This is a genomic window from Lysobacter sp. K5869, from assembly GCF_018847975.1.
GTDB lineage: Bacteria > Pseudomonadota > Gammaproteobacteria > Xanthomonadales > Xanthomonadaceae > Lysobacter.
The window spans coordinates 5,741,777-5,799,048 of record NZ_CP072597.1; the positions used below are offsets into that span (position 1 = coordinate 5,741,777).

At 69.7% G+C, this 57,272-nt stretch carries 49 protein-coding genes, 1 tRNA gene and 1 pseudogene (2 of these 51 running past the window's edge); 28 read left to right on the forward strand and 23 right to left on the reverse strand.

The genetic code is table 11. The features are described from left to right. On the forward strand, positions 1-509 hold the end of the coding sequence (locus J5226_RS24350) for a M12 family metallo-peptidase (protein ID WP_215837666.1). Its footprint begins 760 nt before the window's first position; the window shows 509 of its 1,269 coding nt (coding positions 761-1,269); its start codon lies beyond the left edge, outside the window; it ends in the stop codon at positions 507-509. Between the two features lie 630 nt (positions 510-1,139). Here J5226_RS24350 and J5226_RS24355 read toward each other — a convergent pair. Next, entirely contained in the window at positions 1,140-1,568 is a 429-nt protein-coding gene (locus tag J5226_RS24355) for a hypothetical protein (protein ID WP_215837667.1), read from the reverse strand. Between the two features lie 213 nt (positions 1,569-1,781). Here J5226_RS24355 and J5226_RS24360 point away from each other — a divergent pair, with 213 nt between their 5' ends. From J5226_RS24360 to J5226_RS24375, 4 genes are all read left to right on the forward strand, one after another. Then, a complete protein-coding gene (locus J5226_RS24360) occupies positions 1,782-2,513 on the forward strand; it encodes a DUF4124 domain-containing protein (RefSeq protein ID WP_215837668.1) in 732 nt (243 codons plus the stop codon). 119 nt (positions 2,514-2,632) lie between these two features. Beyond that, positions 2,633-3,547: a branched-chain amino acid transaminase gene (locus J5226_RS24365; protein WP_215837669.1), complete on the forward strand. Its 915-nt coding sequence runs from the start codon at positions 2,633-2,635 to the stop codon at positions 3,545-3,547. 313 nt (positions 3,548-3,860) lie between these two features. Beyond that, complete coding sequence (locus J5226_RS24370) at positions 3,861-4,352, forward strand: hypothetical protein (RefSeq protein WP_215837670.1); 492 nt, start codon at positions 3,861-3,863, stop codon at positions 4,350-4,352. A gap of 16 nt (positions 4,353-4,368) precedes the next feature. Continuing rightward, positions 4,369-6,159, forward strand: coding sequence for an XVIPCD domain-containing protein (locus J5226_RS24375; protein WP_215837671.1), 1,791 nt, complete (start codon positions 4,369-4,371; stop codon positions 6,157-6,159). Positions 6,160-6,356: 197 nt separating this feature from the next. On the opposite strand, the gene J5226_RS24380 is transcribed toward J5226_RS24375, so the two are convergent. From J5226_RS24380 to J5226_RS24400, 5 genes are all read right to left on the reverse strand, one after another. Continuing rightward, positions 6,357-7,694: a HAMP domain-containing sensor histidine kinase gene (locus tag J5226_RS24380; RefSeq protein WP_255322928.1), complete on the reverse strand. Its 1,338-nt coding sequence runs from the start codon at positions 7,692-7,694 to the stop codon at positions 6,357-6,359. A gap of 4 nt (positions 7,695-7,698) precedes the next feature. Then, positions 7,699-8,379, reverse strand: a complete 681-nt coding sequence (locus tag J5226_RS24385) for a response regulator transcription factor (RefSeq protein WP_215837672.1) — start codon at positions 8,377-8,379, stop codon at positions 7,699-7,701. Between the two features lie 543 nt (positions 8,380-8,922). Further along, positions 8,923-9,831, reverse strand: coding sequence for a 30S ribosomal protein S6--L-glutamate ligase (rimK, locus tag J5226_RS24390; protein ID WP_215837673.1), 909 nt, complete (start codon positions 9,829-9,831; stop codon positions 8,923-8,925). 86 nt (positions 9,832-9,917) lie between these two features. Next, positions 9,918-10,409, reverse strand: a complete 492-nt coding sequence (locus tag J5226_RS24395) for a RimK/LysX family protein (protein WP_215837674.1) — start codon at positions 10,407-10,409, stop codon at positions 9,918-9,920. 340 nt (positions 10,410-10,749) lie between these two features. Next, entirely contained in the window at positions 10,750-10,923 is a 174-nt protein-coding gene (locus tag J5226_RS24400; protein ID WP_215837675.1) for a hypothetical protein, read from the reverse strand. 55 nt (positions 10,924-10,978) lie between these two features. Here J5226_RS24400 and J5226_RS24405 point away from each other — a divergent pair, with 55 nt between their 5' ends. Beyond that, positions 10,979-11,653, forward strand: a complete 675-nt coding sequence (locus tag J5226_RS24405; protein WP_215837676.1) for a hypothetical protein — start codon at positions 10,979-10,981, stop codon at positions 11,651-11,653. A 68-nt stretch (positions 11,654-11,721) separates the two neighbouring features. After that, a complete protein-coding gene (locus J5226_RS24410) occupies positions 11,722-12,642 on the forward strand; it encodes a hypothetical protein (RefSeq protein WP_215837677.1) in 921 nt (306 codons plus the stop codon). 30 nt (positions 12,643-12,672) lie between these two features. On the opposite strand, the gene J5226_RS24415 is transcribed toward J5226_RS24410, so the two are convergent. The 3 genes from J5226_RS24415 to J5226_RS24425 form a co-directional block, all read right to left on the reverse strand. Further along, a complete protein-coding gene (locus J5226_RS24415; protein ID WP_215837678.1) occupies positions 12,673-13,578 on the reverse strand; it encodes a M15 family metallopeptidase in 906 nt (301 codons plus the stop codon). Position 13,579: 1 nt separating this feature from the next. Then, a complete protein-coding gene (locus tag J5226_RS24420) occupies positions 13,580-14,407 on the reverse strand; it encodes a hypothetical protein (RefSeq protein ID WP_215837679.1) in 828 nt (275 codons plus the stop codon). Positions 14,408-14,611: 204 nt separating this feature from the next. Further along, the gene (locus J5226_RS24425) at positions 14,612-14,971 is read right to left on the reverse strand and encodes a VOC family protein (RefSeq protein ID WP_215837680.1); all 360 of its coding nucleotides are present in this window, start codon (positions 14,969-14,971) and stop codon (positions 14,612-14,614) included. A 512-nt stretch (positions 14,972-15,483) separates the two neighbouring features. Here J5226_RS24425 and J5226_RS24430 point away from each other — a divergent pair. The 10 genes from J5226_RS24430 to J5226_RS24475 all read left to right on the forward strand — a co-directional run bounded on the left by J5226_RS24430 (position 15,484) and on the right by J5226_RS24475 (position 26,097). Further along, positions 15,484-17,103 (forward strand): methyl-accepting chemotaxis protein, encoded by a 1,620-nt coding sequence (locus J5226_RS24430; protein WP_215837681.1) that lies wholly within the window; start codon positions 15,484-15,486, stop codon positions 17,101-17,103. A gap of 26 nt (positions 17,104-17,129) precedes the next feature. Then, on the forward strand, positions 17,130-17,591 hold the full coding sequence (locus J5226_RS24435) for a chemotaxis protein CheW (RefSeq protein WP_215837682.1): 462 nt from the start codon (positions 17,130-17,132) through the stop codon (positions 17,589-17,591). Then, complete coding sequence (locus tag J5226_RS24440; protein ID WP_215837683.1) at positions 17,591-18,835, forward strand: protein-glutamate O-methyltransferase CheR; 1,245 nt, start codon at positions 17,591-17,593, stop codon at positions 18,833-18,835. Before J5226_RS24435 ends, J5226_RS24440 begins: the two co-directional genes overlap by 1 nt. A 1-nt stretch (position 18,836) precedes the next feature. Then, positions 18,837-19,409: a chemotaxis protein CheW gene (locus J5226_RS24445; protein WP_215837684.1), complete on the forward strand. Its 573-nt coding sequence runs from the start codon at positions 18,837-18,839 to the stop codon at positions 19,407-19,409. Beyond that, positions 19,406-21,652, forward strand: coding sequence for a hybrid sensor histidine kinase/response regulator (locus J5226_RS24450; RefSeq protein ID WP_215837685.1), 2,247 nt, complete (start codon positions 19,406-19,408; stop codon positions 21,650-21,652). Before J5226_RS24445 ends, J5226_RS24450 begins: the two co-directional genes overlap by 4 nt. A gap of 43 nt (positions 21,653-21,695) precedes the next feature. Next, positions 21,696-22,712, forward strand: coding sequence for a chemotaxis response regulator protein-glutamate methylesterase (locus J5226_RS24455; protein ID WP_215837686.1), 1,017 nt, complete (start codon positions 21,696-21,698; stop codon positions 22,710-22,712). Beyond that, on the forward strand, positions 22,709-23,734 hold the full coding sequence (locus J5226_RS24460; RefSeq protein WP_215837687.1) for a diguanylate cyclase: 1,026 nt from the start codon (positions 22,709-22,711) through the stop codon (positions 23,732-23,734). Before J5226_RS24455 ends, J5226_RS24460 begins: the two co-directional genes overlap by 4 nt. A 426-nt stretch (positions 23,735-24,160) precedes the next feature. After that, the gene (locus J5226_RS24465) at positions 24,161-25,066 is read left to right on the forward strand and encodes a hypothetical protein (RefSeq protein WP_215837688.1); all 906 of its coding nucleotides are present in this window, start codon (positions 24,161-24,163) and stop codon (positions 25,064-25,066) included. Continuing rightward, a complete protein-coding gene (locus J5226_RS24470) occupies positions 25,032-25,430 on the forward strand; it encodes a hypothetical protein (RefSeq protein WP_215837689.1) in 399 nt (132 codons plus the stop codon). The genes J5226_RS24465 and J5226_RS24470 overlap by 35 nt, the downstream gene beginning before the upstream one ends. Positions 25,431-25,554: 124 nt before the next feature. Next, positions 25,555-26,097: an excalibur calcium-binding domain-containing protein gene (locus J5226_RS24475; protein WP_215837690.1), complete on the forward strand. Its 543-nt coding sequence runs from the start codon at positions 25,555-25,557 to the stop codon at positions 26,095-26,097. Positions 26,098-26,317: 220 nt separating this feature from the next. Here the strand turns inward: J5226_RS24475 and J5226_RS24480 are convergent. Continuing rightward, positions 26,318-26,391, reverse strand: a tRNA-Gly gene (locus tag J5226_RS24480). A 273-nt stretch (positions 26,392-26,664) separates the two neighbouring features. After that, complete coding sequence (locus tag J5226_RS24485) at positions 26,665-28,479, reverse strand: autotransporter domain-containing protein (protein WP_215837691.1); 1,815 nt, start codon at positions 28,477-28,479, stop codon at positions 26,665-26,667. Between the two features lie 412 nt (positions 28,480-28,891). Here J5226_RS24485 and thiS point away from each other — a divergent pair, with 412 nt between their 5' ends. Next, entirely contained in the window at positions 28,892-29,092 is a 201-nt protein-coding gene (gene thiS / locus J5226_RS24490; RefSeq protein WP_215837692.1) for a sulfur carrier protein ThiS, read from the forward strand. 295 nt (positions 29,093-29,387) lie between these two features. Here the strand turns inward: thiS and J5226_RS24495 are convergent, their stop codons facing one another. The 3 genes from J5226_RS24495 to J5226_RS24505 all read right to left on the reverse strand — a co-directional run bounded on the left by J5226_RS24495 (position 29,388) and on the right by J5226_RS24505 (position 35,132). Further along, positions 29,388-30,929: a CehA/McbA family metallohydrolase gene (locus J5226_RS24495; protein ID WP_255322929.1), complete on the reverse strand. Its 1,542-nt coding sequence runs from the start codon at positions 30,927-30,929 to the stop codon at positions 29,388-29,390. Positions 30,930-31,224: 295 nt separating this feature from the next. After that, the gene (locus tag J5226_RS24500; RefSeq protein WP_255322930.1) at positions 31,225-32,451 is read right to left on the reverse strand and encodes a phosphatidylinositol-specific phospholipase C1-like protein; all 1,227 of its coding nucleotides are present in this window, start codon (positions 32,449-32,451) and stop codon (positions 31,225-31,227) included. Between the two features lie 77 nt (positions 32,452-32,528). Next, entirely contained in the window at positions 32,529-35,132 is a 2,604-nt protein-coding gene (locus tag J5226_RS24505) for a TonB-dependent receptor (protein WP_255322931.1), read from the reverse strand. A gap of 288 nt (positions 35,133-35,420) precedes the next feature. Between J5226_RS24505 and J5226_RS24510 the strand changes: the two genes are divergently transcribed. Genes J5226_RS24510 through J5226_RS24520 form a run of 3 tightly spaced genes read left to right on the forward strand, consistent with a single transcriptional unit; the run spans position 35,421 to position 38,894 of the window. Beyond that, positions 35,421-36,215: a thiazole synthase gene (locus tag J5226_RS24510; protein WP_215837694.1), complete on the forward strand. Its 795-nt coding sequence runs from the start codon at positions 35,421-35,423 to the stop codon at positions 36,213-36,215. Beyond that, the gene (gene trmB / locus J5226_RS24515; RefSeq protein WP_215837695.1) at positions 36,215-36,997 is read left to right on the forward strand and encodes a tRNA (guanosine(46)-N7)-methyltransferase TrmB; all 783 of its coding nucleotides are present in this window, start codon (positions 36,215-36,217) and stop codon (positions 36,995-36,997) included. Before J5226_RS24510 ends, trmB begins: the two co-directional genes overlap by 1 nt. A gap of 49 nt (positions 36,998-37,046) precedes the next feature. Continuing rightward, positions 37,047-38,894, forward strand: coding sequence for an SLC13 family permease (locus tag J5226_RS24520; RefSeq protein ID WP_215837696.1), 1,848 nt, complete (start codon positions 37,047-37,049; stop codon positions 38,892-38,894). Positions 38,895-39,361: 467 nt separating this feature from the next. On the opposite strand, the gene J5226_RS24525 is transcribed toward J5226_RS24520, so the two are convergent. After that, entirely contained in the window at positions 39,362-39,679 is a 318-nt protein-coding gene (locus J5226_RS24525; protein WP_255323140.1) for a Rieske 2Fe-2S domain-containing protein, read from the reverse strand. Positions 39,680-39,799: 120 nt separating this feature from the next. Between J5226_RS24525 and J5226_RS24530 the strand changes: the two genes are divergently transcribed. The 5 genes from J5226_RS24530 (at position 39,800) to J5226_RS24550 (ending at position 44,359) form a co-directional block, all read left to right on the forward strand. Next, a complete protein-coding gene (locus tag J5226_RS24530) occupies positions 39,800-40,135 on the forward strand; it encodes a hypothetical protein (RefSeq protein WP_255322932.1) in 336 nt (111 codons plus the stop codon). Between the two features lie 4 nt (positions 40,136-40,139). After that, entirely contained in the window at positions 40,140-40,868 is a 729-nt protein-coding gene (locus J5226_RS24535) for a fumarylacetoacetate hydrolase family protein (RefSeq protein WP_215837698.1), read from the forward strand. Between the two features lie 79 nt (positions 40,869-40,947). Beyond that, positions 40,948-41,355: a large-conductance mechanosensitive channel protein MscL gene (gene mscL / locus J5226_RS24540; RefSeq protein WP_215837699.1), complete on the forward strand. Its 408-nt coding sequence runs from the start codon at positions 40,948-40,950 to the stop codon at positions 41,353-41,355. Positions 41,356-41,688: 333 nt separating this feature from the next. Next, positions 41,689-43,092, forward strand: coding sequence for a M28 family peptidase (locus J5226_RS24545; protein ID WP_255323141.1), 1,404 nt, complete (start codon positions 41,689-41,691; stop codon positions 43,090-43,092). 511 nt (positions 43,093-43,603) lie between these two features. Further along, a complete protein-coding gene (locus tag J5226_RS24550) occupies positions 43,604-44,359 on the forward strand; it encodes a hypothetical protein (protein ID WP_215837701.1) in 756 nt (251 codons plus the stop codon). A 212-nt stretch (positions 44,360-44,571) separates the two neighbouring features. On the opposite strand, the pseudogene J5226_RS24555 reads toward J5226_RS24550, so the two are convergent. The 5 genes and pseudogenes from J5226_RS24555 to J5226_RS24575 all read right to left on the reverse strand — a co-directional run. Further along, positions 44,572-45,349 (reverse strand): annotated as a pseudogene (locus J5226_RS24555) (TrmH family RNA methyltransferase); the annotation flags it as partial. 285 nt (positions 45,350-45,634) lie between these two features. Further along, positions 45,635-46,192, reverse strand: a complete 558-nt coding sequence (locus tag J5226_RS24560) for a GNAT family protein (protein WP_215837703.1) — start codon at positions 46,190-46,192, stop codon at positions 45,635-45,637. 275 nt (positions 46,193-46,467) lie between these two features. Further along, positions 46,468-49,593, reverse strand: a complete 3,126-nt coding sequence (locus J5226_RS24565) for an efflux RND transporter permease subunit (RefSeq protein ID WP_215837704.1) — start codon at positions 49,591-49,593, stop codon at positions 46,468-46,470. Then, on the reverse strand, positions 49,590-49,772 hold the full coding sequence (locus J5226_RS24570) for a hypothetical protein (protein ID WP_215837705.1): 183 nt from the start codon (positions 49,770-49,772) through the stop codon (positions 49,590-49,592). Before J5226_RS24570 ends, J5226_RS24565 begins: the two co-directional genes overlap by 4 nt. Further along, positions 49,765-50,889 carry an efflux RND transporter periplasmic adaptor subunit gene (locus J5226_RS24575; protein WP_215837706.1) on the reverse strand — a complete coding sequence of 375 codons (1,125 nt, stop codon included), beginning with the start codon at positions 50,887-50,889 and terminating at the stop codon, positions 49,765-49,767. The genes J5226_RS24570 and J5226_RS24575 overlap by 8 nt, the downstream gene beginning before the upstream one ends. 277 nt (positions 50,890-51,166) lie before the next feature. Here J5226_RS24575 and cysK point away from each other — a divergent pair, with 277 nt between their 5' ends. After that, on the forward strand, positions 51,167-52,123 hold the full coding sequence (cysK, locus tag J5226_RS24580) for a cysteine synthase A (RefSeq protein ID WP_215837707.1): 957 nt from the start codon (positions 51,167-51,169) through the stop codon (positions 52,121-52,123). A 512-nt stretch (positions 52,124-52,635) separates the two neighbouring features. Here the strand turns inward: cysK and J5226_RS24585 are convergent. From J5226_RS24585 to J5226_RS24595, 3 genes are all read right to left on the reverse strand, one after another. Further along, positions 52,636-53,604: a hypothetical protein gene (locus tag J5226_RS24585; protein WP_215837708.1), complete on the reverse strand. Its 969-nt coding sequence runs from the start codon at positions 53,602-53,604 to the stop codon at positions 52,636-52,638. Between the two features lie 47 nt (positions 53,605-53,651). Then, complete coding sequence (locus J5226_RS24590; protein WP_215837709.1) at positions 53,652-54,281, reverse strand: LysE family translocator; 630 nt, start codon at positions 54,279-54,281, stop codon at positions 53,652-53,654. 355 nt (positions 54,282-54,636) lie between these two features. Further along, the gene (locus J5226_RS24595) at positions 54,637-55,647 is read right to left on the reverse strand and encodes a class I fructose-bisphosphate aldolase (protein ID WP_215837710.1); all 1,011 of its coding nucleotides are present in this window, start codon (positions 55,645-55,647) and stop codon (positions 54,637-54,639) included. Positions 55,648-56,008: 361 nt separating this feature from the next. On the opposite strand from J5226_RS24595, the gene J5226_RS24600 reads away from it, so the two are divergent. Beyond that, a protein-coding gene (locus J5226_RS24600) for a hypothetical protein (RefSeq protein ID WP_215837711.1) crosses the window boundary here: on the forward strand, positions 56,009-57,272 show its 5' portion. It continues 47 nt past the right edge of the window; 1,264 of the gene's 1,311 nt are visible here — the first part of the coding sequence; the start codon lies at positions 56,009-56,011; its stop codon lies beyond the right edge, outside the window.

Sequence of the window (57,272 nt, forward strand, 5' to 3'; positions counted from 1 at the left end):
TGGCCGGCCAGTACACCGCCAACTACACCTCGGCCGGCTTCGACACCGACCTGAGCCGCTTCGCCGGCACCAGCGACGGCTACCTCGACAGCTACCACGCCACCCGCAACAGCATCACCGCCGACGTCAACGTGCTGATCATCACCGACAATCAGTACTGCGGCCTGGGCTATCTCAACTCGAGCGCATCCAACGCCTTCAGCGTGGTCAGCCACTCGTGCATGACCGGCTACTACAGCTTCGCCCACGAGATCGGCCACAACTTCGGCGCGCACCACGATCCCAGCAACGGCACCAACACGGTCTACCCCTACGGCCACGGCTACTGGGGTCCGGGCAACGCGTGGCGCACGATCATGGCCTACAGCTGCGGCAGCAACTGCCCGCGCCTGAACTATTGGTCGAACCCGAACATCACCTACAACGGCTCGCCGATGGGCACGGCCGCCAAGAGCAACAACGCGCGCGTGCTCAACGAACGCGCGACGACGGTGGCGGGTTTCCGCTGATCGCGCGCACCGCGCGGCGCCTTTGGGCGCCGCGCGGTGGTTTTCGGGTCGGGCGTAGCGCGGGCGCGTGAGCCGCTAACGGTTTAAGCCATGACTCCCGAACGTTTGTCGTTATCCGGTTTTCGCGGTCGCAGCTTGCGCAGCTCCTACAGGGGCTTCGGAAAGTTGCGTATCCGACTGTAGGAGCTGCGCAAGCTGCGACCGCGAAAGCGCAACGACGGCGCACCCCACCTACCGACACGACACAGCAAACACCGCTGTTGCCGTTGCCCTTCGCCTTGACGCATCCCCAAGCAAAGCCCACGCCCCGCAGCCCCGGAGGGCGTGCGCATGGATGCGCACGCGCGCCATGGGTCAGGATGACCCTTATGGCGCGGCCCCGCGTCGCTGTGAGCCCTAGCGGCTCTTGATTCGAAAACAAGGAAAGCGCCTTTCTTTGGTTACTTTCTTTGGCAAGACAAAGAAAGTGACCCGGCCGCTTGCGGACGGAACGCTCTGGATTGGAGCTTGTCGTCACTCGTTGTTGCGTTGAGAGCGAACCCACAGCAAAGTCAAAATGGGTTCCGGCTTTCGCCGGAATGACGGAGTGTGAGTTGTGCTTCTCGCAGGTGGCGGACACACTACCCACCGTCATTCCGGCGGCGGAACACCCCACTCACCGTCATTCCGGTGAAAGCCGGAATCCATTTTGATGTTGCTTCCGCTTTCTCTGGTAGAGGCGTACGACGACGAGCGAAGATCAAACGCTAAGAGCTTTCGTCCGCAAGCGGCCGAGTTACTTTCTTTGTCTTGCCAAAGAAAGTAACCAAAGAAAGGCGCTTTCCCTGTTTTCGAATCAAGAGCCACTAGGTCCAGTACCGGGCGCGGGGCCGCGCCATAAGGGTCATCCTGACCCATGGCGCGCGCGCGCATCCATGCGCGCGCCCTCCGGGGCTGCGGAACGTGGGCCTCGGGTGGGGATACGTCAAAGCAAACAGCAACAGCAACAGCAACGACAACAACAACGGCAACCGCAACCGCAACGCCAATTGCGACGGCTACAGTCAGGGCCAAATGCATTCCAGCTTTCGCCGGAATGACGGACCAAAGGCCTCGCAATCCCGGCTAAATTCGACAAGGCCGCATCGCTCCGGTCGACGCCGGTCCCCACGCCGCGACGAAACTACGCCGCACCCGCACCACCACCGCATCGCGCCACCGCACATCCCCGCACCGCCTCCACCCGCGACCGCCGCACTGTCCATACGCATCCCCCGGCGCTAGTCTTCGCCGATGCCTGCCCCCGTCCGTCTTCTCCCCCTGCTGCCGCCGCTCGCCCTCGCCGCGGCCGCGCTGTTCCCGAGCGCCGCCCCGGCGCAGATCCGCCGCTGCACGGACGCGCACGGCAACTCGGTCTACACCGATCGCGATTGCGCCGCCGTCGGCGGCGTCGACCGTTTGCCGCGCGGCGCGGCCGCGGCGGCCAAGCCGGAGAACGCCTACGTCGGCGGTTGCGCGCGCAATTTGCGCGATCTGGTCGGCGCCATCACCACCGCCATCGACGCGCACGACGGCAACAAGCTCGCCGCGGTCTACCACTTCGCCGGCATGTCCGACGATCAGGGCTATGCGGTGATCCAGCGGTTGGACGCGATCGCCCAGCGGCCGCTGCTCGACATCGCTCCGGTGATGGGCGCCAGCGCCGAACCCGCGCCGCGCCCGGAAGCCTGGACCACGCTGCCGCCCGCTCCGGCCAACGCCGCGCTGGCGCCGCTGCCGCCGATTCCGCCGCCGTCCGCGCCGGCCGGCTTGGGCCGCCCCGCCGGCATGGACGGCGCGCCGGCGCCCGCCGCGGAGGCGTCCGCCAGCGCCGAGCCCGAGCCCGCGCCGGCGGCGCCCGTGCACCGCCGCCCCGCCCCGGTCGCGCTGCGCCTGGAGCAGACCATGGCCAACGGCGTCACCCCCTCGCGCACCGTGTTCGGGCTGACCCGCCACTTCGGCTGCTGGTGGATCAAAGGCGGCTGAGCGGCGCTGAATGGGCGCATCCGACGCGCCGCGCAAGCCCATACGCCGCAGTCGCGTTGGGAAGCCGCCGCGGCGCAGGGCACAATAGCGGTTTCCCCTCCCCACGACGGAAGCCGACGATGCAATACCCCGAATGGATCTGGCACAACGGATCGATCAAGCGCTGGGCCGAAGCGACCACCCACGTGATGTCGCACGCGCTGCACTACGGCTCCTCCGTGTTCGAGGGCATCCGCACCTACGACACGCCCAACGGCCCGATCATCTTCCGCTTGAACGACCACAACCAGCGTCTGTTCGCGTCAGCCAAGATCTACGACATGGCGATCCCGTACTCGCTCGCGCAGATCAACGCCGCCTGCCATGAAGTGATCAAGGCCAACGGCCACAGCACCGATTACCTGCGTCCGGTCGCCTACCGCGGCCTCGGCGGTTTCGGCTTGTCGGCCGACACGCCCACCGACGTCGCCGTGGCGACCTGGAAGATGGGCCAGTACCTCGGCGCCAGCGTGTTGGAAGAAGGCATCGACGCCTGCGTGTCGAGCTGGCAGCGCTTCGCGCCCAACACCATTCCGGCCGGCGCCAAGGCCGGCGGCAATTACCTCTCCGGCCAGTTGGTCGCGCGCGAAGCGCGCCGCCTGGGCTTCGGCGAAGGCATCGCGCTGGCGTCCACCGGCTTGCTGTCGGAAGGCGCGGGCGAGAACCTGTTCCTGGTCTTCAACGGCGCGCTGCACACCACGCCGGTGAGCGCCGCGCTGCTCAACGGCCTGACCCGCAACACCATCATCACCCTGGCCCGCGACGTCGGCATCGAAGTGATCGAACGCGACCTGCCGCGCGAATACCTGTACCTGTGCGACGAGTTGTTCATGTGCGGCACCGCCGCCGAGATCACCCCGATCCGCTCGGTCGACGGCCGTCAGGTCGGCAGCGGCCGCCGCGGCCCGGTGACCGAGCGCATCCAGGAACTGTTCTTCGGCCTGTTCAACGGCAAGACCGCCGACAAGTACGGCTGGCTCGAAGCGGTCAAGTAAGCGCCGATGAAGTAAGCCAAACGCGCTCGCCGGCCCGGGACGGACAGGCGAGCGCACGCCGCGGGGCGCAACGCCCCGCGCGCGCTGGCGCGCCGCGCGCCGGCATTTGACAGCCCGCGCGACCCGCGCGTATAGCTACGGCGCGCATTCCACGGACGCCGACATGCCGCTTCGCCCGACCGCACTGCTGCTGGCCGCGCTTGCGCTGAGCGCGTGCGCGCACCCGCCGGCGGGCCGGTCGCGGACGCCGGCTCCGGCATCGCATCCGACGACGCCCGCCGCGCCGAAGCCTTCCGCTCAGGAGCCTCCCGCCATGACCTCCGCCGCCGCACCGCCGGCCGCCGCGCCGCGGCTCGATGCCGAGCAGGTGCTCACCCGCTTGCTGGGTTTGATCCGCGAGACCGAACGGGTCGAACAGTTCACCCCGCAACGCCTCAGCGCCGCGTTCGGCGTCGACTTCCGCGTGTACGAACCCGGCTACTGGGGCTACGGCGAGCGCCTGTCGCCGCGCTGGACCTACGGCATGGAAATGCGCGAGAAGATCGCGGTCGGCCCGCGCTTCGCTTTCAGCTTCAACGCCGCCGCCGAGAACGCGCCGGCCGAGGAAATCTGCGCGATCGATTACCGCCGCTTCGCCGCCGAACTCGAAGCGATGGGGTTCCGGCGCGAGGCCCGGCACGGCGAACACGGCGCCTTCCTCGCCGACTGGTTCGACCGGCCCGGCATGCGCGTGATCGTGAAACAGCAGCGGCTGGCGTCCGGCGACGATGCGCGCGCCTGCGTCAGGGACGTTTCCATCCCCTGAGTCCTAAGGAAGGGACATGACCGACCTGACCCCGCAAGCCCAGGCGCTGCTGACCGCGTTCGCCGCGCGCGCCGACGTCACCGCGCAGCAGGCCGCGAACCTGCAGACGCTGGTGACCGCCACGCCGGCGCTGGTCGCGCAGTTCAACGAAGCCGCCGCGCCGCCGGCGTATCTGACCTCGATCGTGCCGCTGACCAATCCGCACGCGGGCGGCGAATACAACTGGGACGGGCGCGAAGTGCGCGTGCCCTTGTCGATCCTCAACACGCCGCCGGGCGGCCGCTTCGATCCCGGCGAAGCGGTCTACGTGCTCGGGCACGAACTGCGCCACGGCGGCAACCGCGCCGAGTACAACCCGCGCGAGGCCGCGGTCTACGCCGAGATGGACCGGATCGCGCAAACGCCGTCGCCGCGCGACTACACCGCGCCGGTCGAAACCCTGCTGGCGGCGCGCCGGCTCGACGAAGCGCGCGCCGAGGTCTACGGCTTCAACGCCGTGGCGTCCTCGGTGCGCCAAGCCAATCCCGCCGCGACCTTGGGCGATGTCTACAACGCCAACTCGCGCATGCCGGTCTACATCGACCGCAGCGCCGACGGCCCGCCCTACACCTACTCGATCAAGCCGCATCTCACGCTCAACGCCGATCTGAGCCTGACGCCGAACGACGCCAACGTCGAAGGCATGGGCGTGCACTTCTTCGACCGCGCGCGCGCCGCGCCGCACGGGCTGGGCAATCACGGCGACGCCGATTACCGGCATTTCTACGTCGGCGCCGCGATCGCCGACGCGGCGCACTACGAACACCAACGCCATCCCGCCGGCCCGGGCGCGGGCGGGCCGGACATGCAGCTCGACCTGGGCCGGCTGCGGGTCACCGAAGCCGCCCTGGAGCGCGCCGGCCTGCGCCTGACGGCCGGGCAGACGCTGCCCTATCTCGACAGCTCGACCGCGCCGCCGACCCGGCATCAATTCGATTTCGTCGCGCCCGCACCGGCGCCGGCCCCACCCGCGCCCGCGCCCGCCGTGCATCCGCCCGCGGGCGGCCCCGCCGGGCCCGCGCCCGGCGGCGGCGCGCCCCCGCCCGCGGGAGCGCCCGCCGGAGCGGAACCCGCGCGCGATGCCGCGGCCGCGGCGGGCGCCGCGGTGGTGGGCGCAGCCGCAGGCGCCGCGGCCGGCGCGGCGGCAGTGGGCGCGGCCGCAGGAGCGGCGACAGGCGCGCCCGCAGTAGGCGCGGCTCCAGGAGCGGCAGCAGGCGTGCCCGCAGTGGGCACAGCTCCGGGAGCGGCGCCCGGCACGCCCGCGACGGGCGCAGCGGCGCCCGGCGGCGCGGGCGCGCCCGCTCACGGCGCACCCGCGGGCGCACCCGCTACCGGCGCACCCGGCGCGCAACCGCCCGCCGTGCACCCGCCCGCTGCGCCCAACCCGACGATTCCCGGCCTGCCGTCCGATCACCCCGACCACGCGCTCTACCGCCAGATCCGCGCCGGCGTGGAGCGCGTGGACGCGCAGCTCGGCCGCGGCTACGACGACACCAGCGAGCGCCTGACCGCCTACGCGCTGGCCCGGCACAAGGAAGGCGGCGGCGGCGCGGTCGACCACGTCGTGATGTCGCCGGATCGTTCGACCTTGTTCCTGGTCGGCGGCCGCCTCGAAGACCTGGCCCATCAGCGCACCGCGGTTTCCGTGGCCGACGCGATGAGCGCGACGCCGGCCGATTCGCTGCGTCGCGCCGAAGCGGCGCAGCCGGCCGCACCCGACGCCGCGCAAGAGCGCTCGCAGGAAAACGCGCGCGCTCCGACGCGCTAGCTCGACGCGTCGCCCGGTCCACGCGGCGCGCCGGCGCCGCGCGCCGGTTCGATGGACGCGAATGCCGACCACCGCCGGCTAATGCGAAGAAAGGGCGCGCTCAACGAACGCGCCTCGATATCGTCGGCGCTACTCCGCCGCCCCGCGCTCCGCGGCGCCGGCATCGCAAACCTCGCGTCGCCGGCCCACCGGCCGCGTCACGCCGCGCGCGAGAACCGCAACGTCGCCACCACGCCGCGCTCCTCGCCCGGCTTCACCCGCACGTCCCAGCCGTACAGATCGCACAAGCGCCGCACGATCGACAGGCCGATGCCGCCGCCCTGCGAATGCCCGGCGTGGGTGCCGCGGTAGCCGCGCTCGAACAGCTTGGCCGCGTCCTCCGCGCTCAGGCCCGGGCCGGAGTCGATCACCTCGACCGAGTCCGGCAGCAAGCGCACCACGACGCTGCCTTCGGTGGTGTACTTGACCGCGTTGCCGATCAGATTGCCCAGCGCGACCGCGACCGCCGCTTCCGGCGCGTCCACCGCCCGTCCGCGTTCGCCTTCCACGCTCAGCGCGAGGTTCTTGCCGCCCATCTGCGCGCGGTGCGCGTCCAGCAGCTGATCCGCCAGCTTGCCGATGTCGGTCGACCCCTGGCCGCGCTCGTTGCGCGACAACAGCAACAGCGCGCTGATCAGGTCGGTGCACTGCTGCTCGGCGCGCTGGATACGCAACAACCGGTTGCGAGTCTTGTCTTCCAGATCCGGCCGCGACAACAGCAACTCGACCGCGCCCTTGATCACCGCCAACGGCGTGCGCAGTTCGTGGCTGACGTCGGCGTTGAACTCGCGGTCGCGCTGGACCACCTTGGTCAAACGCTCGGCGTAATCGTCCAGCGCCTCGGCCAACTGGCCGACCTCGTCGTCGGGGAAGTGCGCGGCCAACGCCTCCGACTGCGCGCTGCGGCCGGAACGCTTGATCCGGTTGGCCAGCTCCGACACCGGGCTCATCACCCGCGACGCCGCCCACCAGCCGACCAACAACGAGAACAGGGTGAACACCAGCACCGACAGATACAGCGCGCGATTGAACTGGGCCTCGCTGCGCGTGGCCTGGGTCATGTCGTAGGCGAGGAAGAACCATTCCGTCGGCGTCTTGCGCACGCCGAGCTTGTACGAGAACGGACTGCCGTCCGGGTTCTTGCCCTGGATGTTGTGGATGCCGTCGGGCAGCGCGTACCAGTCGGGCTGCTCCAGGCGCAGGTCCTCGAAGCGATCGCTCTTGACCACGCGCGCGCGGGTCTGCTGGAACGGCACCTGCGGGCTGGAGTTCGGCGCCAGATAGAACTGGCGCGCGTACTCGTCGATGTTGCGGTTCACCGCGTCCTCGACCAACTGGTTCTCGACCCGCGTGCGCGTCCAGTTGGTCGCGAACGCGAACATCGTGGTCAAGCCGAAACCCAGCAGAACGAAGGACAGGATGATGCGGCTGCGCAACCGCCGCCGGAAGCGCTTCTTTTTCTTCAGCCGCGATGCGGACGGATCCCCCGATGCCACGCGATCAACCGTTCTCGGGCGCCGCGATGCGGTAGCCGATGCCGTGGCGGGTCTGGATCAGCGGCGTCTCGAACGGCTTGTCGACCACCGCGCGCAGGCCGTGGATGTGCACGCGCAGGCTGTCGGAATCCGGCAGCTCCTCGCCCCACACCCGGGTCTCCAGTTCCTGCCGCGTGACCACCGCCGGCGAGGCTTCCATCAGCGCCTGCAGGATCTTCAGCGCGGTCGGGTTGAGCTGCAGCAGCTTGCCCTGGCGGCGCACCTCGAGCGTGTCGAGGTTGTATTCCAGATCGGCCGCGTTGAGCACCCGCGTCTGCACGCCGCGGCCGCGCCGCGACAGCGCGTTCAAGCGCACTTCCACTTCCTGCAAGGCGAAAGGCTTGATCAGGTAGTCGTCGGCGCCGGAGTCGAAACCGGCGAGCTTGTTGTCGAGGCTGTCGCGCGCGGTGAGCATCAGCACCGGCGTCTGCTTGCGCGCTTCGTTGCGCAGCTTGCGGCAAACCTCCAGGCCGTCGATGCCGGGCAGGTTCAAGTCGAGCACGATGGCGTCGAAGTCGTGCACCACGGCCAGATGCAGGCCGGTGATGCCGTCGGCGGCGAAGTCGACGGTGTGGCCGCGGTCTTCGAGAAAGTCGCCGAGGTTGGCGGCGATGTCCTGGTTGTCTTCGATTACGAGGATGCGCATGGGCTCGTCCCAGTGGGGTTGGCGGTACGACCATCGGCCGCGCGCCCGGGTTCCTGAGGCGTCGCACGCGAAGCGGCGACGGCAGGCGGAGGATTCTGCCAGAGCGTTTGTAAAATGAACGGGAAACGGACGGCTCCGCAAGCAGGCGGCATCGCCGCGGCGGGCGAATGGGCCAAAAGTCACGCGCCGCCCTCGCGCGCCGGAACCCCGGAAAAACAAAGGCCCAGACGCGGGGCCACCGCGCCTGGGCCAAAAGGGTATTGCCCCGATTACCGTAACCTGCGTTCGCCCAGATGACGTCTGACGAGGAGCGTGATTGGGGGGATCGACAGTGCTTCGGTGCGCCAACGCTACGCGGATTTCGATTAAACCGTCGTTAAAAGTCGTGTTAAATAAAAGTTAACGACAACCTAAAAGTGGAGTTGTCCCGGCCCGGCCCTTCCGCGCCGGGAACCTGCCGTTCGGCGGGTCGCCGACAGATGACCTGCGCGGCTTGCCATTTGCCGGGGATCGGGCAAGCCGACCCCGGTCCGGGGACCCCGTTCAGCGTCTCGCGGCCAGCCGGCGGGCCGGTTTTTCCCGCACCTGCCCGGCCACGAAATCGACGATTTCCACCGCCACGTCCACCCCGCTGGCCTCCTCGATGCCCTCCAGGCCGGGGGAGGCGTTGACCTCCAGCACCAGCGGGCCGCGGGCCGAGCGGATCAGGTCGACGCCGGCCACGCCCAGGCCCAGGACCTGGGCCGCGCGCACCGCGACGTCCTGCTCGGCGGCGCTGGCGCGCACGCCCTTGGCGGTGCCGCCGCGGTGCAGGTTGGAGCGGAAGTCGCCCTTCGGCGCCTGCCGCTTCATCGCCGCGACCACCTTGCCGCCGACCACGAAGCAGCGCAGGTCCGCGCCCTTGGCCTCGGCGACGAACTCCTGCACCAGGAAATTCGCGTACAGGCCGCGCAGCGCCTCGATCACGCCCTTCGACGCCGACAGCTTCTCGGTCAGCATCACCCCGGCGCCCTGGGTGCCCTCGTTGAGCTTGATCACGTGCGGCGGCGGGCCGAGCATCGACAGCAGGTCGGCGGTGTCGTCGGGGTTGTCGCCGAACACCGTCGCCGGCAGGCCGATGCCTTGCGCGGCCAGCAGCTGATGGCTGCGCAGCTTGTCGCGCGCGCGCAGGATCGCATCGGAGGTGTTGGGGCTGTAGCTGTCCATCAGCTCGAACTGGCGCAGCACCGCCGAGCCGTAACGGGTCACCGAGGCGCCGATGCGCGGGATCACCGCGTGGTAGCCGGCGAGCTCGCGGCCCTTGTAGTGCATCTGGAAGCCGTCGGAGGCGATGCGCATGTAGCAGCGCAGCGGGTCGAGCACGCGCACGCTGTGGCCGCGATGGCGCGAGGCCTCGACCAGCCGGCGCGTCGAATAGAGCTTGGTGTTGCGCGACAGGATCGCGAGCTTCATGGCGGGATCGGCTGAGAAGGTGGAAAGGGGATTCGGCTCAGATGGGGCGTGCGCGCGCGGCTTCAAGCGTCCGCGGACGGACGGCGTCAGGCCCGCGGCGGGCGCCGCCGCATGCGCCCGTGCAGGAACGAGCGGGCGGGGTCGACGGTGAACGCGTGCGCGACCGCGGTGCGGCCCAGCAGCATCGGAAAACGCATGCCGCGACGATCCGCCAGGTTTATGTCAATTTCGCGTTCGCTGCCGGCCAGACTCAGCACGGTGCGGATGAACACGCGACGGGTGCGGTGGCCGCCCGAGTCGGTGACCTCGCGTTCGTCGAACACCGGCGCGGTCGCCTCGACTTCGCCGGCGCCGACCGCGCCCGGGCTCAGGCGGAAGCCGACCCACGGCGCGCCGGCTTCGACGAAGCGCCACTGCGCGTCCACGTGCAAGGCCGAGCTGCGCGCGCCGGTGTCGATCTTGGCGCGCATCGCGGCGATGCCCAGTGCGGGCAGCGACGCGACTTCGCGCCAGCCCAGCAGGATGGGCGCGGCGAGCGGCGCGTCGGCGAGCGTCCGTTTCGGGATCGGGGAAGACATCGCACCTCCGGTGTGGCGAATGCTGAAAGGTTCGGGGGCGACAACGGTGCAACGAAAAACAGCGGCCTCGCGGCCGCCGTGGCGTTCGGCTCGCGGCGGGCGCGCAGCGTGCGGATCGCTTCGGTATCGAAGCGCCGAACGCAGCGCGGCGGTCCGCCGCGGGACCGGGCGCGCAGTCTAACCCGGCCGCCGCGCGAGCGTCGATGCGGCGCGGACGCGAATGATTTTTTTACATCGCCGTGCGGTTCGGGCCGCCGGCTTCGCTGTGCTCGTTTCTCTTAACTCTTTACTCGGCCGGAGCTTAGGAACGAGTCAAGAGGAACGAGTCGCGGCCGCGGGGTCAGTGCCGGCAGTTGCGCCGTTCCTCTTCCACTTCCTGGGCGACCGCTTCGGCGCCGAGCACGGCCAGGTCGCGGATGTTCTTGCGGGTTTCCTGGCAATCGCTGGGGCCGCCGCCGCCGAACAGGCGGCCGATCTGTTCGACGGTCGCGGCGATCGAGCGCGGCGGGCGCATACGGAAACGCTGCGCGCCCTGACCCGGCAGCGGCGGCGCGCGGCTGGCGAAGGGTTTGGCCGCGCGCGGGGCTTCGTCCCATGGCGTGCGTGGCGCGGGCGACGGCGACGGCGACGGCGACGGCGATGGCGATGGCGATGGCGATGGCGTCGAAGATTCGACGGAAGCGGGCGGAATGTCGACCGCAGTCAAAGCCGTGTCGGCCGTGGCGGAAGGCGCGATGCGCGGCGGCGGGCGGCGCGGCACCGGCACCGGCACCGGCACCGGCACCGGCACCGGCACCGGCGCGGAACGCGGCTCGCGCGCGACCGGTTCGGCCGGCGGCGCGGGCGCGGGCGGCGGCAACCAGATCAATACGAGATCGTCGCCGGCCGGCGGCGCACGCGGCGGCATCAACACCCGGCTCGCCAACCAGAACAAGGCCGCGTGCAGCGCCGCCACCACCGTCCAGGCCAGGATCGATTCCCATCGCGGCGCATCGTCGGCCGCCCGGCCGCGCGCGCGTCCCTGCCTCGGCGCCGCCAGCGCCCCGTGCTCCGCTTGCATCCGTTCCGTCCTTGCGCGTCGAGCGAACCGCGCGAGTGTGCGGCAGGCGCGGCGGCCCGCGGATGCCGAACGAACGCGCCGGTTGGTCGGCGTTCAAGCAAAGCGGCGTGCCGGCTTCGCGGTTCGATGCCGCGCGAGAGCAAACGAATGCCGCTGCATCGCGACGCGAGCGCGGCAACGATAACGCTGCGATAATGTCCGCCGCGGACTTGCGCCGATATCATGTCCGGCACCGCTCAAGGACCGACCCGCATGACCGCCACGGACCTCACCGATCTGCTGCTCGCCGCGCTCGGCCAACGCATCGACGACCCCGCCGCCATCGCTCTGGCGCAGGCGCTGGGCAACAAGCCGTTCAAGAGCGTCGCGCCGGGCAACACCGTCCATCTCGGCAGCCGCAAGCTCGGCATCGAAGTCGCCGCCACCGCGCAGATTTCCAATCGCGCCTATTTCCCGCCGCGCAAGCAAGGCCGCGTCTGGGCGACCTGGGTCTCGCACGCGTTCGTCTATCCGAACTATCGCGGCGCGTTGCCCGAAGGCTTCGATTGGTCGATGAACGACGCCGCGCTGTCGGCGCGCTTCCGCCGCCGCATCGAAGGCGGCCTGGAGGAAGTGCGCTACACCTTGCCGCCGCCGCGCGAAGGCCTGCGCGCCAAGGCCACTCTGGACGAAGACGAGGACCGCCCGCGGCATGTGTTGATCGGCGTCGCCGAGGAACAGGCGTACGCGACGCTCTATCCCGGCAGCGATCCCGCGCATTCGGTCGAAGACGGCTTCTTCGCCGCGTGGTGCGCCTTGAACGGCGTGCTGCGCGAAGACCGCCTCGACGCCGCCAGCCTCGCCGCGCTGCGCGAACGCCGCGACACGCCGCTGGCGTTCCTGTCCGGCGCGCTCGGCGGCCTGTTCTGGGAGAACGATGTGCAGCGCGAACACGCGCCGTTCTGCCACGCGTACGCCAATCGCTTGATGGAACCCAGCGACGCCTCGGCGCTGACCGACGCGCAGGCCACCTTCGGCGACGCCAACTATTGGCGCAAGGCCGGCGAGGCGATGACCCCGGACGACTGGGACCACTACGACCGGATCGCGCCGCGTTACGCGCAGCGTCTGGCGCAATGGCAACGCGGCGAAATCCGTTCGATGGTCGATCGGCCCGAACAAGACGCGCCGTAATCCGCGACCGCCGCCGCGCCGCGGCGCGGCTCAGGCAATCGGCTTGCCTTGCTGGTCCACGCCGTTGGGATAGCGCCGGCGCAGTTCGGCGATCATGTCGCGCTCGCTCAATCCGTCGGCCCAGTCCGGCCGCAGTTGGAAGTGCGGCGGATCCACCCGGCTCTTCCACAGCCCGCCCCACTCCAGCCCGAGTTCGCGCCCGAGCACGCCGATCGGCGCGTACGCATCGCCGTCGGTGACGTAAACGCTGCCGCGGAACAGACCGACATCGAAGGCCAGGCCGTAGTTGTGGTTGGACTGGCCGCCGCGAGCGTTGGTGACGGTCGCCGATGCGTCGACGACCTTGCCGGCGGCATCGCGGCCTTTGCGCCACAGTTCCTCTTGTTCCTCGAACGTGCGGGTGCCGCTGATGACGCGCACGGTCAGGCCGTGGTCCTTGCACTTGAACACCAGCGCGCGGGCATAGGGCCGCACGTGCGGCATCAAGGTAGCGATGTTCTTCTCGCTGCGCGCGTCGGCCAAGGCCTCCGGCGCCGGCGCGGCGTTGGTCTTGCCGAGGATCGCCGCTTCGATCGCGTTCCAGGTCTCCGGGCCGGGACGGCCGTCCTCGGTCACGTTGAGCGCTTTCTGGATGCCGCCGATCTGCAGCATGGTCGCCGACAATGCCGCGACCGGGGGACGGTACAGCTCGACCTCGACCGATTGGCCCTCCACCCGCATCGTGCCCGACCAGTCGCGGACCGCGCCGGCGGGCGGCGTCGCGCCCTTGAGCACCAAGGTCGGTTTCGGCGGGACCTTCTGCACTTGGAAGTCCATGACATTGTCGCCGGACTTCACCGTGGATCCGACGAATTTGTTGCGCGCGACTTCGATGTCGCGAATGCGCTCGGTGATGAAATCGAGCGAATTGCCGCCGCCGACCTTGATCTGGGTCATCTCAGTATCTCGGGCAAGGATTGAGCAGCAGACCCTTGGTCTGCATCGCCGCATACAGATCGCGCTGATACTTGGCCGGGCGGTTGGTCATCCCGATCGATATCGCGTCGCGGGTCGCGTCCAGCTTCGCGTTGGCGTCCGCGTTGGCCTTGAACTTGGTCGCCAATTCGCGCAGCGCGGGCAATTGCGCGTCGGTCAGCGCGTCCAGGCTCATCGAAACGCAGTACGTCAGCTGCCGTTCTTCCTCGGTGTAGGCGACCGCCTCGGCGATATCCTGCTTGGACTGATCGACCGCCTGCGCCGCCTGTTTCTCGGTCACCTCGACCACGAACTTCATGCCCTGCTGCAGCGACCCGGCCGCCTCGTACGCGAGCAAGTCGCGATGCGCCTCGGCCAGCAAATACTCGCCGGTGGGCTTGGTCATCCCGATCCGGATCGTCGCGAACGCCTGCTCGCGCCGCGCGCGCATCGCCGCCACCAGCGTGGCGACGGTCTGATCGTGGAATTCTTCCTTGGTGACGATGTTCTGCGTGCCCGTCGCCAGACTGTTGGCGGCGACGTAATTGGCCTTGACCCCGGCCGAGCCGGTCAGGCTGGAGGCGACGTTGAACAGCAGGGCGGCGGTCGAGGCGCCGATGTTGAGGCGCGTGCGCTTGTCTTGCAGTTTGCGCTCGACCCCGAAGTAGTCCGCGTCGATCTTGATCAGCATCGACTCGATCCAGGCGTTGCGCGATTCCATGGTGTAGGCCGCGACCAAGGCGGCCGGCGGCACCGGCGGGCTTTGCGCCTGCGCCGGTTTATCGACCTTGGAGGCCGGTCCCCCGGCCAAGCTCGCGCAGCCGGCGAGCGCCGCCGCGCACGCGCAAGCGGCCGCGAACGCAAGCATCCGTTGCAAACGCCACATCGTCGTCATGGCGGGTCCCCTGTTCCCCACCCGATCCAACGCAAGCCGACGCCGCCACAGGACACGGCGTCGCGCCGCACGCAGCGGTGCGACGGAGTTCATCGGGTGGGAAGGCGCGCGCCGCCCGGCTCAGTCGCGGTCGCTGGCGAAACGCAGGCGGTTGCCGTCGGGATCGGTGACCAACATCTCGCGGGTGTCCCAGGGCGTGTCTTGCGGCGGTTCGGTCGGGATCACGCCGTTGGCCACGAACTGGCGGTGGCATTCGTCCACGTCGGGCACGATCAGATACGCCGCGCCGCCGACTTCGCAATCGCCGGTGTGTTCGGTCAAGAACAAGGTCTGGCCGGCGCGGGTGATCTGCACGAACAACGGGAAGCCCGGCTCGAACCGGTGTTCCCAATCCACCTGGAAGCCCAGGCCGTCGCGATAGAACGGCAAGCTGCGGTCGGCGCGCAGCATGCGCAATTGCGGGATGACGGTTTGACGCACGCGCGCGCTCCTGTCGGCGGCCGCGGCGCGTCCCGGGCCGCCGACGGCGGCGGATCGTCGCGCCCCGGCGCGGGTCCATGGGGTCGGCCACTCTTATCACGTTTTCGTGCGCGCTCCGCCGGCATGCTTGCTGCGGTTTTGCACGGGCGCCGAAGGCCAGCGCCCGCCACCGACCGCCGGTCCGGCGGCACCCGGCCCGGATCGCCGCCAATTGTGAGTTTTCGGCCTTTTCCATATGCTGCCCCCACACTGGACAGCCACTCTTCAAGCCGTGGATCGAACGTGGCGATAGCGAATCGAGCGCGACCGGCCCCGGGCCGCCTGCGCGGCTCGCCAGCGGGTGCGGACGCCGGCGCAGCCCGTCGCGTCCGCCCGCGCCGCGACCCGTTCCTTGCGGCCGCGGACCGCGCCGCGCGCTTCGCGGCACGGCCGCGCCCCCTCACCCGCGCCGGCGCCGCGACATCGCGCCGGCGCGAACCAGCGACCCCGGCGGCCTCCTCAGGGAACCGATCATGATCAACATCACCATTCGCCAGCGGATTCTGCTGAGCCTCGCCGTGACCTTCGGCGTGCTCGCGCTGATGGGCGGCATCGCCTGGCAGCGCCTGCTGCACATCGAAACCGAAGAAGCCGCGCTGCGCGACGATTCGATCCCCGGCATTTACGCGGCCTCGCGGATGACCTCGTCGTGGATGACCTACCACGCCAACGTGCGCGCCATGACCATCGCCGGCGCGGACGATCTGGCGCGGGTGGACGAGTTGGTGCGGCTGCGCCGCAGCCAGTTCGAGTCCGCCGCGGCCGCCTACGACCGCACCATCCACCGCGACGACGACCGCGCCCAGTTCGCCGAACTGATGCGTCAGGCCCAGGCCGCGTACGCGCTGCAGGCCGAGCTGACCAAGATGGCGCAGGCGCGCGATCCCGGCCTCGCCGCCGCCTGGCGCGACCGCGCCGCGCCGGTGTTCGAGCGCAACAACAACGCGCTCGACAAGATGCTCGATTTCAACCGCGGCTACGCCGCCGATTCGGTCAAGCGCATCGACAGCGCCATCGCCGCGGCCAAGACCGGGATCGCGTTCTCGTTCCTGATCGCCGTGGTCGCCTCCGGGCTGGTCGGCTTCTTTCTGCTGCGCGCGATCACCCAGCCGCTGCAACGCCTCGCGCGCGCGGCCGACGTGATGTCCAAGGGCGATTTCAGCCAGCGCCTGGCGCTGGCGCGCAGCGACGAGTTCGGCACCCTGGCGCAAGGTTACGACCGCATGACCGACGACTTGTCGCAACTGGTCGGACAGGTGCAGTCCTCGGGCATCCAGGTCAATTCCTCGATCAACGAAATCACCGCGACCCTGCGCGAGCAGCAGGCCTCGGCCGCGCAGATCGCCGCCACCACCACCGAGATCGGCGCGACCTCGCGCGAGATCGCCGCCACCTCCAAGGAGCTGGTGCGCACGATGGACACCGTCTCGGCCGCCGCCGAGCAGACCTCGTCGCTGGCCGGCAGCGGTCAGGCCGGGTTGGCGGAGATGGAGGACTCGATGCGGCGCATGATCGACGCCACCGCCGCGATCAGCGCCAAGCTCGCGGTGCTGGCCGACAAGGCCAACAACATCAGTCAGGTGGTCACCACCATCACCAAGGTCGCCGACCAGACCAACCTGCTCTCGCTCAACGCCGCCATCGAGGCGGAAAAGGCCGGCGAATACGGCCGCGGCTTCTCCGTGGTCGCCACCGAGATCCGCCGCCTCGCCGACCAGACCGCGGTGGCCACGCTCGACATCGAGCAGATGGTGCGCGAGATCCAGTCGGCGGTCTCCGCCGGCGTGATGGGCATGGACAAGTTCTCCGAGGAAGTGCGGCGCGGAACCCACGACGTGCAGCAGGTCAGCGGCCAGCTGTCGCAGGTGATCGACAACGTGCAGGCGATGGTGCCGCGCTTCGAGGCGGTCAACGAAGGCGTGCAGGCGCAATCGGCCGGCGCCGAGCAGATCAATCTGGCGCTGAGCCAGCTCAGCGAAGCCGCGCAGCAAACGGTCGAGGCGCTGCGCCAGTCCAATCAGGCCATCGACGAACTGCACCACGTCAGCGCCGGTCTGCGCGACGGCGTGGTCAAGTTCAAGCTCACCGCCTGAGCCGCGGAGCGGACCGGAGAACGCGCGTGCTGTTCCTGATCTTCCAACTCGATGCCGAGCGCTACGCGATCGACGCGGCGACGGTGGCGGCGGTGCTGCCGCGGGTGGAAGTGCGGCGCCTGCCGCAGGCGCACGACGCGGTGGTCGGCGTGTTCGACTACCGCGGCGAGGTGGTGCCGGTGATCGACCTGTGCCGGCTCGCCTTGGGCCGCCCGGCGCGCGAGGTGATGAGCACGCGCATCGTCTTGGCCGACTACACCGACCGCGCCGGCGCGCAACGCCGGCTCGGCTTGTTGGCCGAGCGCGTGGTCGACACCGTGCGCCTGCAGGCCGAAGACTTCGCGCCCAGCGGCGTGGACCAGCCGCAGGCGCGCTACCTCGGCCCGGTCGCGCGCGACGCGCACGGGCTGGTGCAACGCATCGGCGTGCGCGAGCTGCTGCCCGACGCCGTCCACGACCTGCTGTTCCAGCAGGCGGCGCACGCCTGATGGACGCGGCCGCGTTCGAGCGCTGGCTCAAGAGCACGATGGGGCTCGACGCCTCCTCGGTCGGGCCCGGCGTGGTCGAACGCGCCGTCGCCGGGCGCATGCGCGCGACCGCCATCGCCGGCATGGACGCGTACTGGCGGCGGCTGCTCTCGCATCCGCTGGAACAACAAGAGCTGATCGAAGCGGTGGTGGTGCCGGAAACCTGGTTCTTCCGCGGCGTGGAAGCCTTCGACGCGCTGGCGCGCGCGTTCGCGCCGCTGCGCGGCGACGAGTCGCGCACGCTGCGCTTGCTGAGCCTGCCGTGCTCGACCGGCGAGGAACCCTATACGCTGGCGATGGCCCTGCTCGACGCCGGCTGGGCGCCGCAGCGCATCCGCATCGACGCCTTCGACATCAGCGAGCGCGCCTTGAGCAAGGCCGCGCACGCGGCGTACGGCGCCAACTCGTTCCGCGGCCGCGACCTGGCCTATCGCGAGCGCCACTTCCGCGCGCTCGGCCACGGCCGCTGGCAGTTGTCCGAACAGGCGCGCGGCTGCGTGCGCTTCCATCGCGCCAACGTGCTCGACATCGATTTCCTGCCGGCGCAATCGACTTACGACGCGGTGTTCTGCCGCAATCTGCTGATCTATTTCGACCAAGACACCCAGGTGCGCACGGTCGGCGTGCTGGCGCGCGCGCTGGCCGAAGACGGCCTGCTGTTCGTCGGCGCGGCCGAAACCGGCTTGCTGCTGTCGCTGGGCTATGCCTCGGCGCAGATTCCGATGGCCTCCGCGTTCCGCCGCCAGCGCAGCACGCCCGCCGCGCTGACGCCGGTGCCGGAACCCTGGCGCGCGCCGGCGCTGGCGCCGCTGCGCGCGGCGCGGCCCCGGCCGGCGACGCCGCTCGCGCGGCGCGCCCCGGCCGCCACCGCGGTCGCGGCCGCGCCGAACGCGCCCGAGGCGTCGCTCGAACAAGCGCGCCGCCTCGCCGACAACGGCGCGTTCCAGCAGGCCGCCGACATCTGCGAGGCGCATCTGCGCGCGCACGGCCCCAGCGCCGAAGCGTTGTACCTAACCGGATTGATCCACGGCGCCACCGGCGAGGACGCGCGCGCCGAAGACGCGTTCCGCAAGGCGCTGTACCTGCAACCCGATCACACGGAGAGCCTGATGCATCTGGCCTTGCTGCTCGACGCCAAGGGCGACGCCGCCGGCGCGCGGTTGATGCGCCAACGCGCTTCGCGCCATCGCGGCAGGAGCGGCTGAGATGGCGCGCGAACGCGACAACGCGGGCTCGGCCGTGGCCCGGTTGCTGGAACGGCCGCTGGCGCGCGAGGACATGGCCGCGGCCGCCGCGCGGCTGGCGCAGAGCGCGGCGCGGCAAGAACGCGACGCCGCCGGCGCCTTCGTGTTCCGTCTCGGCGAGGAATGGCTGGGCTTGCCGGCCGGCCTGATCGACGAAGTGCTGGAACTGCGCCCGGTGCACCGCCTGCCGCATCGGCGCGACGCGGTGCTGCGCGGTTTGGTCAACGTGCGCGGCCGCTTGACGGTCTGCGTCGCCCTGCCCGCGCTGTTGCAAACCGGCGCGCCGGCCGCCGCGCGCGCCGCCGTCGCGCGCCGGCTGGTGGTGTTGGCCGCCTCGGAAGGCGCGCTGGCGTTCGAGGCCGACGAAGTCCACGGCAGCCATCGCTACGACGCCGGCGAGATACGCGCGGTGCCGTCCACCGTGGCCCATGCGCTGGCCCGCTTCGCCACCGGCGTGCTGCCTTGGGGCGAACGCCGCATCGGCTTGCTCGACGCCGGCTTGTTGTTGCACGCGCTCAACCGGCAGATCTCATGAGCAACGATTCCCTGCGCGACCGCTCGCTGCACGACCTGTTCCGCATGGAGGCGGACGGTCAGCGTCAGGTGCTGACCGAAGGCCTGCTGGCGCTGGAGCGCAACCCGACCGCGGCGGCGACGCTGGAGGAGTGCATGCGCGCGGCGCATTCGCTCAAGGGCGCGGCGCGCATCGTCGGGCTCGGCGCGGCGGTGGCGGTGGCGCATTCGATGGAAGACTGTCTGGTCGACGCGCAGCACGGCCGCTTGCTGCTGCGCCGGGGCATCATCGATGCGCTGCTGCGCGGCGTCGACTTGCTCGGCCGCATCGCCGACACGCCCGCCGACGCGGCCGGCATCTGGACCACCGAAGAATCCGCGCAGGTGCTGGAATTCCGCGAAGCGCTGGCCGCCTCGCTGGCGGCGCCGGCCGCCGAAGAAACCCCGGCCCTGCCCGCGCCCGTCGCCGAAACCGAAGCCGCGACCGCGCACGACATGCCCGCCGAAGAAGGCGAAGAACGCGTTCTGCGCATCGCCGCGCGCAATCTGCACCGCATGCTCGGCCTCGCCAGCGAGGCCTTGGTCGAATCGCGCTGGCTCGATCCCTACATCCGTTCGCTGGCGCGGGTGAAGGAACTGCAGCGCCGCTCGGCGCTGGCGCTGGATCGCTTGTCCGAACGCAACGCCGGTCTCGCCGCCGATCCTTCGTCGGCCGAATTGCTGGCGCGCGCGCAGGCCGACTTGGCCGAAAGCCAGCGCCTGCTCGGCGAACGCGTCGCCGCGCTGGACGCGTTCGACCGCCGCCTCGCGGGCGTCGCCCATGGTTTGTACGACGAAGCCTTGGCCAGCCATATGCGGCCGTTCGCCGACGGCACCCGCGGGTTCAAGCGCATGGTCCGCGACCTCGCCCGCGAACTGGGCAAGGAAGCGCGGCTGGAAATCGTCGGCAGCCGCACCCCGGTCGACCGCGACGTGCTGGCGCGGCTGGAAGCGCCGCTCGGGCATTTGCTGCGCAACGCGGTCGATCACGGCATCGAGGCGCCGGCGCAGCGGCTCGCGCGCGGCAAGCCGGCCGAGGGCGAAATCCGCCTGGAAGCGCATCACGTGTCGGGCCGCCTGGAAATCAAGATCGGCGACGACGGCCAAGGCATCGACGCCGAGCGCATCCGCCGCGCGGTGATCGCGCGCGGCCTCGCCGACGAGGACACCGCGCAGCGTTTCGATCAGGACGAGTTGCTGGAATTCCTGTTCCTGCCCGGCTTCAGCCTGCGCGAGACGGTCACCGACATCTCCGGCCGCGGCGTCGGCCTGGACGCGGTGCAGAACATGGCCAAGCAGCTGCACGGCAGCGTGCGGGTGTTCTCGCAGCCCGACCAGGGCACGCGCTTCCAACTGCAGCTGCCGCTGACCACCTCGGTGCTGCGCGCGCTGTCGGTGGACATCGGCGGCGAAGCCTACGCGTTCCCGCTCGCGCGCATCGTCGCCACCGCGCTGGTCTCGCGCGAGCAGGTGCGCGCGCTGGAAGGCCGGCAATACTTCGAGCTCGGCGGCCGCGAAATCGGCTTGGTCTCCGCGCGGCAGGTGCTGGAAGGCGGCGACGGCGCGACCGCCGGCGCGCAACTGCCGGTGGTGGTGATCGGCGGCGCCCACGGCGAGCATCTGTACGGGCTGGCGGTGGACCGCTTCGGCAGCGTGATCGAACTGGTGGTGCAGGCGCTCGATCCGCGCCTGGGCAAGGTCAAGGACATCGCCGCCGGCGCGATCCTCGACGACGGCACGCCGGTGCTGATCGTCGATGTCGACGATCTGCTGCGCTCGATCGAACGTCTGGTCGCCACCGGCCATCTGGCCCAGGTCCGCCATCAGGACGGCGCCGCCGCGGTCGAACGCAAGCGCGTGCTCGTCGTCGACGATTCGCTGACCGTGCGCGAACTGCAGCGCAAGCTGATCGAAACCGGCGGCTACGCGGTGGAAGTCGCGGTCGACGGCATGGACGGCTGGAACGCGGTGCGGCTGAGCCGCTTCGATCTGGTGGTCACCGACATCGACATGCCGCGCATGGACGGCATCGAGCTGGTCGAACTGATCAAGAAAGACCCGCATTTGCGCGAACTGCCGGTGATGATCGTGTCCTACAAGGACCGCGAGGAAGACCGGCGCCGCGGCCTCGACGCCGGCGCCGATTTCTATCTGAGCAAGGCCGGCTTCGACGAAGAAGCGCTGATGCAGGCGGTCGCCGATCTGATCGGAGGCCCGCTGGCATGAGCCCCACACCCGCGCAACCGCAAGCCGAATCAAGGACCACCGCGTGAGAATAGGCATCGTCAACGATCTGAGCATCGCCACCGAGGCGCTGCGGCGCGTGCTGGCGCGGCGCCCGGACCATCGCGTGGTCTGGGCCGCGGCCAGCGGCGCCGACGCCGTCGCCTGCTGCGCGCGCGACACGCCCGATGTGGTGCTGATGGATCTGGTGATGCCCGGCATGAACGGCGTGGAGGCCACGCGCCGGATCATGGCCGAGAGCCCGTGCCCGATCCTGGTGGTCACCGTCAGCGTCGGCGCGCACGCCGCGCTGGTGTACGAGGCGATGGGCCACGGCGCGCTCGACGCCACCGACATGCCCTCGCTCGGCAACGAGGAGGACAACGGCGCGGACAAGCTGTTGGCCAAGATCGATCTGATCGGACGCTTGTCCACCGCGCCCCCGCGCGCAGCGGTGCCGCGCGCGGCCGCGCCGGCGTCCTCGCGCAAGCTGCTGGCGATCGGCGCGTCCGCCGGCGGCCCCTCGGCGGTGGCGCGGGTGTTGGAAGGGCTGCCGCCGGAGTTTTCCGGCGCGGTCGCGGTGGTCCAGCACATCGACGAAAAATTCGCCCCCGGCATGGCCGATTGGCTCGGCCGCTATTCGCGCCTGCCGGTGCGCATCGCCGCGGTCGGCGACACCCTGCAATCGGGTCATGTGCTGCTCGCGGCGACCAACGATCACCTGTCGCTGCGCGCCGACGGCCGCCTCGACTACGTGCGCGAACCGGTCGAATTGCCTTATCGTCCCTCCGTGGACGTGTTCTACAAGAGCGCCGCCGAACATTGGCGCGGCCCCATCGTCGGCGTGCTGCTGACCGGAATGGGGCGCGACGGCGCCGCCGGCCTGCGCCTGCTGCGCGAGCAAGGCCACCACACCATCGCCCAAGACCAAGCCTCCAGCGCGGTCTACGGCATGCCCAAGGCCGCGGCCGAACTCAATGCCGCGGTCGAAATCCTGCCGCTGGACCGCATCGCCGCGCGCTTGCGCGACCTATTCGCCCAGACTCAGACCTCTCCCCCATGAGCGACCCCATCTTCCCCGGCCCGAACGAACCGCACCCGCACCTGCGCCAGCAACGGCTGGTGGTGTTGTTGGTCGACGACCAGCCGATCATCGGCGAGGCGGTGCGCCGCGCGCTGCTCAGCGAAGCCGACATCGATTTCCACTACTGCGCGCAAGCCGCCGAAGCCGTCGCCATGGCCGAGGCGCTGCGCCCGAACGTGATCATGCAGGACCTGGTGATGCCCGGCGTGGACGGCATGACCCTGGTCCATCACTACCGCATCCATCCGGTGCTGAAGAACGTTCCGGTGATCGTGCTGTCGAGCAAGGAAGACGCGGTGGTGAAGAGTCAGGCCTTCTCCACCGGCGCCACCGACTATCTGGTCAAGCTGCCCGATTCGATCGAACTGATCGCGCGCGTGCGCCACCACGCCCGCGCCTACCTCAACCAGATCGAGCGCGACGAAGCCTACCGCGTGCTCAGCGAGCACCAGCAGCGCCTGCTCGAACTCAACGAAACCCTGCGCCGGCTCAGCGACGTCGACGGCCTCACCGGCCTCAACAACCGCCGCTATCTGGATTCGTACCTGGACGCCGAATGGCGCCGCGCCCTGCGCGACGGCACCGACTTCTCGCTGCTGATGCTCGATGTCGACAACTTCAAGCTCTACAACGACTACTACGGCCATCTGGCCGGCGACGAAGTGCTCAAGGAAATCGCCGGGGTGATGCGCCACGCCGTGCAGCGCCCGGCGGACCTGACCGCGCGCTACGGCGGCGAGGAATTCACCGTCGTGCTGCCGTCCACCACGGCCGATGGCGCGCTCAAGATCGCCGAGCAGCTCTGCGCCGGCGTGCGCGCGCTCGCCTTGCCCAATCGCGCCGCGCCGTCCGGGCACGTCAGCGTCAGCATCGGCGTCGCTTGCGCGTCGCCCGCGCAAGGCGAGACGTATGCGGGGCTGCTGCGGATCGCGGATTTGGCGCTGTACGAAGCCAAGCGCGCCGGCAAGGATCGGGCGGTGTATCGGATGCGGGAAGAATAAGCGGCGGAACCGATGCGCGACCGATCGGTCGTGCGCGGTCGCCGCGAAGCCGGCGCGAGCGATGCGCCCTGCGTTCGCAGTCGAGGAGTGCGGCGCGCGATAAGACAACCGCGGTCGATACTCGGCCCTCGCGGCGGCCTGCGCCTCGCATTTCCCACCTCCCGGCCGCGGCGGACTCTCGAGTCGGCCCGGGGGCAGCGGGTCGTCGCGAACGACCGCGATATCGCGTGAGCGGCGCCCCGCCGCATCGCGCAGCGCGCCATCCCAACCGACGAAACGCGCCGCAGCGCGCAAAACCGCGACGGCCGCCCGCGCGCGTGGCACCCGCCGGCGGCGCTCTGCGTTGTTGTGGATGACCGGCTCCGCGCCGCGTCCGGCGCGCCCCCGCGGCGCCCGCCACCGACCATCGATCACAGGGGGTGATGTATGGGAATTCTCAGGCCGCGCGCCTATCCGACCAAGCTGTTCTTCAACGCCGCCGACCACACTTACGTCGAATGCGGCAGCGGCGGCATGGCCTGGGGCTGCTGGGGCGGCAAAACCGGGGGCCGCGCGCTGCGCGAAGCCAACGGCAGCACCAAGCGCGCCGACGCCATCGCCGGACCGAAAGAACGCGCCGGGATCACCTGCTACCTCATCAACGGCGTCTGCCATCAAGCCGCCAACCGGGTCTTGTTCCCGGCCCGGATCACGGTGGTCGGCGCGCGCGGCTATTCGCTGTCGAGCGCGATCTTCGGCGTGTACGGACGCCCCCGCGGCCCCCTCGGCACCTGCTCGGCGCCGTTCGATCAACACCCCGGCGTCAGCGGCGACTTGAGCGCTTGCCTGCACGGCGTGCGCGCCGGCTACGAGGAGCCGACCGACGACGATGCCGGCGAAGCGCACGGCCCGCCCGACTTCGAGGACGCCGCCTACATGGCCGAAGTGAACGCCCTGTACCAAGACCGTTACCTGCGCGCGCTCGGCGACGACGCCGACGCCTACGGCTTCCAGATGCAACATTTCGCCTTGCTCGTACAGCACAAGGAGCGCACCACCCCGCTGTCGCTGCAGCGCGGCGAACGCGAAGCGCTGATGATCGCGCGCAGCGATTTCGAGAAGAACCGGATCGACGCAGAACAAGCGCTGGCCGCCACGCGCGACCCGCTCGCCTTCGCCGACGCCTTCGACGCACTGACCCTGAAGTTCCAGGACGACGCCGCCGAAGCGCTCAGCGCCGAGCACTACCGCGACCTGCTTGACCTTTCCCCGGAAGAGCGCATCGTGTTGGCGGACCCCGATATCGTGGCATCGGCGTATGGCCTCAATCCCTCAGGACCGGCGGCTACCTGATTTCGGGCCGAAACTGACCCGGGACGAATACGAGCGACGCATCGTCGCCCTCCACGAGGGTGCGCCGCCGTTGCCGAGCGACGAAGAAGAACGCCGCGCGCGCCGCGGCGAGCTCGAACTGCTGATCGATTACCGGCTTGGGCAAGACTTCCCGCAAGCGCGACGCGACGCGCTGTGGCGCTTGCAGAGCGGCTTGGACAAACGGCGGTTCTGGCATCTGCTGACGGGGCTGGTCGCCCACCCCGGCGATCCGTCGGCGGGGTTGGCGAAGGCGCAGGTGCGGGCGTTCGGCGAGGTTTTGGATTCGCTCGAATTGGGTGAGTTGCTGGAGCTGACGCCCGAAGAGCTCGAGCGGCTGCGATGAGCTAAGGGCATGGCGCCGGCGGCATCGCCGAAACGGCTCGCTACTGGCAGACACCGCCGAACAAACCAACGATCTCCATCGAACGTATCGCACCGAAGCCGTAAGAGCGACGAGGCATAAGCACATGGACAAGCGGACTTCGGGAACGCTGGTGCGCTGGAACGATGAGCGCGGCTTCGGCTTTCTCGCTCCCGACGGCGGCGGGCCGCAGGTGTTCATGCATGTGTCCGCATTGCTGGCCGACAGCCCGCGTCCGCAACTCAACGAGCGTTTCAGTTTCGACTTGGAAACCGACGGCCGCGGCGGCCACAGAGCCGCCAGAGTGCGACGCCCGAACGAAGCCGCGCGCGTCCGCGCCAAGCCCTCGCGCCGCGCGCCCGCCGACCGCCGAAGCAAACCCGCGTGGCCGGCGGCCTTGATGCTGCTCGCTGCGCTCGGCGGCGCGGGTTGGTACGCCCATGGCCGCTGGAACGAGCGCCCGTCCGCACCACTGCCAGCGGCCGCCGCCGCGAAACCGATCGTGTCGCCCCATACCTGCGACGACCGCACTCAGTGCCATCAGATGAGCTCTTGCGAGGAAGCCCGCTATTTCCTCGCGCACTGCCCGAACGTCGAGATGGACGGAGATGGCGACGGCGTGCCGTGCGAGCAACAGTGGTGCCATTAGCGCTTGCCGCAAGCGGCCTGCCGCCGACTCGCAGGAGCTCCGCCGATTTCGCTATCGCAGCGGATCGCTTTCGCGGTCAAGGCATCGGAGACGTCGGCAAGACAGCACGGCAATCCGCGCAACGGCGAAGGCGATACCCGACCGGTGCCGGATCGACTGCGGAACGTTCTAGGGAAACCCCGCTTTCGCTCAGCGCCTTGCGCGCCGTCGGGGATGAAGATGGAGCGGGTGATGGGAATCGAACCCACGCTAGCAGCTTGGGAAGCTGCAGTTCTACCATTGAACTACACCCGCGTCGGGTCGAAGTCTATTCTGCCGCCGCTCAGGAGGCAAATCCTAGCGATGGGCTTGCGCGATCGGGCTCGACGGTCGCCAAACCGGCGTGAAGCGCTCCGCCGGCTCGCGGGCGAGACATCCGGCCCAGTGCGCTGGAGCGGCGCCGTCGCGCTTAGGTCCAGATCACGCTTGCGACCGGAACCCCAAAAAAAAGAAACCGGGCCGCCAGGCCCGGTTTCCGATGCATCGACATCGCGCAACGTCGGCCCGCCAGGGCCGCCGTCGCCGATCTCAGAACCCGCCGCCCAACTGCGCGAACACCGTGGTGTTGTTGCCGCCGTCCTGGTTGAAGGTGGCGCTGGCGCCGAGGTTGGCGTCCAGGCCGAACAGCTTGGTGCGCACGCCGAACAGCAAGGTGCCGTAGTCCTGGTCGTATTCGCGGTTCTTGACCGAGTACCAGCCCATGTTGCCCAGGCTCTGCAGGCGCGCGCGCGCGTCCTTGGGCGCGTCCTCGAACTCGCGGTCCAGGGTCAGGCGCGCGTAGGGGCGGAAGCGTTCGCTGTAGGTGTAGTTGATCTGGTAGCCGATGCTGCCGATCAGCGAGTCGAAGCTCTGGTCGTCGTAGGCCAGCGAAGTCGACAGGGTCGGGTCGCTTTCCTTGAAGCCGTCGATGTCGATGCGCTGGGCGACCACGCCGATCACCGGGCCGTGGCGCAGGGCGTCGCCGAATTCCCAGCCGGCGTTGAGCGCGGCGGTGACGTTCTTGCCGTCGGTCGAACCGCTGTGCGTACGCGTGGCCGGGCCGAGGTTGACCTTGCGGTCAATGTCGAAATCGACCTTGGTGTAGCTCAACTGGCCGTTGACCCAGGCGCGCTCGCCGTACCAGCCGATGAAGCCGCCGATGCTGGTTTCCTTCTGCTCGAAGTCGCCGTTGCGCAGGCCGAAGTCCTGCTTCTGCTGGCCGTAGCCGAGGAAACCGCCGAACACCAGGTTGCCGCGGCTCCAGTCCAGGCCGCCGGTCAGCGCCGGGCCGGCGCCGTCGTAGAAGTCGCCGCCGCCGTAGCGCTGGAAGTCGCCGCGCAGGCTGCTCCACCAACGCATGCCGTCGCCGTCCGGACGCTCGGCGTGGCCGGCGACCTGCTCGGCGCGGGCTCGGCCGGTCATCGAGGTCGAGTTCGGCAGCGCGGCGATGAAGCGCGGGGCTTCCAGCACCGAGATCGCGTAGTCGGCCAGGATCTGGTGCGACTTGGCCGAGGGATGCACGCCGTCGGCGAACGCATAGGAGTTCGGCGCGTCCGGCGAGGCGTAGTTGAGCGGGCTGCAGGTGACCGAGGTCGCGGTGATCTGCGGGTTGCAGCCGGTGCCGGTGACGTTGGTGATGCCGAACGGCGCCGGGTTGTTCACCACTTCGCGGATCAGGCTGAAGGTGTCGAGCGGAATCACCTTCAGGCCGGCCGAGTTCAGGCCGGCGTAGAGCGCGTTGTTGTAGGTGGTGGCGAGCTGGGTGCCGGCCGCCGACTGCGCCGCGCCGCCGGCGCGGAACTGCGGGGTCGAGCCCAGGTCGGGGATGTTCGGCACCAGGATGTACTGCGCGCCGGCCTTCTGCAGCGCCGCGACCACGCCGATTTCGGCGGTCACCGCGTTGGTGATGGTGCTCTGCGCCGGCGCGCCGGCGGCCACCGCGAACAGGTCGTTCGGGCCGCCCCACACGGTGTACAGCGCGTTGGGATCGGCGCGGCCGCCGGTGGAGGCGAGGTAGCGGCCGACCTGATTGGTCAGCGAGGGAATCGCGCCGAGCGCGCCGCTGCCCTCGACGCCGGTGCGGGCGCCGCCGACGGCGTAGTTGGTGCCGCCCTGGTTGTCGCTGGTAGCGTTGGTGCCGTAGTAGTTGGCCAGCCATTCCGACCAGACCAGGCCCGGGTTGGTGGTGAAGCGGCCGATCAGCGCGCCGTTCGGGCCCACCGCCTGGATCAGCGCCGGGCGGAAGTGGCCGGAGTCGGACAGGCTGTCGCCGATGAAGACGGTCTGCGAATAGGGGCCGCCGGCCAGGGCCGGGGCGGCGGCCAGCGCCAGAGCGGCGGCCAGCGCGGTACGAACGGTTTTCATCAATGAACTTCCCTGCGGATGAGCGTGCGGTGGCGGCGTCCGCGGCCCGGCGACGGGCGGCGCGGGCGCCGAATTAGCGTGCTTCCGACGACATACGCCGGCGGATGGCGCGAATCGAAGCACGGTGGCGGCGAGGCTGGCAAGGCGCAGCGCGGCAAAACCGCGGGCGCGCGGCCGGCCTCGGCGCGGGGATTATGCGCCGACGGCGGCGGGCGTACCGGGGCCGGAGGTCACGTCCGCGCGGTGACGCGGGTGTTGCCGGGCTTGGCGTTTGCGCCGGCGATGCGCGGGCGGCGGCGCACGCCTTCGCGCCCGATGCCGCGCGCGGCAAGGCTCTGCGGCGCGCGCGGCGGGCCACGCCGGCGCGGCGGGCGCGCTGGCCGTGCCGAAGCGCAGCGGCGACAATATCGGCATGAATATTTTGCTCAATGGCGAAGCGCGCGCCCTGGCCGCGCCGGTCACCGTCCATCAACTGCTCGCGGCCGAAGGCCTGGGCGAACGGCGGGTGGCGGTGGAGATCAACGGCGAGATCGTGCCGCGCGGGCGGCATGGGGAGACGGTGTTGGCCGAAGGCGACAAAGTCGAGATCGTGCATGCGTTGGGTGGGGGCTGAGGCGATCGCCCGCCCCGGCGGTTGCGCCGGCCCGAGGGTAGGAGCGGCGTGAGCCGCGACCTCGATACCTCGGCTAGCGCGAAACCCGCCGGCTTGCGTCGCGATTCGCCGCAGCGGAGACGGCGCGCATCGCGCTCGCCGCATCTCTCATGATGAAGCTCTCGTCGTAAGCCTGTTGTCGCGGTCGCGGCTCGCGCCGCTCCTACAGGGGCTTCGGCCGGTTCGTTGCCGACTGTAGGCGCGGCGCGAGCCGCGACCGCGAGAATGCAACTACGCCGAAACGTCCCAACGGGCTTCAACGCCAGTTGATGTAGACCGGATTGCCCATCAGCGCCAGCCTCCCCTGCGCATCGCGCACATCGATGCGCAACCAATGCCGGCCGCCGTCGCTGGGCCACTGGAATTCCAACGTCTGCTCGGCCGAACTCAGCGCCGGCTGCGCGATCAGATCGCGCTTGACGCCGTCCACCGTCGCCTCGACCCGCCCGCCGGCGAGGTTGCGCACCTGCACCGACACCCGCGCGCGTTCGCCCGCGGGCACCGCCAATTCGCCGCCCATCGCGACCTCGCGCTTGCCGCTCGCGGCGCGCACGTCCAACAGCCGATCGCGGCTGCCGGCCGCGTCGACGAACACATTGCCCGCGCGCAACCCGTCCAGAATCCCGGCTTGCGACAGTTCGCGCGCATGCACCACCGTGGTCGGCCGGCCGATGCGGCTGGGGCCGAAGGGCTCCTCGGCCGCGGTCGGCGCGTCGTGGTTGTCGCTGCCGCCGACGCCGGTGAGGCGATGGCCGGCGTTGAGTTCGCGCTGCCAGAACGCGATACCCGAGCCCGGCGTGTCGGCGTCGCCGCCGTTGATGGCTTCGACCAGGCTCACCAAACCGATATCGGCGGCCGGCTGCGGCGTCCAGCCGCAGCCCATGCAGCGCTCGTCGGACGGGCGGATCGGGTGGTTGATCGACACCGGCAAGCCGCGACGCTGCATTTCGCGCAGCACCGTATTCCAATCCGGCACCGCGGCGCTGCCGACGCGGAAGTCGACCGGCGCGCGCACGCCGAAGACGTTGGCGTGGCCTTGGAAGGTGGTGATCTCCATGCCGGGAATCAGCAGCAGACGGTCGAAGTGCGGCTGCAGTTCGCGCAGCGCCGGCAAGTGCGACACGGTGTTGTGCTCGGTCACCGCGACGAAATCCAGGCCGGACTTGGCCGCGGCCTGCGCGGTGAGGAACAGCGGGCACGGCGCGCGGGCGCCGCTTTGGGTCGCGCAATTGCCGTCGCTGTGGGCGCTGTGCATGTGCAGATCGCCGCGGTACCAACCGGCTTGCCGGCGCAGCGGCTTGGCGTCTTCTTGCGGGACGGCGTCGGATTGCGCGGCCGCTGTCAGCCGGATGCGCGCGGTGTAAGCGGCGTCGCGCCCGGCGCGGATGTTGGGGATGCCGAGCAGCAGCTTCCATTGCCCGGGCGTCAGCGCGCCGGGCGAGTAAGAAGCGGTGGCGTCGTTGGCGCTGACGGTGAAGCGGCGCTTGTTGCCGCCGCTCCAACCGCGCAGGCCGTCGCGGCCGAGGAACTCGCCGGGGCCGATCAAGCCGAGGTCGATGGTGGTCTTGTCGGCGCGGTCGTAATCGAATTCGACTTCGATGCGGGCGGTGCCGGCGGGAACCTCGAAGGGCAGCTCGCGGTAGGTTTGGTTGTCGGCGCCGCTGATGCGGCCTTGCAGAAGAATGTCGGTGGGGGCGGTCGTGGCTTGCGCTGCGACTTGCTGCGGTTTGTTCGGAGCAATCGCCGCGGCGGGTCGGGCCTGCGCTGCGTCGTCCGCGGGTTTGGCCGCCTGCGCCAATGCAGGCCCGCTTACGCATAACGCGATCAGCGCGGATGCGAACGCGCGAGCCCGCACGACTGCGCGCACCGTTCTGCGCGGCATCTTCGGCGAGCGGCGCTCCCTCGCCCCGTCATTCCCGCGAACGCGGGAATCCGGGGCTTTTCGTGCGAGAACATCTGAGGTCTCTGGATTCCCGCTTTCGCGGGAATGACGGCTGAGAGCATTCGGGCTTATCGGGTAGATCATCGCTTCGGCCTCTATTCGCCCGTTACTTCTCGCACATCGCACACCGCACATCACGCATCGCACAACCTCAATCGTGCTTCTCAGGCGCTTCCACCGCCCGCCGATCGCAGCGGCTTTCCGCGCGCAACGGATTGCAGCGAACCACCTCGCTGCGCGGGAACGTCACCCGGTAACGGCTGAAGCGCAGATCGGGCTTGGGGTAATCGGTGGAGATGTACTGCGCGCCGCTAGCGAACGCGGCTTCGCGCCGGCGCGGATCGTTGCGTCGCGCCTCGACCGTGTCGGCGTCGGCGCGCGTGCGCACCAGAAACCCTGTCTGCACCGCCTTGCGGATACGCTCGCCGTCGGCGATGGGATCGTTGAGGGTCAGATACGCCGCGTCGGTCGAGGTCTCGTCGCCGTTGACGAACATCGCGCGGCCTTCCAGCGACTTGCGCGCGCCGCGGTACAGCGCGACCTTGCGCGGTTCCTCGTCGAGCGCGAACAACAGCTTGCCGCGCGCCGCCCCGATCCGCGGCCAACCGCCCGCGAGCACCGCCGCGCGCAAGGTCGCGGCCTTGCCGCGCACGTCGTCGGGCGTAATGAGTTCGTCGGCCGGAAACACCGAGCGCACTTCGGCGTCGAGCGCGTCGAAGGCCTTGGCGTCGAAGGCCAGCGGCGCGACCGCGCCGGGGCCGCTCTTGCCGTCCTTGGCGTTGATCAGAATCAGGATCGGCGCATGTTGCGAGTGCTGGCGCGACCACGCCCGGATCTGCCGCAGGCAATCGACGAACACCATGCATTGGCTGCGGAAATCGATATCGGCCAGATGCATCACCTTGAAACCCGGCCGCGCCATCTGCGCCGCGACCTCCGCCGACCACGGCCCCGCTTCGCCGTAGCCCTGGCGCAGCGCGCCGGGCGGATGCGCGTAACGGCCGCCTTGCGGGTCGTAATACACATCGAGTTCGAGCTGGCGCATGCCCAGTTCGAGCTGCTCGTGCAGCGGCGCGTGCGCGTAGTCGAGCGAATCCGCGCCCGCGGCGTCGCGGGCGCGGTGCGCGGCCAGTTCCTCGGCCGGAATCGCGCGCTTGTAGCTGTTGTGGGTGCCGATGGCCTGGACGTCGTTGACGCCCAGGTTGCGGTCGATCCAAGCCTCGGCGCAGTCCGGCCCGGCCTGCGCGGCGTCCGCCGCGTCGAGCTTGCACGACGGATCCGCCGGCCTCGGCGCGGCCGGCTCGTCGTGCGCGCGCGCCGCCCCCGCCAACGCGCAGCACACCGCCAACGACAACATCGGCAACACCCAGGCCTTCATACCTACTCCTCGCACCGAAACCGGCAACGATACGCCCCGAACCCGCGACTCCAAACTCGCGCCGTGGAACTCGTTCCTCAGAACTTGTACATCAACGCCGCGCGATACCCGCGCCCCAGCAACGGCCGGGCGATGAAGGTATTCGCCCCGGCGTCGGCGCTCTGCAGCTCGCCGGCGCGCGGGTTGCCCTCGGTCAGGCCCAGCGAATTGGTCAGGTTGTCGGCGTAGACGAACAAGGTCAGCCCCGGTACGAACTCGTAGCGCACGCTGGCGTTGACCACGTGGTAGGACGGCAGCCGCACCGAGTTGGCGGTGTCGACGTAGCGCTCGCCTTCGTGTTCGTACGACACCTGCAAGCGCAGGCGGTCGTCGAGGAAGTTCAGGCCCGGCACGATGCGGAAGCTGGTCTTGGGCACGCGGATCAGCTGGTTGTCGACGAAGTCGCGCAGCACCGGCGCGCCGTTGACCAGTTCGGTGTAGCGCAGGCCTTTGTACTTGGGATCCTGGATCGTCGCGGTCATCTGCAGGTCGAACCATTGCACCGGCGTCCAGAAGCCTTCCAGCTCCAGGCCCGTGGTCTTGGTGTCGGCGAAGCCCTGCTGCACGGTCGAGGCGCCGCTGCCGAGGTTGAACACGTAGTTGCTGAAGCCGACGTTGTCGTACTTGGTGTAGAACAAGGTCGCGAACAGATCGAACTGCTCGTTGCTGAACTTGTAGCCGATCTCGCCCAAGTCCATGGTCTGAGTGACCGGACGGCCGTTGGGATCGTTGACGCACGCGGCGAGCTTGGACAGATCGCAGTTGGAGTACTTGGTGATGTAGCTCGACAGGCTCGGCAGGCGGAACGCCGGCGTCCAACGCGCGAACACGCCTTGATGCGGGTCGAACTGCCAGTTGGCGCCGATGGTCCAACCGACCTTGTCGAACTTCTCGTCGTAATCGACGAACACGCCCGAGCCGGTGAGGATCTGCGAGGTGGCCGGCGTGCCGAGGTTCACCTGCTTGCGCACCTCGGTCCAGCCCTTGACCTTGACCTGCTCCCAGCGCACGCCGGCGTCGATGCGCAGTCGGTCGTTGACCTGCCATTCGTCCGACAAGTACACCGCTTGCGTGGTCGAGCGGCCGCTGGCGTTCTCCCACTCGTAACCGTAGCGGTACACGCCCTTGTCGGTCAGCGTCTTCAACGGCCGGCCGGCCGCGTCGACCGCGACCAGATCGAGCAAGCGCGCGTTGTCGCGCACGTCGGTCAGCACGTTCGAGGAATAACGGTCGAAGTCCTGATCGAACTGGGCGTAGTAGTAACCCAAGGTGACGTCGTGGCTCTGCCCGCCGAAATCGAAGCGGCGCATCAGGCGCGTGTCGCTGATCAGTTCGTTGACCGGCATGGTGACGCCGCGCAGGCCGGCGATGGTCATCAGGCCGTTGCCGTTCTGATTGGCCGGGTCGAACACTTGATCCGGCGCATCGACGTAGCGCAGCTGCGCGCCGGCCGCGCCGGGCACCGAGGCGACCAGCTTCTTCACCGCGGCGTCGTTGAAGAACTTGGCGCTGCTTTGCAGGGTCAGCGGGAACACGCCGTTGCGCTGGGTTTGGGTCTCGCTGTAACGCAGCGACTGCGCCAGCTTGAAGCCCGCGCCCAGCTCGTAATCGAACTTGATCGTGTACTGGTCGCGCTTGACCTGGGTGCCGAGCGCGTTGTCGAAGTCGTACAGGCCGCCGTTGCCCTGCACCATCTGCAGACGCCGGGTTTCCGGGCCGGCCAGGGTGCCGTCGTGGGCGTCGAAGCCGGGCACGCCGCGGATCTTGCCGTCGGCGTAGGTGCGCATCGGGATGCCGAGGTACAGCGCGACTTTGTCGTCCACGCGCTTGTAGTCGAAGCTGAGATTGCCGCGCTCGAACGCGCGCGACAGGTTGATGCGGTACTGGCCGCCGTCGTTGGCCGGGTAGCCCGGATCGCGCAGGCCGTCGTCGGTGCGCCAGAAGCCGCCGAGGCCGAGCTTCCAGCCGCCGCCGAGGGGCGTGCCGAAGAACAGGTCGTAGCGGGTCAGGCCGTAATCGCCGACGGTGAGCTTGGCCACGCCTTCGGCGGTGTCGCCGACCGTGCGCGGGATGAAGTTGATCGCGCCGGCCGGAGCGTTGGAATAAAACACCGACGACGGGCCGCCGCGCACCACTTCCACGCGCTCGATGGTTTCGTCGAGGCGGAAGGCCTGATCGCCGTTGAGGTAGCCCAGCGCCGGGTCGTGCTGCACCGGGATGCCGTCTTCCAGCAAGGTCACCGAGCCGAAGCCGTCGACCGGAATGCCGCGCGCGCGGATGTTGCCGCTGGCTTCGCCGCCGCTGGCCTCGACCCAGAAGCCGGGCACCGACTTCATCGCCTCGGTCACCGAGGTCGGCGCCTGCATGCGCAGGCGGTCTTCCTCGATCGCGGTGATCGAGTAGCTGGTCTCGGCCTTGCTGCGCTGGCGGGTGCCGGAGCGGCCGGTGACGACGACTTTGTCCAGATCGACCGCGGAGGACTTCGTCCCGGCCTGCGATGCCGGAGAGGACTCGCCCTGGGCGGCGTCCGCGGCCGAAGCCGCCTGCTGCGCCTGGGCGACGGTCGAAAAGCCGATGGAAACGAAGCTGGCGGCCAAGGCGATGCGGATCGCCCGGGTGAGCTGGCGGGAACGAGAGGTCATGGCGGCGGATTCGGAAGGAAGGGATCGCTGCCGTCGGTTCCGTCCGAAGCCGTGCATGGCGCGCGGCAGCCGCGACGAATGCTGAACGCCAAGGCTTAAAGATTCGTGACACGCGGCGCGTTGTTGCCGCCAGACTCGGCCAAGTGGCCCCGGCCGCCCCCTCGCGGGCGCGACCGCGGCCCGCAGGCGCCCGCGTGGGGCCGCGCGGGCCGCAGCGGCGGGCAGCGGGGCCGCAACCGCCGCCGCGCCGGTCTCACGGCCCCGCCCCCAATCGGCCATAATTGCGCGATGACTGACACCGCCTTCTCCGATCCGCTGGTCATCGCCGGCAAGACCTACCGTTCGCGCCTGCTCACCGGCACCGGCAAGTTCAAGGACTTGACCGAAACCCGCCTGGCCACCGAGGCCGCCGGCGCCGAAATCGTCACCGTCGCGATCCGCCGCACCAACATCGGCCAGAACCCCGGCGAGCCGAACCTGCTCGACGTGCTGCCGCCGGACCGCTACACCCTGCTGCCCAACACCGCCGGCTGCTACAACGCCGACGACGCGGTGCGCACCTGCCGCCTCGCGCGCGAGCTGCTCGACGGCCACACCCTGGTCAAGCTGGAAGTGCTCGGCGACCAGCGCACCCTGTTCCCCGACGTCGTCCAGACCCTGGCCGCGGCCGAAACCCTGGTCAAGGACGGTTTCGACGTGATGGTCTACACCTCCGACGACCCGATCCTGGCCAAGCGCCTGGAAGAGATCGGCTGCGTCGCGGTGATGCCGCTGGCCGCGCCGATCGGCTCGGGCCTGGGCGTGCAGAACAAGTACAACCTGCTGGAGATCGTCGAGAACGCCAAGGTGCCGATCATCGTCGACGCCGGCGTGGGCACCGCCTCGGACGCGGCGATCGCGATGGAGCTGGGCTGCCACGGCGTGCTGATGAACACCGCCATCGCCGGCGCGCGCGATCCGATCCTGATGGCGCACGCGATGAAGCTGGCGGTGGAAGCCGGCCGCGCCGCGTTCAAGGCCGGGCGCATTCCGCGCAAGCGCTACGCCAGCGCCTCGAGCCCGGTGGACGGGTTGATCGGCTGATGACCGATCCGTTCTCCAGCGACGGCCACAAAGCCCCGCCCAAGCCGTTCACGGTCGAGGAAGGCCGCCGCCAGGTGCGCAGCTTCGTGCTGCGCCAGGGCCGCTTCACCCCGGCCCAGCAGCGCGCCTTCGACGAACTGTGGCCGCGCTTCGGCATCGATTACCAAGGCTCGCCGCGCGATTACGACCAACTCTTCGGCCGCAGCGCCAAGCGCGTGCTCGAAATCGGCTTCGGCAACGGCGAAGCGCTGCGCTACGCCGCCCAGAACTACCAAGACCGCGACCTGATCGGCATCGAAGTCCACGCCCCCGGCGTGGGCCGGCTGCTGAACGCCCTGGCCGAGGACGGCAGCGGCCACGTCAAGCTCTATCACCACGACGCGGTGGAAGTGCTCAACCACGAGGTCGCCGACGGCGCCCTGGACGAGGTGCGGATCTACTTCCCCGACCCGTGGCACAAGAAGCGCCACAACAAGCGCCGTTTGGTCCAGCCGGCGTTCGCCGAGTTGCTGGTGCGCAAGCTCGCGCCCGACGGACGCTTGCACCTGGCTACCGATTGGCAGGACTATGCCGAACAGATGTGGGACGTCCTGGACGCGACCAGGGGGCTCGCCAACCGCGCAGGTCCGCGCGGCAGCGTGCCGCGACCGGAATGGCGCCCGCAGACGCACTTCGAGACCCGCGGCCAGAAGCTCGGCCACGGCGTCTGGGATCTGCTGTACGACCGCGTGCCCGACGACGGCAAACCCGACGACGGCCGCGACATCGCGCAGCAGGCGTAGGGCGAACAGGTTTTCCTAGCGACTCGACCGAGACCCCGACCAAACCGGCATGGACACCTCCCTCGCGCTCACCACCGACATGATGCTCGTGCTCGGGCTGGTGGTGTTCACGATGGCGATGTTCCTGTTCGAGCGCGTGCGCGCCGACGTGGTCGCCCTGGTCGTGCTGGTGCTGCTGGGCCTGTCGGGGCTGGTCGAGCCGGACGAGCTGTTCAACGGCTTCTCCGGCAACGCGGTCATCAGCATCATCGCCACGATGATCCTCGGCGCCGGCCTGGACCGCACCGGCGCGCTCAACCGCCTCGCCGGCTGGCTGCTGCGGCGCGCGCACGGCGTCGAGCAACGTCTGCTGCTGCTGACCACGGCGGTGGCCGGCCTGAATTCCTCGTTCATGCAGAACCCGTCGGTGATGGCGCTGTATATGCCGGTCGCCGCGCGCTTGTCCTCGCGCACCGGCCTGTCGCTGCCGCGGCTGCTGCTGCCGATCGCCGCAGCCATCGTCATGGGCGGCGCGCTGACCATGGTCGGCAACTCGCCGCTGATCCTGCTCAACGACTTGCTGCTCAACGCCAACAGCAACCTGCCTTCGGGCGCGGCGACGATCGAACCGCTGAAGATGTTCGCGCCGCTGCCGATCGGTCTGGCGCTGCTGGCCGCCTCGCTGGCCTACTTCCATTTCTTCGGCGACAAGCTGCTCAAGGACGACAGCGACAAGGGCGCGACCCCGGCCCGCACCCAGAGCTATTTCGCCAAGGCCTACGGCATCGACGGCGACGTGTACGAGCTCACCGTCACCGCCGACAGCCCGCTGGTCGGCATGTCGGTCGGCGAGGCCGAAACCCTGCGCGGCGCGCCGCTGCTGCTGGCGCTCAAGAGCGACAACGACTCGCGGCTGGCGCCGCCGGCCGACACCCGCATCTGGGTCGGCAGCGTGCTCGGCGCGATGGGGCCGAAGCAGCAGGTCGCCGACTTCGCCCAGAACCATTTCCTGCGCCTGTCCTCGCGCCTACGCAACTTCGCCGACCTGTTCAATCCCAGCCGCGCCGGCATTTCCGAAGCGGTGGTGCCGGCGACCTCCGGCTACATCGGCAAGACCGCCGGCGATTTGCACCTGCGCAAGCAATCCGGCCTGAGCCTGCTGGCGATCAATCGCGACAAGACCGTGATCCGCGACGACGTGCGCACGGTGCCGATGCGCGCCGGCGACATGCTGGTGTTCCACAGCATCTGGACCGATCTGGCCAGCGCCGCGGCGAGCAAGGATTTGGTGGTGGTCACCGACTACCCCAAGGGCGAGCAGCGCCCGCACAAGCTCAAGATCGCGCTGACGATTTTCGCCGTGGCGATGCTGCTGGCGCTGTCCTCGCGCCTGCCGGTGTCGATCGCGCTGATGACCGGCGTGGTCGGCATGCTGATCACCGGCGTGATCAACATCGACGAAGCGTATTCGGCGATCAACTGGAAGACCGTGTTCCTGATGGCCTGCCTGATTCCCTTGGGCTGGGCGATGGATTCCAGCGGCGCGGCCGCTTGGATCGCGGGGCACAGCATCGAACGGCTGCCGCGCGGGACGCCGGTCTGGCTGCTGGAGATCTTGGTCGGACTGCTGACGACCGCGTTTTCCTTGGTCATCAGCCATGTCGGCGCGACCATCGTCGTGGTCCCGCTGGCGGTCAACCTCGCCCTCGCCGCCGGCGGCAACCCGACCGCGTTCGCGCTGATCGTGGCGCTATCGGCGTCGAACAACTTCATGACCGCGTCGAATCCGGTGATCTCGATGATCACCGGGCCGGCGGGCTACAGCGGCAAGGAGCTGTGGAAGATCGGCGGGCCTTTGTCGTTGATCTACACCGTGGTGACGGTGTTGATGATCAATGTGTTGTTCTGGGGCAAATAACGCGCCGTCATACCGCTTCGGCCGCCGAAGCCCAGCCGCTCGGATAACCCACCCGCCCCCGCGCGCGCACCTGGCTACCTGTAGGAGCGGCGCAAGCCGCGACCGCGCAAACGAACAGCCCGCGCAAGCACGAGGCGCGAAACGCCTTCCGCCGGAAAACAGATCGGATGGATCGACGCGACATCCAGCGTCCGTCGGCGACCGATTCCCGCGGTCGCGACTCGCGTCGCTCCTACAGGTAGCCCAGGCGAGTCGCATCGCACGGCCGCCCCCTGTAGGAGCGGCGCAAGCCGCGACCGCGAAAACGACTGGCCTGCGCAGGCACGAAGCGTGAAACGCGCTTCCGCCAGAAAACAAGTCGGAGGGATCAACGCGACATCCAGCGTCCGTCGGCGACCGATTCCCGCGGTCGCGGCTCACGCCGCTCCTACAGGCAGTCCAGACGCGTCGCGAACGACCCGCGCGGCTTACGCCAACCAAACCCCGCCATCGCGCACCGCCACCGCCACCGCGCGCAAGGATTCGCCGCGACACGGCCCGGCCACGCATTCGCCGCCACCCAGCTCGAAGCTGGCGCCGTGCGCGGCGCACACCAGCAGCCCGTCCTTGCTCTTGAGAAATTGCCCGGGAGCCCAATCCAGTCGGCGTCCGGCGTGCGGGCAGATGTTGAGCCAGGCGCGCACGGCGTCGCCGTCGCGGTAGAGCAGCAAGGATTCGGCGTCGCCGTCGAGGGTCGCCTCGACCTCGGCGAAACCGCCGTCGGACAAGTGCTCCAAAGCGATCAAAGGTTCACCGCCGGAGGCGTCGCCGCCGGACGGGTTTAACGAAGTTCTCACACTATCGTTCATGCCTGGAACGATACTCGACTGTCCGGCCCAAGCCGCATTGTCTCACGACGACCGAAAATGTTCGCCCAGACCTTCCGATTCGCCGATCAACGTTCGCAATGGAATGCGTTCCAGTCGCGCGTGCGCAGCGCTTTCGAGCCGCGCAAGCCGCGTCACCGCTTCCTGCGCTTCGTCTTGGGCGTGATCGGCCTGGGCCTGCTCGCGCTGCTGGTGTTCTTCAGCGTGTTCGTCGGCGCGGCGATGATCGCGGTGGGACTGGCGTTCAAGCTATGGCAGCGCCGTGGCAAACCGATGACGGCGCGGGCCAAGGGCCGCGCCGATGTGGTCGAGGGCGAGTTCCGCGTGGTCGCGCCGCAGGCGCTGCCGGGCCAGCGTTCCGATTCGGCCCGCTGAACGCATGAGCGACGTCGTCGCGGCCGCGCCGGCCACCCGCATCCCCGTCCGCGGCCAGGGTCTGGCCGCCGATGCCGCGTTCCCGGTCCACCGCGTCTACTGCGTCGGCCGCAACTTCGCCGACCACGCCCGCGAGATGGGCGCGGCGGTGCCGGCCTCGGCCGTCGACCGCGGCCGTCCGACCTTCTTCCTCAAGCCGACCGATTCGCTGGAAACCGGCGAAGCCGTGCCCTACCCGCCCGGCACCGACGACCTGCACCACGAGGTCGAACTGGTGGTCGCGCTCGGCAGCGACGCGCCGGCCGGCCCGCTCGCGGTCGAAGACGCGCAGGCGCTGGTCTACGGCTACGCCGTCGGCCTCGACCTGACCCGCCGCGACCTGCAAGCCCAGGCCAAGGCCAAAGGGCTGCCCTGGGACACCGGCAAGTCCTTCGACCACGCCGCGCCGATCAGCGCGATCGTGCCGGCGGCCGAAGTCGGCGAACTCGGCGCGCGCGCGCTGACCCTGGAGGTCAACGGCGAGCCGCGTCAACGCAGCACGCTCGACAACCTGATCTGGAACGTGCCCGAAGTCCTGCACGAACTCTCGCTGCTGTACGCGCTGCGCGCCGGCGACCTGATCTACATGGGCACCCCCGCCGGCGTCGCCGCGCTGCGGCCGGGCGACCGCTACCGCGCCGCGCTGGAAGGCGTGGCCGAACTGCACGGACACATCACCCCGCCCCGGCTATAGTCCGGCCCCGGCGCCCGCCCTCCAACCTCGAGCCGGCGCCGTTCACCGTCCTTCAGTCGTCACCCTGGGAGAGCATGCGATGGGCATGATCAGCGAGTTCAAAGAGTTCATTGCGCGCGGCAACGTGGTCGATCTGGCCGTCGGCGTGGTCATCGGCGCCGCGTTCGGCAAGATCGTCACCGCCTTGGTCGACGGCATCGTGATGCCGACCATCGGCTACGTCACCGGCGGGGTCAGCGTCAGCGATTGGAAGTACGTGCTCAAGCCCTCGCAGCTCGACGCGGCGGGCAAGGAAGTGGCGGCGGAAGTGGCGGTCAAGTACGGCGCCTTCCTGCAGACCGCGATCGATTTCATCCTGATCGCCTTCGTGATCTTCATCTTCCTCAAGGCCTACAACAAGGTGCGCCAGCCCGCCGACGCCGCGCCGGCGGCGACGCCGGAAGACGTGCTGCTGCTGCGCGAGATCCGCGATTCGCTGAAGAAGTGATCCTTACGCCCGCGAGGGCGCGCAGACGAAACAGGCCGCGCTCGTCGCGGCCTTTTTCGTGCGCCCGCGGCGAGCGTCCGCGCGGCGCGCGGCCCTCCCGGCGCCGGGCGGACCGGATCGAACGCCCCGCGAAAGCGCACAAACGGCAAAGCCGGCCCGCCGCCACAAACCCGGCGACAGCCAGCGACAAAAACGGCTCAAGTCCAATGTGACTTTCCTCAGATAGCGGCCGCCGTCGCGATTGCTAAGCTCGCCGTTTCGCCTAGCCGCGCGACCTTCCGAGCGGCCGGCCAGCACGAGGAGAGTGGGATGCGCGCACCGCTGTGGGCAGCGATGGCTGCCGTGTTGTTGACGGGTTCGATCGCGGGCTTCGATGCCGCGGCCGCCCAGCGCGAGACGCGCATTCCGCAAGCCGCCGTCGACGCCGCGGGCGAACTGCGCGAGCGAGCGCTGGCCAGCGACCTGGGCTTCAAGATCACCGAATCGCTGACCACCGAAGTCGGCCCGCGTCTGGCCGGCAGCGAGGCCGATGCGCGCGCGGTGGCGTGGGCGCAGGCCAAGTTCCGCGAACTGGGCTTCGACAAGGTCTGGACCGAGCCGGTCACCTTCCCGAAGTGGGAGCGCCGCAGCGAACACGCCGAAGTGCTCGGCGCCAGCGCCCAGCCGCTGCGCCTGACCGCGCTCGGCGGCAGCCCGGGCGGCACGGTCGAGGGCGAGGTCGTGCGCTTCGCCGATCTGGCCGCGCTGGAAGCGGTGCCGGCCGGTTCGTTGGCCGGCAAGATCGCCTTCATCGATTTCGCCATGCCGCGCGCCAAAGACGGCGCCGGCTACGGCCCGGGCGGACGCGTGCGCAGCCGCGGCCCGTCGGCGGCGATCCGCGCCGGCGCGGCAGGGTTCCTGATGCGTTCGGCCGGCACCGACTCGCACCGCATGCCGCACACCGGCATCACCCGCTTCGACGACGGCTTGAAGCCGATTCCCTCGGCCGCGCTGTCGGCGCCCGACGCCGAGCAGCTCTCGCGCCTGGCCGCGCGCGGCGCGACCCGCGTGCGCGTGGCCTTGGATTGCGGCTGGGACGGTCAAGCGACCTCGTACAACGTGATCGGCGAGATCCGCGGCAAGAGCAAGCCGGAGGAAGTCGTGATCATCGGCGGCCACCTGGATTCCTGGGATCAGGGCACCGGCGCGATCGACGACGGCGCCGGCGTCGGCCTGACCATGGCCGCGGCCAAGCTGATCGGCCAGAGCAAGCTGCGCCCGGCGCGCAGCGTGCGGGTGATCGCGTTCGCCAACGAAGAGCAAGGCTTGTACGGCGGCCGCGCGTACGCGGCCAAGCACGTCGCCGACGTGCGCAAGCATCAGATCGGCGCGGAAAGCGACTTCGGCGCCGGCCGCATCTACGCCTATTCCAGCTCCGCGCCGGACTACGCCAAGAACGCCGACAAGCAGATCGCCGACGCGCTGGCGCCGCTGGGCATCGAGTACACGCCCGGCAAGGGCGGCCCGGGCCCGGACATCGGCCCGTTCGCTGCGCAAGGCCTGGCCTGGGCGCGACTGGCGCAGGACGGCACCGACTACTTCGACTACCACCACACGCCCGACGACACGCTCGACAAAATCGATCCGAAGGCGCTGGCGCAGAACGTCGCGGCGTACGCGGTGTTCGCCTATCTAGCGGCGTCGGCGGACGGCGATTTCGGCAGCGCGCCGAAGCAGGTCACGCCGCCGGAGGAGTGAGGTTCGCGGTGATTCGGCGAGGCCGCCGGGTTGCGGCGGCTTCGCGGTTTCGTGCGGATGAGGCCCTGGGTTCCCGCGTCCGCGGGGACGGCGGCAGGCGGGTTTCGATGTTTCGCTCCGAACGGTCATCCTCGCAAAGGCGGGGATTTGCAGAGTTCGGAGTCATGTCGCGGTAAAGCCCTGGATGCCCGCTTTTGCGGGCATGACGGTGGATAGGCTTCAGCGCGTCTCTTCAGGACGTCATCCCCGCGAAAGCGCGGATCCAAAGACTTCAGCGCCATCCCTCGATAAAACCCTCAATGCCCGCCTTCGCGGGCACGAGGCGAGCGGATTCCGCGCGACGCGCAACGCGCCGCGCGCACCCTCGTGAACGCCGCGCATCGGCGCTTCGCGTCGAAACCGTAAACGCCCTCACGCTTTGCGCCGTCGCGCCTGCCCTGTCGGCGCGCCGATTTGCGTTAGTTCGGAAACAGCGCGCCGTCCGGCCCGCGTTCTTGGATCCGCACCGACGATGACCGATGCCCGCGACGCCGCCGCGACTGCCGCCCACGCCTCCCACGAGGACGGCGAATGCGATCCGCGCGCGGCCGCGGCGGCTTCGCCCGAGCGCGCGCTGCAAGCGCTGTGGCGCGAATTGCGCCGCGCCACGCTCACGCTCGGCGAACAGGCGCTGGCGCAGCAGAGCGAAGCGGCGTTGCGCGCCGACGCGGTCCTCGCCGTCGGCGTGACCCGACTGAAAGCCCACTTGTCCGCGGCCGGCGACGACGGCCCCTACGCAACCGAGGCGACCATGACCGAAAGCACCGACAACGACGAACCCTCCGCCGCGGCCCACGCGAATCCCTCTGCGAACGCCGGTGCGAAGCCGGGCGCGAATCCCGGCCCTAATCCCGGCGCCAACGGCAGCGCCGCTCCCGGCGCCGCGCCGCTGGAGCCGGAGCAATTGCTGGAGCGCCTGCGCGCCGCGCTCGCCGGCCACGGCGGCGAGCCGTATCAGTACGGCGGCATCAATCAGCAGGTCGAATCGGCGTTCAAGCTATCCAACGAGGCCTTGCTCGGCGCCGCCGGCGAATTCGCCTACGGCCACCGCGCCGCCACCGACGCGTTCGCGGCGGGCCTGCGCAAGATCTCCGACGCGCAGCACCGGCAGAACCTGCAGACCCTGCAAGCGGCGGCGCTGGCGGTCTGCCTGGACGCGATGCTCAAGCAGCCGGACCAAGCCGAGGAATACGCGGGGTTGCTGGAGGCGATCAAGCACGTGGTTTGAAGCAGAAGCTGGGAATGGGGAATGGGGAATGGGGAATGGCAGGAACGCAGTGCCGCGCAAAGCCGCGCGAGGCCGCATCTTCCATTCCCCGTTTCGTTTATTCCCGATCGCTCGAGCAGGGACACAGCGAACGGGAAGAACGCCGAGCCGCGAAAGAATCGCGCGAGGCCGCTTTTTCCATTCCCTAGTCCGCGTTCCGCTTTTCCCGCACCTCAGCGCTTCGCCCGCCACGCCGCCAGCAACACCGCGGTCGCCGCCGCGACGTTGAGGCTTTCGACCCGCCCGGTGCCCGGAATCGACAAGCGCCGGTCGCAGGCCGCGGCCAGTTCGCGGTCCATGCCCTCGCCTTCGGCGCCGAGCACGTAGATCAAACGCTGCGGCAAGGGCGCAGCGAACACGTTCTCGCCGCCGTCGACCACGGTCGCCGCCAACTCGAAACCGGCGCCGCGCAATTGCGCGACGGCGTTGTCGCTGCGGCCCAGACGCACCATCGGCACCGCCTCGGCGCCGCCCTCGGCCACGCGCGCGGCGGCGCCGGACAAGGCCAGGGTCGAATCCTTCGGCAACAGCACCGCGCTGACGCCGAAGTGCGCGGCCGAACGCAGGATCGCGCCGAGGTTGTGCGGGTTGCCGACGCCGTCGAGCCACAGCGCCAGCTGCGGCCCCGCCGGCAGATCGCGCAGCCAGGTCGACAGCGGCGCGGGTTCCTCGCGCAGCACTTCGGCCACCACGCCTTCGTGATGGCCGCTGGCGGCGAGCTTGTCCAGGTCTTGGGTCTCGACCACGCGATAGCCGACCCGGTTGGCCACGCACCAGGCCAGCATCGGCTGCAATTGCGGAATCCGCGGCGCGTCCAGATACAGCTTGCGCAGCGCTTGCGGCCGCCGCGCGAACACCGCGCGCACCGCGTTCAAACCGTACAGGCGGATCTCGGCGTCGCGGCGGGCGCGCTGCGGATGCGGCGCGCCCTGGCCTCGGTCGCCCTGATCGTCGTCTTCGTCGTGACGGCGGTGGCCGCGCTCGTGCCGTTCGTGGCGGCCGTCGCGCAGGCGCTGTTCGTGTTCGCCCTCGTCGTGGCGCGAACGCTGATCGCGGCGTTGATCGCGCGAGTGCGGATGGTGCGAGCCGCCGCGCTCGCGCCACGGCCCCTCGCCTTCGCCGCGGCCGCCGGCCGGGCCGGCGGGACCGGCGCGGCCAGCGGGACCGGCCGGGCCATGGGAACCGCCCGGACCGCTGGCGCCGCCATACGGATTGCGCGGGCCGCGCGGGGGATCGTCACGTCGCATCTTGCAGGCTCCTTCTCACCTTCGCGAACACTCGCAGGTCGTGGACGCGGCCGTGTTTGTACACGGCGCAGCGCTGCACGCCCTCTTCTTCGAAACCGTTCTTCAACAACACCCGCGCCGACGCCGGATTGGTGTCCAGCACCGTCGCGTGCAACCGATACAAAGCCAGATGCCGCATCGCCCACGGCGCGAACGCAGCGACCACGCGGGTCATCAGGCCGACGCCCCACAGCGGGCGGCCGAGCCAGTAGCCGAACTCCGCGCCGTGCGCGCGCTCGCCGCGGCCCGGATGCGCGCCGATCCCGCCGACCGCGCGGCCGCCGACCTCGATGGCGAACACCGGGTGATCGAAATCGACCACTTGGCCTTCGAGGAAACGCTCGCCGTCCTGGCGCGTGTACGGATACGGAAACCGGTCGCTGAGCCCGCGCGAGACGTCGGCGTCGTTGGCGTAGACGACCAGGCTGTCGAGATCCTCGCGCGACCACGGGCGCAGCAGGAATTCCTCGCCTCGCGGCAACGGAACGGGGGCGGGGGCGGCGTTCATGCGCGTAGCCTAATTTCGCCGCCGCCGCGCTGCAAACGGCCGGCCGGCGGCCGGCGGTACCGGCGCCGGCGCGGCCGATCCGGATGCCTCGCGCGGCGCTCCCAGCGCGGCGGCGGTCGACGCCGTCCGGCCCCCCGAAGGTCTCGTTTCCGACGGTAGGAGCGGCGTAAGCCGCGACCGCGACAACGCGGCTACGACGAAACCAGCAGCGCGGCCGCGTTGTCGCGGTCGCGGCTTACGCCGCTCCTACGCGACACGCGAGCCGGCGAGCGCGGCTAAGCGTGCCCGCCGACCTGCGGCGTTTCCTCTTCCAATCGCTCCAGTTCCTGCGCCACCGCCTCCGGCGACTTAGTGAAGCGCGCCAGCAGCACATAGAACGCCGGCACGATGAACAGCGACAGGAGGGTCGAGAACGACACGCCGAAGATCACCACGATGCCGATGGTCGCGCGACTGGCCGAGCCCGGGCCGCCGGCCAGCACCAGCGGCACCGCGCCGACCACGGTGGCGATCGAGGTCATCAGGATCGGGCGCAGGCGCACCGCCGAGGATTCGACGATGGCCTGATGGATGCTGCGGCCTTCGTCGCGCAACTGATTGGCGAATTCGACGATCAGGATGCCGTTCTTCGCCGCCAAGCCCACCAGCATCACGATGCCGATCTGGCTGAACAAATTCAGCGTGCCGCCGGTCATCCACAGGCCGAGCAAGGCGCCGAGCACGCCCAGCGGCACGGTCAGCATGATGACGAAGGGGTGGATGAAGCTCTCGAACTGCGCGGCCAGCACCAGATACACCACCAGCAGCGCCAGGGTGAAGGTCATCAGCACCGCGCCGCCGGCCTTCTGGTATTCGCGCGATTCGCCCTTCCAGTCGATCTGGGCGTGGTCGGGCAGTTCCTCGGCCACCACTTGGTTGAGCCAGGCCACCGCCTCGCCCATGGTGTAGCCCGGCGCGAGGCCGGCGCTGACGGTGATCGAGCGCAGGCGGTTGAAGCGGTTGAGGCTGCCGGCCTCGGCCAGTTCCTTGAGCGTGACCAGATTCGACAGCGGCACCAGCGCGCCGTCGCGCGCGCGCACCTGGATCGCGGCCAGATCGGCCGGCGAGGCGCGCAGCTCACGGTCGGCCTGCACCATCACGTCGTACTCCTCGCCGTTCTGCACGAAGGTGGTGACGCGGCGCGAGCCCATCAGGGTTTCCAGCGCGTGGCCGATGTCGGTGACGCTGACGCCGAGGTCGGCGGCGCGCTGGCGGTCGATCTCCACGCGCATCTGCGGCCGGGTTTCCTTGTAGTCCGAATCGGCGGAGAACAAGCCCTTGTTCTGCTCGATCCGGGCCAGGATGCGGTCGCGCCATTGCGCCAGTTCGGCGTATTCGGGGCCGCCGAGCACGATCTGCACCGGCTGCCCGCGCGTGCGCACCAGCCCGCCGCCGACCTGCGGCATCGCGCGCACGCCGGTGAGCTGGCTGAGTTCGCCGCGCAGGCTGTCGGCGACCTGCGCGGTGCTCTTCTCGCGCTTGTCCCAATCCTGCAGGAACACCGCGATGCGGCCGGTGTGCATCTCCTCGCTGGCGCCGAAGCCGCCGGGCACGCGCGGGTTGTAGCGCTGGATGGTCTCGTTCGGGCCGGTGTGCGCGGCGACGATCTTCTCGACCTGCTGCACCTGCTTGACCGTGTAGTCGTAGCCCGCGCCTTCCGGGCCGAGGATGGAAATCTGGAACGAGCCGCGATCCTCCTGCGGCGCCAGCTCCGACGGCACCAACTTGAACAGGCCGAAGCTCAGCGCCAGCGACGCCAGCATCAGCGCGCCGAACAGCCACGGCCGTTCGACCGAACGGTCGAGCAGGCGCTTATAGCCCTGGCTCAGCGCGTCCAGGCGGGCGTTGATCCAGCGGTTGACCGGGTTGGATTTTTCCTGCGTGTGCGGACGCACGAACTTCGACGACATCATCGGCGTCAGGGTCAGCGCCACGAACGCCGACAGCGCCACCGCGCCGGCCAGCGCCACCGACAGCTCGCGGAACAAACGCCCGGTGTTGCCTTCCATGAAGCCCACCGGCAGGAACACCGCCACCAGCACCGCAGTGGTGGCGATCACCGCGAAGGCGACCTGCTTGGTGCCGCGCGCGGCCGCGACCAGCGCCGGCTCGCCGAGGTCGGCGCGGCGCTGGATGTTCTCCAGCACCACGATCGCGTCGTCCACCACCAGGCCGATGCACAGCACCAGCGCGAGCAAGGTCAGCAGGTTGATCGAGAAGCCGAACGCGTACAGCGGAATGAACGCGGCGATCAGGCACACCGGCACCGTCACCGCCGGGATCAGCGCGGCGCGGAAGCTGCCGAGGAACAGCCAGATCACGATCAGCACCAGGACGATGGCTTCGATCAGCGTGTGATAGACGCGCTCGACCGCCGATTCGATGAAGACCGTGGTGTCGAAGGCGACGAAGATGTCGGTGCCTTCGGGCAGGGTCGGGCGGATCTTGTCGGCTTCCGCGCGCACTGCGCGGGCGACGTCGAGGCTGTTGGCGGTCGAGGTCTTGACGATGCCCAAGCCGATGTTCGGCTCGCCGTTGCTGCGGTAGTAGGCGCGGCGCTCGGCCGATTGCAGTTCGATCTTGGCCACGTCGCCCAAGCGCACCACGTAGCCGTCGGCGCCCTTCTTCAGCGGGATCTGGGCGAAGTCGGCCGGCTTTTGGTAGCTGCGCGCCACGCGCAGGGTGAAGTCGCGCGATTGCGATTCGATCCGCCCGGCCGGCAGCTCGACGTTCTCCGAGCGCAGCGCGTTCTCGACTTCGTTGACGGTGATGCCGCGCGCGGCCAGCGCGTCCTGGTTGAGCCAGATGCGCATGGCGTAACGCTGCTGGCCGCCGATGCGGACCTGGGCGACGCCGTCGACCGAGGACAGACGGTCGACGATGTAGCGGTCGGCGTAATCCGACAACTGCAGCGTGTCCATCTTCTTCGAGCTCATGTTGAGCCACAGCACCGGGTCGGCGTCGCTCTCGACCTTCTCCACTTCCGGCGGATCGGCCTCGTCGGGCATGCGGTCCATGACCCGGCTGACCGCGTCGCGCACGTCGTTGGCGGCGGCCTCGATGTCGCGCTGCAAGGTGAATTCGATGCTGACCGAGGCGCGGCCGTTGACGCTGCGCGATTCGATGGTCTCGATGCCCTCGATCCCGGCCAGCGCGTCTTCCAGCACCTGGGTGATGCGGGTTTCCACCACCGCCGCCGAGGCGCCGGGATAGGTCACGTCGACCGAGACGATGGGCGGATCGATCGCCGGCAGTTCGCGCAACGTCAGGCGCGAGAACGCCATGACGCCGAGCACGATCAGCAACAGGCTCATGACCGTGGCGAACACCGGCCGGCGGATGGAAACGTCGGACAGCTTCATCGGCGCGGGGTCCCGTCGCCGCCGCGGCGCGTCGGCGCGCCGCGCTTGGCCGGGACGTAGACCGGCGCGCGGCCGCTTCCGTCGCGCGTCGGGCCGCCCTCGTTCGGCTGGACCGCCGGCACCACGGCACGCAGCAATTTCAGCACCCGCGCCTTCAACGCCCGCGCCGCCTCAGCCATTGCGGCCGTCCTTGTGTGCATCCGTCGGCGCGCCGGCCTCGCGCGTCTGCGCGCCGGCCGCCTGCACCTTGCTGCCGGCGCGCAGCTTGCCGGTGCCGTCGACGACGATGGTGTCGCCGATCTTCAAGCCGTCGGTGATTTCCGCCAGCCCTTCGCGGCGCGAGCCGACCTGCACGTCGGCGCGCTCGACCGTGGCGTCGGGCTTGAGCCGGTAGACGTAAGCGTCGGCGCCGACCTGCACCACCGAAATCTCCGGCACCAGCAGCGCCTGCCGCTCGGGCTGCAACAGCGTCACCTGCACCAGCATGCCCGGGCGCAGCAGATGGCCGGGGTTGGGGAAATCGGCGCGCACGATCACCGCGCGCGTGGCCGGATCGACGCGCGCGTCGACCGTGCCGACTTCGCCCTCGAAACGCTTGCCGGCGTAAGCGGCGCTGGTGCCGCTCACGCGCTGGCCCTTGGCCACGCGCGCGAGCAGAGTTTCCGGCACCGGGAAATCGATGTAGACGCGCTCGGTGTCGTCGAGCGTGGCGATCGCCGTGCCCGGCGTCACCAGCGAGCCGGGGCTGACCTGGCGGATGCCGAGCACGCCGGCGAACGGCGCGCGCACCTGACGGTCGCCGATGTCGGCCTTCATCTGCTCGACCCGCGCGCGGGTCGTGTCGCGAGTGGCGCGCTGGGTGTCCAAGGCCGAACGCGCGATCAGCTGCTGCGCGGCGAGCTCGGTCTGGCGCTGATACAGCTGCTCGGCTTCCTTGGCCGCGGCCTCGGCCTGGGCCAGCGCGGCCTGCTGGGCCTTGCCGCTGAGGGTGACCAGCGACTGTCCGGCGGCGACGTGGTCGCCGCTGTCGAAATGCACGCTCTGCACGATCTCGCTGACCTTGGCGGTGACCGTGATCGACTCGCGCGCCTTGACGTTGCCCAGCGCCTGCACGGTGTCGTTCCAGGCGCGCAGATGCACCTGTTCGGTCGTCACCGGCGTCGGCCGGTCGCCTTGTCCGCCGCCGGGACCGCCGCCGCCATGCCCGGCCTGCGGCTGGCCGCCTTTGCCGCAGGCCGCCAGGGCCAGGGCGAGCGCGAGGAAACAGCCGGTACGAAGGGCGGAACGTGGTCGCATGCGGTTCTCTGAACGGGGCGGGCCCGAAGGCGATGGCGCGGATCGGAGCGGCGTCCCTCTCCCTAAGGGGCGCCGCGCGGGCCGTCCGGGCGGACGGCGAAGCCGCGCGATTCTAGCGGTCGCGTATGAACGTGCGCGTGGGCCATTGGTTGACCGCCGTCACCCCAAATTCGGCAAAGCCGCGCGCCGCGGTGTTGCCGCGCCGCAACGGCCGCCGGCACGGTCGCGGTGCGCGGCCGGGGGCATACTCCAGACTTCCCCCTCGGAGCCGTCCGCCATGATCTACGACAGCATCCTGCAGACCATCGGCCGCACCCCGGTGGTGCGCCTGCACCGGCTCGCGCCGGGCCACGTCACCCTCTACGCCAAGGTCGAGGCGTTCAATCCGGGCGGCTCGGTCAAGGACCGGCTGGCGCTGGCGATCGTCCTCGACGCCGAGGCGCGCGGCCAGCTCAAGCCCGGCGACACCGTGATCGAAGCGACCTCGGGCAACACCGGCGTGGCTCTGGCGATGGTGTGCGCGGCGCGCGGCTACCGCTTCGTCGCGGTGATGACCGAAACCTTCTCGATCGAGCGGCGCAAGCTGATGCGCGCCTACGGCGCCAAGGTGATCCTGTCGCCGGCCGCCGAACGCGGCAGCGGCATGGTCCGGCGCGCGGCCGAACTGGCCGAGAAGCACGGCTGGTTCCTCGCCCACCAGTTCGAGAACCCGGCCAACCCCGCGTTCCACCGCAACACCACCGCCGCCGAGATCCTGCAGGACTTCGCCGGCCGCCGCCTCGACCACTTCGTCACCGGCTGGGGCACCGGCGGCACCCTCACCGGCGTGGCCGAGATGCTGCGCGTGGCGCGCCCGGAAGTGCGCATCACCGCCAGCGAACCCGCCGGCGCCGCGCTGCTCAGCGGCAAGCAATGGCAACCGCACAAGATCCAAGGCTGGACCCCGGACTTCATCCCCGCCGTGCTCAACCGCGACGCCGCGCACGAGGTCCTGCCCGTCGACGACGTCCTCGCCCGCGACACCGCGCGCCGCCTGGCCTCCGAGGAAGGCCTGTTCGTCGGCATTTCCGCCGGCGCGACGATGGCCGCGGCGTTGCAAGTCGCGCAGAACGCCGAACCCGGCGCGACGATCCTGGCGATGCTGCCGGACACCGGCGAGCGTTACCTCAGCACGTTCCTGTTCGAGGGCGTGAACGAAGGCAGCGACGACGAATGGTTGGCGTCGTTGGAGTGACGAAGTCGCCGTAGGAGCGGCGTGAGCCGCGATGAATCATCGGCTGCGATGGAGTTTCCGTCGTAGTCGAATTGTCGCGGTCGCAGCTCGCGCAGCTCCTACAGGATCTCCGGCCGGTTTCGTTTCCGACTGTAGGAGCTGCGCAAGCTGCGACCGCGAAAACGCAACAACGGCGCAATCACCCTATCCGCACGACACGGCAAGCACCGCTGTTGCTGTTGCTGTTGCCGTTCGCCTTGACGGATCTCCGACCGAAGCCCACGCCCCGCAGCCCCGGAGGGCGTGCGCATGGATGCGCACGCGCGCCATGGGTCAGGATGACCCTTATGGCGCGGCCCCGCGCAACGCTGAGCCCTAGTGGCTCTTGATTCGAAAACAAGGAAAGCGCCTTTCTTTGGTTACTTTCTTTGGCAAGACAAAGAAAGTGACCCGGCCGCTTGCGGACGGAACGCTCTTGATCGCAGCTCGTCATCACCCGCAACAACAACAACAACGACAAAACCACCCCACACTCAACGCATCACCCACCAAACCACCACCACAGCAACCGCCACCATCACCGCCCAAAACATCATCGTCCCATTCCCATCCCCCCGCCCGACCGTAGCCCCCGCCCCCCCTCCCAACCCCCGCCCCTTCCGCGCAACTTCATACTCAACGATCCGCCGCAACGCATCGCCCGTAGCCACCGAATACTTGCGCTCCAACAACTCGCAAGCCGCCCCCCGATCCCCGCCATGCAACAAGGCGACCACATCCGAGGGCAAATGCGCCGGCTGCGACGCCGCCTCGCCGACGCGCGCGCCCTCGCCGCCGGCCGCACCCGACTCGCCCCGCGCATACGCCTCGACCCGCTCCTTCGCGGTCCGAAGATCCACGCCATACGCCTCGCGCACGTGCTTGATCGCCTCGATCAAGCGCCCGCGCCGCACCGCCTCGATCGCTTCCGGCGGCAAGCCTTGCCCGGCCGCGCCCAAATCCCTGCGCGCATACGCCTCGACCCGCTCCTGCGCGGTCCGCAGATCCACGCCATAAATCTCGCGCACATGCTGGATCGCCTCGACCGTCCGCCCGCGCTGCACCGCCTCGATCGCCTCCGGCGGCAAACCATGCCCGGCCGCGCCCGAATGTCCCCGCGCATACGCCTCGACCCGCTCCTTCGCGGTCCGAAGATCCACGCCATAGGCCTCGCGCACGTGCTTGATCGCCTCGATCGGTTGCCCGCGCCGCACCGCCTCGACCGCCTCCGGCGGCAAACCGTCCCCGGCATCGGCAACCGCCGCCGGCCCCGGCGCCGCCATCGCTCCGGCGCCTGCGCGCAAGGCCTCCTCGCGCGCCTCGACCGCGTCCTTGGCCGCCTTCAGCGACGCGCCCGGATTCGCATCCAACACCTCGCGAACCGCTTCGATCTTGCGCCGACTGCGAATCAGCGCATCCGCCTGTTGCGGAACGAACAACTCCGATGCTTCATCCGACGCCATCACCGCGCTCCTTGCACTCGATACGACCGCCCCAGCCTAGCCGCGCATCACCGCGACGACCACGCCAAGCGCGCTCCGAACCCCAACATCATCGTGCCGATCGCCCCGTCCAGCGCCCGCGCCACCTTGCTGCTGCGCATCGTCCCGGCCATCCGCGCCGAGGCCAGCGCCAGAACCGTCAGCCACACCGCGCCGATGGCGTAGTGCAGGCCGATCATCAGCATCGAATCGCGCGCCATATGCGGACCCGGCGCCAGGAACTGCGGCAGGAACGCGAGATAGAACATCGCGATCTTCGGATTGAGCGCGTTGGTCAGCGCGCCCTGCGCGAACGCGCGCCACAGCCCGGTCGCGGGCGCGGCCAAGGCCGCCGCCGGCGCCTCGGCGCGCGGCTTCAGCGCCGAGCGCAGCGCCTTGACGCCCAGATACGCCAGATACAGCGCGCCGAGCATCTTCACCGTCCAGAACGCCTGCGGCGAATACATCAACAACTGGGTCACGCCGAACGCGAACAACGCCACATGGAACAGCCCGCCGCTGGTGGTGCCGGCCGCCGCGGCGAGGCCGCGGCGCGCGCCGCCGGCGAGCGAGTTGCCGATCACCAGGAAGGTGTCGGGGCCGGGCATCAGCGTGAGCATCAGCGCGGCGACGGAGAAAGCGAGCCACTGGGTTTCCATGAGCGGGTCCGGGAAAAAGTTGGAAGGAAACAGCACTGCTGAAACGAACCGCCTCGACACGAAGCCGCATGCGCCGAAGCGACACGAAACCTCGGTCTGCACTCTGACTCGACCGGATCGCGGAGAAAACCCCGCCGCGATCCGACACCCGCTGAAACTCGAACAGCAACCGGCACCGTCCCGACTTCTACGAATGCTCCATCGGCGGAACCGCCCGCGCCACGACACGGCAAACGACGCACGCACCGACACCGCGCCGACCGCCCTGCCGCCCTACTGCAAAAGCCGACCGCCCGCCCCAAAACGAAAAACGCCGGCGCGAGGCCGGCGTTTTTCAGGACCGCGAAGCCGCAGCTTACGCCGCCGACTTCCACTGGCCCAGCGCGGCCAGGCCGTTGGCCTTGGCGCGCTCGTACACGGTCTGCTGAGCCTTGGCGTAGTTGGCGACCAGATCCTGCGACCACAGCTTCAGCGCCGCCGACTGCATCGCGCGGCCGTAGGAGAACGACAGCGGCCACGGGTTCGGGCCCATCTGGTTCATCGCGTTGAGGTGCGCGGTGGCGGCCTCGTCGGACTGGCCGCCGGACAGGAACACGATGCCCGGCAGGGTCGCCGGCACGGTCGACTTCAGGCACTGCAGGGTCGCCGCGGCGACTTCCTCGACGCTGGCCTGCTCGGCGGCGGTGGTGCCCGGCACGACCATCGAGGCCTTAAGGATGGTGCCTTCCAGCAGCACGCTGTGCTCGTACAGCGCGCCGAACAGCGAGCGCAGGGTGACTTCGGTGACTTCGAAGCAGGTGTCGATGTCGTGGCTGCCGTCCATGATGACTTCCGGCTCGACCATCGGCACCAGGCCCTGCTCCTGGCACAGCGCGGCGTAGCGCGCCAGCGCGTGGCTGTTGGCTTCGATGCAGGTGCCCGACGGGATGTCGTCGCTGATGTTGATGACCGCGCGCCACTTGGCGAAGCGGGCGCCGAGCTTGTAGTACTCCTCCAGGCGCGCGCGCAGGCCGTCGAGGCCTTCGGTGACCACTTCGCCCGGGAAGCCGGCCAGCGGCTGCGGGCCCTTGTCGACCTTGATGCCCGGGATGATGCCGTGGTCGGCCATGTGCTTGGCGAACGGCACGCCGGCCTTGGTCGACTGGCGCAGGGTTTCGTCGAACAGGATCGCGCCGGAGATGTATTCGTTGAGCTTCGGCGTGGCCAGCAGCAGCTCGCGGTAGGCGCGGCGATTCTCTTCGGTGTTCTCGATGCCCACGCCGGCGAAACGCTTGGCGATGGTGGTCGTCGACTCGTCGATCGCGATGATGCCCTTGCCCGCGGCGACCATGGCCTGGGCGGTTTCGGCAAGCTGTTCGATGCTCATGGAGATCCTGCGGCAGCGGTGGGAAGCCCGCGATTATAGCCGCTGACGGTGAACCTTGCCCCTTGGCCCGCCTTCCGAATCAGGTACTTGCGCCCAGTTTTGGCGGTAACCGTTTTCAAACGGCGGCGGCATCGATAGCAACCGGCGCGGGTGCGGACGCCGGCCGCCCGTTCAGTCGATCGCCGGCCGGCGCTGCGCGGATCGCCTCGCTCCGACCCGACCGCGCGATGCGCGGCGGTGCCGGCGGGGCGCGCGCTCGACCGTCGCGCGCGCGCCGCCGAACGGACCGCCCGCGCGATTGCGCCCGCAAGCCGCAACGCCTAGCCTGCGCTCCCGGATTTTTCACGCTAAGGACTGCGCCATGCCGTTGCCCGCTCGCCCCCTGCTCCAGCTCGCCCTGCTCGCCGCCGCCGGCTTCGCCTCCAGCGCCCACGCCGACGCCGAATACGACGCCGCGCTGGCCGCGTGCAAGGCCGTGCCGAAGTCGGGCACGCGCTACGTCGCGGTCACCGGCGCCTTCATGCGCCCGGTGCCGCGCGCCGACGGCGGGCTGGTCGCGCGCATTCCCATCGCCGAGCCGGTCAAGATCGAATGCGAGCGCGACGGCTGGGTGCGCGCCAGCGCCGAGCAACCCTCGCCGTCGGTCGGCTGGATCCGCGCCGACCTGCTGCAGGCCAAGCCGCCGACGCTGGCCTCGCTCAACGCCGACTACGCCGCGGCCGCGCCGGACCAGCGCAAGACCGTGGCCGAGCGCATTGTCGCGCTGACACCGTATCAGGCGCGCGGCCATCAACTGCTGATCGACGCGCTGACCGCCTCCGGCGACGCCGAGGGCGCGCGCAAGGCCGCGGCGATCCGCGACCGCCTGCTCGACCCCAAGCCCGAGCGCCTGAGCGGCGAGCCCAAGCTGCTGTTCGTGATCGACCGCGGCTACGCCGCCCCGATCGCGCGCATCGGCGACGACGGCCGTTATCAGGAAGCCGGTGACAGCGCCCGCTATTTCCCGCCGCTGCGCGGCCTGCACTACTTCCGCAACGGCGGCGCCGACGGCGTCGCGCAAGTGCTCGACCAGCCGCTGTCCGACGTCAGCGGCGAAGCCTTGGTGCGGATCGCGCCGGCCACCGCGCGCAGCGACGACGCCCGCGGCCTGGCCGCCAACTTCCCCGCCACCGCCGCCAAGCCCGCCGTCGCCGCGGTGCCCGCGGCCGCGCGCAAGGCCGCCGAGGAAGCGCTGCGTGCGGGCCTGCGCCAGCAGAAAGTCGAGCGCGCGCAGATCGAGCGCGCGCTCAAGGCCAAGCCCGATCACGAGCGCGACCTGGGCCTGGAGATCCACAGCTTCGAGGCCGGCGGCGCCGGCCCGGTGACCGTCGCGACCGTGATCTGGAACCTGCCCCCGGCCGGCCCGGACATGAGCGACACCAGCGTCGCCGCGACCGCGATCGTCGAAGGCGACGGCAAGGGCGGTTACCGCGTGGTCGGCAGCCAAAACGCGTCCAACGCCGGCGACGGGCTGGAAACCCCGCGCTTCTTCGACCGCCTCGACCTCGACGGCGACAGCGTGCCGGAGCTGATCTTTCAGGTCGGCCAGTACGAAGGCGTGAGCTATCAGATCTGGACGCGCAAGA

Bases quoted from the DNA above. Each gene is read 5' to 3' on its own strand.
- J5226_RS24450 (WP_215837685.1), top strand. From the start codon at position 19,406: ATGAGCAACGATTCCCTGCGCGACCGCTCGCTGCACGACCTGTTCCGC.
- J5226_RS24500 (WP_255322930.1), bottom strand. From the start codon at position 32,451: ATGAAGGCCTGGGTGTTGCCGATGTTGTCGTTGGCGGTGTGCTGCGCG.
- rimK (WP_215837673.1), bottom strand. From the start codon at position 9,831: ATGAAGCTCGCGATCCTGTCGCGCAACACCAAGCTCTATTCGACGCGC.
- J5226_RS24560 (WP_215837703.1), bottom strand. From the start codon at position 46,192: ATGAACGCCGCCCCCGCCCCCGTTCCGTTGCCGCGAGGCGAGGAATTC.
- J5226_RS24430 (WP_215837681.1), top strand. From the start codon at position 15,484: ATGATCAACATCACCATTCGCCAGCGGATTCTGCTGAGCCTCGCCGTG.
- J5226_RS24475 (WP_215837690.1), top strand. From the start codon at position 25,555: ATGGACAAGCGGACTTCGGGAACGCTGGTGCGCTGGAACGATGAGCGC.
- J5226_RS24385 (WP_215837672.1), bottom strand. From the start codon at position 8,379: ATGCGCATCCTCGTAATCGAAGACAACCAGGACATCGCCGCCAACCTC.
- mscL (WP_215837699.1), top strand. From the start codon at position 40,948: ATGGGCATGATCAGCGAGTTCAAAGAGTTCATTGCGCGCGGCAACGTG.
- J5226_RS24355 (WP_215837667.1), bottom strand. From the start codon at position 1,568: ATGCATTTGGCCCTGACTGTAGCCGTCGCAATTGGCGTTGCGGTTGCG.
- J5226_RS24415 (WP_215837678.1), bottom strand. From the start codon at position 13,578: ATGACCCAGATCAAGGTCGGCGGCGGCAATTCGCTCGATTTCATCACC.
- J5226_RS24530 (WP_255322932.1), top strand. From the start codon at position 39,800: ATGTTCGCCCAGACCTTCCGATTCGCCGATCAACGTTCGCAATGGAAT.
- J5226_RS24575 (WP_215837706.1), bottom strand. From the start codon at position 50,889: ATGCGACCACGTTCCGCCCTTCGTACCGGCTGTTTCCTCGCGCTCGCC.
- J5226_RS24585 (WP_215837708.1), bottom strand. From the start codon at position 53,604: ATGGCGTCGGATGAAGCATCGGAGTTGTTCGTTCCGCAACAGGCGGAT.
- trmB (WP_215837695.1), top strand. From the start codon at position 36,215: ATGACCGATCCGTTCTCCAGCGACGGCCACAAAGCCCCGCCCAAGCCG.
- J5226_RS24590 (WP_215837709.1), bottom strand. From the start codon at position 54,281: ATGGAAACCCAGTGGCTCGCTTTCTCCGTCGCCGCGCTGATGCTCACG.
- J5226_RS24570 (WP_215837705.1), bottom strand. From the start codon at position 49,772: ATGGCTGAGGCGGCGCGGGCGTTGAAGGCGCGGGTGCTGAAATTGCTG.
- J5226_RS24565 (WP_215837704.1), bottom strand. From the start codon at position 49,593: ATGAAGCTGTCCGACGTTTCCATCCGCCGGCCGGTGTTCGCCACGGTC.
- J5226_RS24595 (WP_215837710.1), bottom strand. From the start codon at position 55,647: ATGAGCATCGAACAGCTTGCCGAAACCGCCCAGGCCATGGTCGCCGCG.
- J5226_RS24400 (WP_215837675.1), bottom strand. From the start codon at position 10,923: ATGCGCCCGCCGCGCTCGATCGCCGCGACCGTCGAACAGATCGGCCGC.
- J5226_RS24360 (WP_215837668.1), top strand. From the start codon at position 1,782: ATGCCTGCCCCCGTCCGTCTTCTCCCCCTGCTGCCGCCGCTCGCCCTC.
- J5226_RS24520 (WP_215837696.1), top strand. From the start codon at position 37,047: ATGGACACCTCCCTCGCGCTCACCACCGACATGATGCTCGTGCTCGGG.
- J5226_RS24485 (WP_215837691.1), bottom strand. From the start codon at position 28,479: ATGAAAACCGTTCGTACCGCGCTGGCCGCCGCTCTGGCGCTGGCCGCC.
- J5226_RS24535 (WP_215837698.1), top strand. From the start codon at position 40,140: ATGAGCGACGTCGTCGCGGCCGCGCCGGCCACCCGCATCCCCGTCCGC.
- J5226_RS24510 (WP_215837694.1), top strand. From the start codon at position 35,421: ATGACTGACACCGCCTTCTCCGATCCGCTGGTCATCGCCGGCAAGACC.
- J5226_RS24375 (WP_215837671.1), top strand. From the start codon at position 4,369: ATGACCGACCTGACCCCGCAAGCCCAGGCGCTGCTGACCGCGTTCGCC.
- J5226_RS24370 (WP_215837670.1), top strand. From the start codon at position 3,861: ATGACCTCCGCCGCCGCACCGCCGGCCGCCGCGCCGCGGCTCGATGCC.
- J5226_RS24365 (WP_215837669.1), top strand. From the start codon at position 2,633: ATGCAATACCCCGAATGGATCTGGCACAACGGATCGATCAAGCGCTGG.
- J5226_RS24410 (WP_215837677.1), top strand. From the start codon at position 11,722: ATGACCGCCACGGACCTCACCGATCTGCTGCTCGCCGCGCTCGGCCAA.
- thiS (WP_215837692.1), top strand. From the start codon at position 28,892: ATGAATATTTTGCTCAATGGCGAAGCGCGCGCCCTGGCCGCGCCGGTC.
- J5226_RS24460 (WP_215837687.1), top strand. From the start codon at position 22,709: ATGAGCGACCCCATCTTCCCCGGCCCGAACGAACCGCACCCGCACCTG.
- J5226_RS24465 (WP_215837688.1), top strand. From the start codon at position 24,161: ATGGGAATTCTCAGGCCGCGCGCCTATCCGACCAAGCTGTTCTTCAAC.
- J5226_RS24550 (WP_215837701.1), top strand. From the start codon at position 43,604: ATGACCGATGCCCGCGACGCCGCCGCGACTGCCGCCCACGCCTCCCAC.
- J5226_RS24545 (WP_255323141.1), top strand. From the start codon at position 41,689: ATGGCTGCCGTGTTGTTGACGGGTTCGATCGCGGGCTTCGATGCCGCG.
- J5226_RS24395 (WP_215837674.1), bottom strand. From the start codon at position 10,409: ATGTCTTCCCCGATCCCGAAACGGACGCTCGCCGACGCGCCGCTCGCC.
- cysK (WP_215837707.1), top strand. From the start codon at position 51,167: ATGATCTACGACAGCATCCTGCAGACCATCGGCCGCACCCCGGTGGTG.
- J5226_RS24445 (WP_215837684.1), top strand. From the start codon at position 18,837: ATGGCGCGCGAACGCGACAACGCGGGCTCGGCCGTGGCCCGGTTGCTG.
- J5226_RS24505 (WP_255322931.1), bottom strand. From the start codon at position 35,132: ATGACCTCTCGTTCCCGCCAGCTCACCCGGGCGATCCGCATCGCCTTG.
- J5226_RS24440 (WP_215837683.1), top strand. From the start codon at position 17,591: ATGGACGCGGCCGCGTTCGAGCGCTGGCTCAAGAGCACGATGGGGCTC.
- J5226_RS24470 (WP_215837689.1), top strand. From the start codon at position 25,032: ATGGCCTCAATCCCTCAGGACCGGCGGCTACCTGATTTCGGGCCGAAA.